Origin of the sequence: Amycolatopsis sp. WAC 01416, assembly GCF_003947485.1 — a bacterium.
Taxonomy (GTDB): domain Bacteria; phylum Actinomycetota; class Actinomycetes; order Mycobacteriales; family Pseudonocardiaceae; genus Amycolatopsis.
The window spans coordinates 57,672-114,223 of sequence record NZ_QHHX01000012.1 but is presented as its reverse complement, the minus strand read 5'-3'; the positions used below and the strand labels follow the sequence as shown (position 1 = coordinate 114,223).

The following is a 56,552-nucleotide window of genomic DNA, read 5'->3' as shown; positions in this document are numbered from 1 at the left end:
ACATGACCGACTCCCTAAGCCTTCCCACTCGAACGCGCACCGTCCCCGCTAGGAAACGTACCCTTCTCCACGAACGTCCATTCGGGCTAGCATTGGTCTAGACCTACTCGGGGGACGAAGTACGTCCCGGTCGAAGGGAACGAGATGACCGAACAGCGCCCCGGCGAGCACATGGCCGCGGAGATCTCCCAGCAACCCGCCATTCTGGCAGGAATCGTGGAGCGACAGGCCGAAATCGCCGAGGTGGCCGAAGCCATCTCCAAGCGCCCGCCCAGGTTCGCACTGCTCGCCGCCCGCGGCTCCAGCGACCACGCCGCGCTGTATGCGAAGTACCTGATCGAAGTACTCCTCGGTCTCCCCTGCGGTCTCGTCTCGCCCTCCACCGCGACTTTGTACGGCGCCCGTCCCGATCTGCGGGACGTTCTCTTCATCACAGTAAGCCAAAGCGGCGGTTCCCCGGATCTCATCGAGGTCACCGAAACCGCGCGTCGCCAGGGAGCGCTGACCGTCTCGGTCACCAACACCCTGTCCTCGCCGCTGCGCGCCGCCGCCGAACTCGGTGTCGACATCGGCGCGGGACTGGAAAAGGCCGTCGCCGCCACGAAGACGTACTCGGCCACCTTGCTTTCGCTTTACCTTCTGATCGACGCGGTCCGCGGCGGCAAGGGTGAGGACGCGAAGAAGCTGGGCGAGCTCGCGGAGCAGACCCTCGACGGCTCCGAAGAAGGCGTGCAGCGCGCGGTGGACCGCTACCGCTTCGTCGACCGGGTGCTCACCACGGGCCGCGGCTACTCCTACGCCACGGCGTTGGAAGGTTCGTTGAAGCTGGCCGAAACCAGCTACCTCGCCGCCCGCGCGTACAGCGGCGCGGACCTGTTGCACGGTCCGGTCGCCGCGGTCGACGGCGAGACCGCCGTGCTGGCCGTGACGAGTCAGGGCCACGGCGTCGGCGCGATGCAGGAGGTCCTCGAAGCCGTCGGCAAACGCGGCGCGGACGTACTCGCGGTCGGCTCCGCTTCGGCCGACGTCCCCGCCGCGCTCCGGATCGGTGTCGCGCCGTCCGCCGAAGAGGTCGCCCCGATCCTGGAGATCCTGCCGATCCAGCGGATCGCGCTCGGCCTTTCGCTGGCACGCGGCGGTGACCCCGACAGCCCGCGCGGGCTGCTCAAGGTGACCAAGACCCGGTGACCCACGTCGTCGGTGTGGACGCCGGAGGCACGTCGACGCGAGCGATCGCGGTCGACGCCTCCGGCGCCGTCCTCGGGACCGGGCGCGCGGGCGGGGCGAATCCCAACTCCCATCCGCCATCGGAAGCCGCCGCGCGGATCGCGAGCGCGATCGCCGGCGCGCTGGGCGGGCTGGACCCGGCCGCGACCAAGGCGTGCGTCGTCGGCATGGCGGGGGTCAGCAAGCTGAGCGATCCGGCGGTCGCGGAGATCTTCGAAGCCGCTTGGAAGGACCTGGGAATCAGTCCGGTGCGGACGGTCCCCGACCCCGAAGTCGCCTACGCGTCGGCCACTTCCGCGCCGGACGGTTCGGTTCTCGTGGCGGGCACCGGGTCGATCGCCGGCCGGGTCCGCGGCAGGCGGATGGTCTCGACCGCCGGCGGCTACGGCTGGTTGCTGGGTGACGAAGGTTCCGCGTACTGGCTCGGCAGGGAAGCCGTTCGCTCCACTTTGGATGTACTGAGCCGCGGCGGCGGACTCGGCCCGCTCGCGCGCTCCGTTCTCACCGAAGCGCTCGGACCGTCCGCAGTGGACCCCGCGAGCGACCGGGCCCCGCTGCGGCACGCGCTCATCACGAGCGCCAACTCCGAGGCACCGATCCGGCTCGCCAGGTTCGCCCCGTTCGTGAGCGAGGCCGACCGCGAAGGCGACCCCGCGGCGGATGAGATCACCACCCGGGCGGCCGCCCTTCTGGTGACGAACGTCATGGCCGCGCGGGATCCCGGCGAAACCACGCCGATCGTCCTCGTGGGCAGTGTGTTGTCGCCGGAGGGCCCGGTCGGGGCGAAAGTGCGTGCCGAACTGACCGGGATCGAGGCGCTGACCAGCACCGACGGGGTACTCGGTGCCGCTTGGCTCGCCGCCGTCGAGGCGTATGGGGAAGACGCCCCGAGACCGGCGCCACGCTGAAAAACACCCAAAACGAGCCCGAAAAGACCAAACCATCGACTCCGGGGCCGAACTCCGGGTACCGTAGGACCCGGCCCCCGGACCCTCCCCCCTCGCCGGGGGCCGCCTTATGTCCTGGGTAGCCCATCCGGCTCGGAATCCGAGGAATCCCCGTTCTCTTCCACCACCCGCAGACCGGGATGTTCCGGGGGCAGCGTGCGGTACAGCACCCAGCCGCTCACGGCGACCGTCACCGCGACCAGCGGCCAGGACAGCACCGTCCGCGCGATGCCGAGCGGGACCACCTGCCCGCTCCACCACAGCGAGCCGTACACCGCGACCCGCAGCGTGTACTGCAGGAAAACCCACACCCAGCTCGCCCGCGAATACGCGCGCAGCAACGCGGGGTCGCGGCGCCAGCGGGTCTTCTGCCCGATGACGAGCCCGACCACGACGCCGAGCAACGGCCACCGCACCACGATGCTGGCCGCCCACAGCAACGCGCTGGCCACATTGGACAGCAGCTGGATGAGGAAGAAGTCTTCGGCGCGGCCGGTGTGCAGGGCGATCAGCGCGGCGGCGATCACCGCGGCGAGGCTCACCACGACCGCGCGGGCCTTGTCTCCGCGCGCCACCCGGTAGACCCCGAGCAGCACCGCCACCCCGATGGCCACCCCGGCGCCCCAGGCGATCGACTGGCCCGCGATCAGCCAGCCGAGGACGAAGGCCGCGGGCGGGATGCTCGCGTCGATGGCGCCACGCCGCCCGCCGAGGATCTGGGCGAGCGACTCGCGCGGGGGTCGTGAGGTCACCCTTACAGCCTGCCGGATCCATGACCCCGAACACCCGGGCGGGGAGACGTTCGCCACATACCCTGTCCGGTTTACGCCCACTTGAGGGGAATCCGCGCTGCGCAGACGTGTACATCCCGGTAATGGGGATGCATGGACGTCCGACAAAATAAGAGACTGTGTCAACGGCCTGAACCACGGGTTTCGCTCGGATGGGATTGCAGGGGCGCTCTCAGCTGTTAGTTGTGGTGTACAAGTACCAACCGGGGGCACACGGACGGAAGGGGACCCAACGTGTACGGATTCGACAGCTACGTGGCGATCGGTGACAGCTTCACCGAAGGACTCAACGATGACCTGCCCGACGGCAGCTTCAGGGGCTGGGCGGACAGGCTGGCGGAGATCCTCGCCGAAGGCAGGCCCGATTTCCAGTACGCGAACCTGGCCCTCCGGGGGAAGATGCTCGACGAGATCCTCGAAGAGCAGCTGCCGATCGCGCTGGCGGTGAAGCCCGACCTGGTCACCCTGTGCGCGGGCGGCAACGACATCATCGTGCCCGGCGCGGACGTGGACGCCGTCGCCGCGCGGCTGGAGGCGGGGGTCGCCAAGCTGCGCGAGGCCGGGATCCCGGTGCTCATCTTCAACGGGCCGGACACCAAATACCTGTCCGTGATGCACGTCCTCCGGGGGAAGGTCGGCATCTACAACGCGCATCTGTGGGCGATCGCCGACCGGCACGGCGCCAAGATGGTCGACATGTGGGCGATGGCCCCGCTGCACGACCGCCGCGCCTGGAGCGACGACCGGCTGCACTTCACCCCCGAGGCCCACCGGCGGATCGCGCTGCGCGCGGCCGAGGTCCTCGGCGTCCCGGCCGCCGACGACTGGCGTGAGCCGTGGCCGGCGTCCGAGGAGCCGAGTACCTGGATCACTTCGCGCCGCTCCGACCTCGAGTGGACGAAGGCGCATCTGCTGCCGTGGATCCGGCGTCAGCTCAGGGGAGAGTCCATGGGCGACGGCCTGTCCCCGAAGCGCCCCCAGCTCGCGCCGCTGCTCCCGCTGGAGCAGATCGACGCGACGGGCGTCTCGCTCCCGGCGGAACAGCTGCGCCCGGCGCGGGAGATCCACCACCACGCGAGCTGAAGCACGGCGGCCTAAGTACCTTCTGGCTTCGGCTGATCGCGGGACCGCGGTCCGTGAAGGACTCCTTGAGGGACTCTGGGTCCCTCAAGGAGTCCTTCACGGACTCGGGAACACACGCCTCTAGCCCAGTAGCCCCACCAGTCACAACGATGGCACGCGAAGGCCTTCCCACAAGTACATGAAGGACCCCTTCACAGCGCTAGACGCAAGGAAGGACCCCTTCACGTACTTCGAGCGACCACGGTGCCGAAAGTTGGAGCTAGCGCGCGAAACCCACCCCGCGCCCTCGGTCGGTGTCACCCAGAAGGGTCATGTACTGACCGTCCGGCGCACCCGAGCCGGCGCCGGCGCGCGGTCTGCCACCCTTCCCGGACGCCCCCGACGTCGCAGGCCAGAGACGTGCGACCGCCTCTCGCGGAGCAGCCCCGACAGTGGCGGAACACTAGGCCGGACGTGACGAAAGCCGGTTCGCTAACCGGCCGAACGCGGCTTACAGTCCCTTCATGCCCGGTACACGCTGGAGCCGCTTGCTGCCTACAGCGCTGCTGGTCACGCTCGCCTTGACGGCGATCACCGTCTGGTCGGCCTCGGACGACATCGAGGCCGAGCTGACGGCGCGCGCGAAGGACGCGCTCGCCGACGTGGGCGTCTCCGGCGGCCAGGTGAGCTTCTCCGGCCGCGACGCGAACCTCGCCGGCTTCCCGCCGGACAAGGCCGCGCAGGCGATGGACGCCATCCAGCGGATCGACGGGGTCCGGACGGTCGAGATCTCCGGTGACACCGCCCCGCCGGCCGGTCCGGTGACGACCAGCGGCGAACCGTCGAGCCAGCCGCCGCCGAGTCCGTCGCCGAGCCCGACGCCGACGTCGGCCAAGCCGACCGACAAGGCCGGGTTCCAGGCCGAGCTCGACCGCATGCTGACGGCCACGCCGATCACGTTCGAACCGGACACCACCGAGCTCACCGCGGACGGCGAGCGCGGCGCGCTGGAGATCGCGAAGCTGCTCACGGACGCCCCCGCCGATCTGCGGTTCCGGATCACCGGGCAGGTGGCGACCGGTTCGGACCGGCGGCTCGCGCTGAACCGGGCGCTGACGGTGGAGCGGTTACTGGAGCGCAACGGGGTCAAACGCGACCAGGCGTACTCCACCCAGCGCAGGAACTCCGACGGCGCGAGCGGCGAGGGCCGCCGCGTCGGCATCACGGCAGAACAGAGGTGATGGCTGAATGCTCTGGCTTTTCGGGCAGATCTGGCTTTGGCTGCTCATCGCCTTCGCCCTCGGTTGTGGTGTCACCTGGCTGCTGATGCGCGGCGAACGACGTGAGCGTCCGGCCGCCGAACCGGTGGCGCACGAGCCGGTACGCGCCGTCGCACACGAACCGGAACCCGAGCCGGTGCCCGAACTGCTGTCCACCGAACGGACGCAGTTCATCCCGCCCGCGCGGATCCACGAAGACGACGAGCCGTTCGACCAGGAGGCGGAAGGCCACCGTGAGGGGCAGCTGACCCCGGAGCTGGTGCACGGCTACCACCCGGAGCAGCCGGAACCGGCCGCCAAGAACGGCGAGAGCGGTCACGAACCCGAACCGGTCTGGCCGAGCGACGAGGACTGGCCGCCCGCCCGACGCGCGCCCGAGCACCGGCCGGGGCAGGGCGGCTGACACCCGCCTGGTAAATTCGGCTACGCACTGTGAGCGTGACGCCGGATACGTTTCTTCGATCGAGAGCTCCGGCACACGAAGGAGGCTCCGATTTGGCGCTCCCCTATTGGACGCCGCACAACCTGCTGCCTCCGGGCCGCCATCCCGCCGATCTGGCCGATGTCTACGAGCGGCTGGTGTTCGACGCGCCGCATCAGAACGACCGCGAGATCCTGTTCAGCGCGCTGAACAGCTACCTGGGTGTCGCCCGGCGGATCATGCCCACCGGCCGGGCGTGGATCGGCGGCGATCTGACCGCCAGGACCCCGCACGCGCCGATCGGGCTCGACGTGGTGCTGATCCCGGACGAATGGGGCGCGCTCAAACGGCTCGACGACGCGGGCCGCTCGGCGCTGTACGGGCTGCTGACCTTGCGCGGGGTCATCGTCGGCCAGCCCGCCATGTATCTCGACCAGGTCCAGCCCGTCGGCGGGATGCTCGACGGCTTCCTCTGCCGCCCCGGCGACGAGGAGATCTGGGAGGAAGTGTGGGCATCGGGTGGCAGGGGAATTCCGGAAGTGATCTGGTGAGGAACGAATTCCGGCGTATCGCCGACGAGATCCCCGGCGGCACCTGGCTCGACGACCTCGCCCGCGCGTCGGCGATGGCCGCGTACGCGAAGTTCGAGCGGACGTCGCGTTCGCCGCTGCTTCGCGTGTCCGTGCTCGGCGAGTCGCATCTGGACGCGTACACCTTCTCCGACATCAGCCGCGCGTTGCAGGACGCGACGGCGAAGATCGGGCACATCATCCGCAACCCGTCGGGCGAGGTGACCTTCGTCCAGCCCGCGGACCGGGAAAAGGCCCCGCTGATCCAGCGCGGCCAGGCGGGCAACGCGATCTTCTTCGGTTTCCCCGAACCGGCGCTCGACGACGCGCTCATCCACGACGGGCTCGAGTCGCTGTCCGAACGCGCGGTCAAGGAACTGTGCGACTTCCTGCCCGCCAACGGCTCCGACGACGGCGCGCTGGACGCGGTGCTGCTGCAGCGTGACACCGTCCGCAACGCGGTCAGCGACATCGTCAACGCGGTCAGCAAACACGCCGGGATCGGCATGGCGCTGACCCCGACCGCCGGCGACGAGCTGACCCGCAGCATGACCACCGAGCAGGCGAGGATCCTGTCGGGGAGCCTGCGCGAGTCGCGGGAGGCCGTCGGCTACGAGACGGTCAGCGGCAGGCTGGACGGGGTCCGCACCCGGCGCCGGATCTTCTATCTCGAACGCGAATCGGGCGGCACGATCCAGGGCGCGGTCGCGCCGGATCTGCTCGACGAGATCAAGGAGAACCTGGACCGGCCGGTGACCGCGCGGCTGCGTGTCGTCCGCACCACGACCATCGACGGCCGCCGTGGCCGCCCGGTGCACGAACTGCTGGAGATCACCCCGGAAGTCAGCCTGTTCGATCAGTGATCGGGTTTCCGACATTCGGCGATGCCACAATTCTCGTCAGAAAATATCGGTATTCGCTTGATCATCGTTGAATGATGACTTTTTCCGGCAGGTAACAATTTCGGCCATTACCCCGAACGATGGGTTAACGTCTTCGGACGGAAGCCTCCGAAAGGGCATGTATGCCGACCGATCCACCACTCCCGCACCCGCCGGCCACCCGCTATGGTCCTGGGTTCGCCGCGCACGGTACAAGGCACCGGAAACCCAAGAACGGCCTGGTCGTCGCGGGTTTCCTGGTCGGACTCGCGGCGCTCGGGGTCGCCTTCGTCCCGGTCGTGGGGATCGCCGCATGGCCGCTCGCCGTAATCGGGTTGACTCTTTCCGTGATCGGTTTGACCAAAATCAAGAAGGGTGAAGCCGACAAGAAGGGAATGGGGATCGCGGGGCTCGCGCTTTCCATCGCCGGTTTGGTGGCCGCCGGCGGGTTACTGGTCTACACCAGTTTCTTCGCTACCGGCGAGTCGGGACTGCACATCCCGGCCGTCGCCGGGGACAAGAACACCGTCGAGTTCGTCGTCAGCGCTTCGGGCGGCGCGACCGTCCGCTTCGGCTCGCTCAACGACCAGCGCACCGAGACGACCCCGGCGAGCACCGACGAATGGCGCGGCACGGCGTCCTTCAACTCGGGCGAATACCTGCTCACGGTCACCGCGGACACCCGGAACTCGTCGGTCAGCAACCAGATCGCCTGCTCGATCCTGGTCAACGGCCGGAAGGTCGCGGAGAACAAGGGCCAGACCATCGCCCTGTGCACCGCCGGCACCGGCTGACTCCCCGCGATTCGGCACCTACTTGCGAGGTGCCGCGTGCGCGACCCTCGCGATCAGGTGCCGAATCGCGAGGTGTCGCCTGGCGGCCGGCCGGTATCGCCCCCACCTCCACCGGCCGGACCGCCACGAGCCGCTCCTGGCGACTCTTCAGACGGGCCGTGAGAAGGGGCCCGCCCGAGCGCCGATCCTTATCGCGTGCCCCTCCCCTAGGGCTCGATCGACGCTGAACGGGACCCTACGCGCGCGAGCCGCGAGGCCACTAAGAATCCGCTAAGGATCACTCACGGACTTCGCCGAGGTCCGTGAGTTCCGCACGGACGAGTCCGGCGAGTTTCGGATTGGCGTCCGAGAGGATTTTCAGCGCGAACGCGAATTGCTCGCGGGCACCGTCCACATCCGACCCGGCCCGCAGCACCCGGCCCAGTGTCAGCCGCAGTACGCCTTCCTGGAGGACGAACCGTCTGCTGATCGTCAGGTCCACGGCCTCCCAGACGTACCGTTCGGCGGCGGCGAGTTCGCCGATCCGCATGCTCAATTCGGCCAGATTGTTCAGCGAGACGACGACGTAGCTTTCGTCGCCGAGGGTCCGGTCGATCTCCAGCGAGGCGACCTGATGCCCGATCGCCTCGATGAATCGCCCCGCTCGTTTTTCCGCCTCGGCGCAGTTGTTGAGCGCCTGCCCGCGCAGTTCGAGATCGCCGGTCCGGTCGGTCTCCTCGACCGCCTGCCGCAACGTCCTGATCGCCTCGTCGTACCGTCCCAGCAAGGTCAGCGCGGAGCCGAGGTGGATGTTCGCGGAGACCGTCAGCCGGTCGTCGCCGATCGCGGTCGCGAGTTCCAGCGCGCGTTCGGCGTCGGCGAGACACCCTTGCGGCAGTTCGAAAGTGAGCGCGATGGCGCAGCGTGAGATCAGCATCCAGCACTGGCCGAGGACGTCACGGGACCGCTCGGCGGCCTCCAGCCCGATCTCGATCAGCCGCCGCCACTCGTCCAGCAGCGGATACACCGCGCGATAGGTGTGCGCGACCCTTGCCAGCCGCCAGACGTCGTCGTGGCGGCCGCCGGCACGGGCGGCTTCGAGGACCTCCAGGAGGTTCTCCCATTCCGCGGTGAACCAGTCCTGCGCGTCGGTGAAGGAGGTGATCGGCGGCGTCTGCGCGTCGGTCAGCGCGCCGGTGAAGTCCAGCGGATCGACGATCCGCAGCATCTTGCGCCGGGCCCGGTCGGCGACGGCTTGATAGAACCGCACCGATCGCGTCAGGACGTCTTCCCGGTCGGCCTCGTCGAGTTCGTTCTCCGCCAGTTCGCGCAGGAACAGGCGGACGAGGTCGTGCGGGACGAACGAGTCGCGGCCGGTTTCGGCGAGCAGGTTGTGCGCGGCGAGCACCCGCAGATGCCGTCGCGCCTCGGCGACGGTGATCCCGCCGATCGCGGCCGTCAGATGCGAACCGGCCGAAACGCATTGGACGACGCCGAGCCGCAGGAACGTGTTCGCGACCTCGGGCGGCAGCCCCCGGAACGAAACGTCGAACGCCGCGCGGACGCCGTCGTCCGGGCCGTCGACGTCGAGGGCGGCCAGCCTGGTGCGTTCGTTGCCGAGTTCGTCGACCAGATCCTGCGCGGACCACTGCGCGCTGGCGGCGAGCCGGGCTCCCGCGATCCGCAGCGCGAGCGGGAGATAGCCGCAGAGCCGGGCGAGCGCGTGGTTGAGGTCGAATCCGGCGGGACCGGCGAGCTCCTCGATCAGCCGGACGGCGTCACCGGGCGCGAGCGTGCCGAGCACGCGCAGTTTGGCGGCGTTGGACACGGCGAGCCCGTCGAGCCGGGAACGGCTGGTCACCAGCGTCATCGACCGCGAACCGGGCGGCAGCAGCGGCCGGACCTGCTCGGCGGTGCGGGCGTTGTCGAGGATCACCAGCATCCGGCGGCCCGCGATCATCGACCGGTAGAGCGCGATGCGTTCGTGGACCTGCTCGGGCACCCCCTCGGCGGGGACACCCAGCCCGAGCAGGAACTGGATGAGCAGATCGGCGGGTTCCAGCGGCGGATGATGCGGATCGAAACCCCGCAGCGAGGCGAAGAGGATGCCGTCGGGGAAGCGCCGGGCGGCGCGATGCGCCCACCACACCACCAGGCTGCTCTTGCCGATGCCGGCGGTCCCGGTGACCACGCCGACCGCCGTCTCGCCCGCTTCTGCCCGCTCGGCGAGCTCGTCGAGCCAGGCCAGATCGGCCTCGCGCCCGGCGAGGTTCGGCACGGCGGGCGGCAGCTGCTGGACGGGCGCCGACTCGGCCTTCGGTTCCGCGACGACCTTGACCGGCAGGTCGTCGTTGAGGACACGTTCGTGCAGCCAGCGCAGATCCGCGCCGGGTTCGACGCCGAGGGTGCGCAAGGTCGCCCGGGACACCGTGCGGTAGAGCTCGAGCGCGTCGCCGCGGCGCCCGGCGTGGTAGAGCGCGCGCATCAGCTGACCGGCCGTGCGTTCGGCGAGCGGGTTCGCGCGGACCAGCGGGCTGAGCTCGACGATCAGTTCCGCGTGCCTGCCGAGTTCGAGATCCGCGTCGACCCTGGCCCCGTGGACGGCGAGCCGCAGATCCTCCAGTTCGGGGGCGCGGACCGAACCCGGAACCCCGGCCAGTGTCGGCCCCTGCCACAGCGCGAGGGCCTCGGCGAGCAGTTCGGACGCCTTCTCCGGATCTTCGGCAGAAGCCCGCTCCAGCAGCGACCGGGCACGGTGGACGTCGATCCGGCCTGGTTCGACGGTGAGCTGGTAGCCGGGCGGGGCGGTGAGGATCCGGGCGCCGCGCGGATGGTCGCCCTGGATGTCGCGGAGCACGCGCCGCAGATGCGAGACGTTGCCGTGGACGATCGTGCGGGCCGTGGCGGGCGGATCGTGACCCCAGAGCGCGTCGATGATCTCGTCGAGCGCGACCACCTTGTTGACCTTCAGCGCCAGCAACGCGAGCAGACCGCGGACGCCGGGGCCGCCGACGGGGACCGGGCGATCGCCGTCGAGAAGCCGTACGGGACCGAGGAGCTGGAAACGGGCAGGGGAACCGCTTTCGCCCATGACAAGCCCCCCTCCTCCGATCTCTCCCCTTACCGGAGTAGCCAACCTACCGCGCGAAGACGCCGCCAACCAGAAAAGCCTCGTGCGACGCTCCAGGTCACCGATACGGACAAACGCGCCCAATGTGGCATTGGGGACGTTGAGTGTCCCCAATGCCACATTGGGCGCGTCGCGTGAGGGGCGACCGCCGAGGAAATGAAAAGGCTCCGTGCCATCAGTCCCGATCTGATGGCACGGAGCCGGGGGATGTCCGATTTGGGCCGCCTGGGGGCGCGACCCACACCGGACATCGGCGTCCACGTCCGTCCGGGTGGGCTCACCCCGAGCGAAGAACCCGTTCGGCCGTCGACAACACCTACGTGAGCGAGCCCACTGGCCCGCTCACGTGGCGACAACGTAACAGGGCGCACACCGACGGCTACAGGCGCCCCGTCATGGCCTTCGCCACCTGCGGTTTCGTCAGCGCGACAGCGGAGTCGAGTCGCGGCCGGCGATGAACGCCGGACGCGGTTCGATCGCGGCGAACGGCTCCCGCAGCGCGTTTTCGACGCTGTTGAACACGAGGAAGATGTTCGACCGCGGGTACGGCGTGATGTTGTTCGACGAACCGTGCATCACGTTCGAATCGAACCAGAGCGCCGAACCGGCCTGTCCGGTGAATTGGTCGATCCCGTATTCGGCGGCGAGTGTGGTGATGTCCTCTTCGCGAGGCACACCGACCCGCTGCTCTTTCAGCGAACTCTTGTAGTTGTCCTCCGGGGTTTCCCCGGCGCACTGCACGAAGCTCCGCTGCGAACCCGGCATCACCATCAGCCCGCCGTTGAACGGGTAGTTGTCGGTGAGCGCGATGGAGCAGCTGACCGCGCGCGGCGCGGGCATGCCGTCTTCGGCGTGCCAGGTCTCGAAGTCCGAGTGCCAGTAGAACCCGGTGCCCTTGAAGCCGGGCATGTAGTTCACGCGGCTCTGATGGATGTAGACCTCGGAGCCGAGGATCTGCCGGGCCCGGTCGAGGACGCGCGGGTCGCGGACGAGTTCCGCGATCAGCTCGCTGGTCTCGTGGACGTCGAAGATGGAGCGGACCTCACCGGTCTTGGCCTCGGTGATGACGCGCTCGTCGCCGCTGTGGTCGCCGGAGGACATCCGGACGAGTTCCTGCCAGTACGTCTGGACCTCGCCAGGCGACAGCAACTGGTCGACGACGGTGTAACCACGCGTTTCGTGGTTGGCGAGAGTGGCCGCGTCCAGGGGACCGTCGGCCTCGCCGCCCCAGACGGTGGGGTGCGTCCTGGGCAGATGTTCGGGCTTACCCGTGATGCGGGTCGGGTAACTGTCGTCGACTCGGGTGTCGGTCAGCGTCAATGCAGTCGCCTCCTCGAGCGATTTCTAGGGTTCGGTGACGAGCGGGTACACGCCGTTTTCGTCGTGGACCTCGCGGCCGGTGATGGGCGGGTTGAACACGCAGACGCACTTGATCTCGGTCTTGGGCCGGACCTGGTGCTTGTCGTGGTCGTTGAGCAGGTACAACGTGCCCGGCTTCAGCTGGAAGACCTCGCCGGTCGCGGTGTTCTCCAGCTCGCCTTCACCGGAGGTGATGAACACCGCTTCGATGTGGTTCGCGTACCAGAAGTCGTTGACCGTCCCGGCGTACAGCGTGGTCTCGTGCACCGAGAAGCCGACGCCCTCCTTGGCCAGCACGATGCGCTTGCTGCGCCAGTTCGGGGTCTTGATGTCGGCGTCGGTGTCGGTGACCTCGTCGAGTGTTCTGACAAGCAACGGAAAACTCCTTCTCGTTCCTGGTTGTGGGCGGTCAGGTCGGGTCAGGTGAGGACGGCGGAGACGGCCTCGTCGATGATCGCGAGGCCCTTCGTGAGCTCGTCGTCCGTCAGGGTGAGCGGCGGGAGGACCTTCATGACCTCGCCGTCGGGGCCGGAGGTCTCCATCAGCAGCCCGCGCTCGAACGCGGCGGCGCAGACCTTGCCCGCGAGGTCGCCGTTGGCGAACTCGATGCCCCGGGCGAGGCCGCGGCCCTTCGCGAACAGGTTCGCGTCCGGGTACGCCTCGACGATGCCCTGGAAGGCGGCGGCGACGCGCTCGCCCTTGGCCTTGGTCGACTTCTCCAGCTCGTCGTCGCTCCAGTAGACGCGCATCGCCTCGGTCGCGGTGACGAACGCCGGGCTGATGCCGCGGAAGGTGCCGTTGTGCTCACCCGGCTCCCAGACGTCGAGGTCCGGGCGGATCAGCGTCAGCGCCATCGGGATGCCGTAGCCGCCGATGGACTTCGAGAGGCAGACGATGTCGGGTTTGATGCCCGCGTCCTCGAAGCTGAAGAACGGGCCGGTGCGGCCGCAGCCCATCTGGACGTCGTCGAGGATCAGCAGGATGCCGTGCTTCTTGCACAGTTCGTCGAGCGCCTTGAGCCATTCGACGCGCGCGGCGTTGATGCCGCCCTCGCCCTGCACGCCCTCGACGATCACGGCGGCGGGCTCGTTCAGGCCGCTGCCGGAGTCTTCGAGCAGCTTCTCGAAGTAGAGGAAGTCCGGGATGGAGCCGTCGAAGTAGTTGTCGTACGGCATCGGGGTGGCGTGCACCAGCGGGACACCCGCGCCGCCGCGCTTCATCGAGTTGCCGGTCACCGAGAGGGCGCCCAGCGTCATCCCGTGGAAGGCGTTGGTGAAGTTGATGACCGATTCCTTGCCGGTCACCTTGCGGGCGAGCTTCAGCGCGGCCTCGACGGCGTTCGCGCCACCCGGGCCGGGGAAGACGACCTTGTAGTCGAGCTCGCGCGGCTGAAGGATCTTCTCCTTGAACGTCTGGAGGAAGTCCCGCTTGGCCACGGTGAACATGTCGAGCGCGTGCGTCACGCCGTCACGGGCGATGTAGTCGATCAGCGCCCGCTTCAGCGCGGGGTTGTTGTGCCCGTAGTTGAGCGCGCCGGCGCCGGCGAAGAAGTCGAGATAGGCCTTGCCGTCCTCGTCGTACAGGTAGCTCCCCTGCGCCCTGTCGAACACCACGGGCCAACCGCGGCTGTAACTGCGTACTTCGGATTCGAGCTCCTCGAAAATGCTCATCACGATTTCTTTCTCCCTGAGATCCCCGGATTTACGTTCTATTGACTGCTGAGCGGACCGATTCGGTACAGGTCCTCCTGCTCATGCGTTCCTTCCTCGGCCGGGAAATCCGCCGCGGAGAACAGCTCCTGGCGTTCCACGGTGGCATCCCACCGCTTGGCGAACGAGGCGAACAACCGGATCGAAGCCTCGTTGTCCGGGGTGATCGTCGTTTCGAGGTACCGCACGCCCTGGGCGGTCAGACGGCTGAACAGCTCGTCGAGCAGGGCTCCGGCCAGGCCTTTTCCTCGCTGGGACGCGTCGACCGCGACCTGCCACACGAAGCCGGTGTCCTGCTTGCGATACCCGATCACGAAGCCGACCGGGGTACCGTCGACTCTCGCGACGACCGAGGTGTCGGCGAAATCGTGGCACCACAGCAAATAGGCGTAAGGCGTGTTGAGATCGAGCTTCTTCGAATCGCGGGCGATTCTCCAGAGCGCGGCACCGTCCGCCTTGGTCGGGTTTTCGATCAAGTGCTTTCCGGACATGTCCAAGAAACGTACCGGAGGATTCAGGCGCGGTCAGATCAGCGGGGCGGCGGCAACGCGGCTACCTGCAACAACCCTGAAACACACGTGACAAAGGTAACGGTAACGTTTGAAGCGCAGCACTTGTGGGTAAGGCCGCCACGGTGCGGTCTCACTGCATGTGACGATACCAACCGTTACCACTTCGTCGCAGGGTCAGGGCGCGATTCGGGCCCCTGTTACCGCAAGAAGAGGGCTATTTGCGGCGTGCACGCCCCCGGAAGACGGAACCGATCGGCGTCCAGACGGCGGGCAGGACGAGCAGCAGGCAGACGACCAGCCACCAGACCGGCGCCTCGCCACGCCGCCAGCCCGCGACGACGTCGCCGAGCCAGCCGAACAGCGGCTCGCGGACGGGTGGCAGGAACGCGGCGAACAGCAGCGCGGCCCCCACCAGCACGCCGAGCACCGTGAGCACCATCCGCCACGTCTTGCGCAACGTCATCAGGCTGACCACCAGGAACACGATGGCGCCCGCGGCAACCGGCACGCCGACCCACTGCAGGACGGGGCCGCCCTGCCCGCCGATGACGAACCCGGCCAGCACGGTGATCATCGCGGCGAGCACGTTCCACGGTGACGGCAGGGTGGCCGCCCCGCGCGTGATCCACCACGCGCTGCGGCCGGCGGCCTTGGCGAAGGTCGCGGCGGGCTGGACCGACTTCGGCACCCGTGTCGCCCCCGCGGCCGCGTTGAGCCCGGCGGCACCGGCCTTGACCAGGGTCTTCGTCAGCAGCATCGTCCCGCGTTCGTGTTCGAACCGTTCGCCGGAGACCTGGCACGCCTGGAACGCACGCTGGGTCTGCTCGTCGGTTTCCGGCTCGTTCTCGATCAGGCGCCGGAACCGTTCCGACGGTTTCCCGTTCCCCTTGGCCGTCTTCACGTCGTGTCCACAGTGGAGTCCGACGCAGGGCAGCTCCTCGCGCGCGATCTCCAGCTGCCGGACCCTGGCGAGCACCATCGCCGTCACCGGCATGCTGATCGGCAGGGCGGCTTCGGCTTCCACGTCGGCGAGCTCACCGTCGAGACCGAGGAAAGCCAGCTCCTCGGCCAATTGCCCGCGCAGGGCGTCTGCTTCCTCTTGCGACAGCCCGTCTTCGGTCCCCGGTTGCCGCCAGCCGATCTTCTCGAAGGTGTCCCGCACCTGCGTCCGGAACGCCTCCCGTCCGACGACGTCACGCAGCAGCCGCAGACGCTTCGGGTCGAGCAGGCACTGGACCAGCCAGCCCGCGCCGTCGACCCGGCCCCACATCCAGTCGTTCGCACGCCAGGAAGCCTTGTAGAAAGCGCCGAAGTAGTCGGCCTGCATACCGGTGAGCTTGTCCCACGAACGGCGTCGCTTCATGTCCAGCAGAGTCCGTGAATCCGCGCTCACCTGGACGAGATCCACCCGCTGGTCGACCGACGGCGGCTGCGCGAGCAGTCCCCTGGTCGCGATGTGCAGGCGCACCAGCCGCGAGGTGACGATCGCGTCGCTGGCGCTCGTTTCGTCCGTGGTGAGCCCCGTCCACGCCAGCAGCGTGCTGACCGTGTCGGCGGCTTCGGTGTCGGGTTTCGCCTGCGCCAACGGCAAAAGGATCGGCGTCGCCTGCCGGAGCGCGGCGACCACGAGCGGCCACGCCTCCTTCAGCGTGTCCGCGCGGCCGAGCGCGGCCCATTCCTTGGCCAGCCCCTCGATCCAGGCCGCCAGCGTGGCGTCTGCCGCCGGTGGATCCTGTTCGGCGACCCAGCCCGTGAGCCGTTTCCCCCGCGCGGCCTTGTGCCGCGCCTCGTGCAGCAGCACGCGGCAACGGTTGAGCTGGACCGCCTGCTCGGGTGACGGATCGAGCCGGAAACCCGCGTTCACCAGTTGCAGTCCGGTGGCCACCGAATCGTCGAGCGCGGTGGTGCGGAAGGCGATCAGATCGTCGAGTTCGCAGGTGTCCTTCGGTGGCTCGGCAGGCAGCCCGTCACGCAGCCCGGCCGCCGCGGCCGCGCGCAGCTGCGCCGCCGTCCCGGACGCCCACTGACGGCCCTGATCCTCCACATCGGACAGTGAGAGCCCGCGGGTCGCGTCGCGGACCAGCGCGGTGGCGTCCTCCTGCACCCGCCGATCGCGGTAGTCGTTCATCAGCCGCTGGTCGACCAGCGTCTCCGGACCGCCGCGAACCCCCATCGCGGCAAGGGAGACCCGGGTTCCCCTGGTACGGACGACGGCGTCGTTGTGCCGCGTCAGATCCTCGAGTTCGGCGCTGATCGTCTGGCTCAGCACGGTGCCGACGACCTTGCTCATCGCGCTGCCCAGCAACGGCGGCCGCTCCGGATCGACCGGGACCCGCTCGGCCTCGCGTTCCGCCGTCGGCACCACGTACAGCAGCAACCGCCGGACGTCCGAATGCGACTGCCGTTCGAAGATCTCCCGCAGGGCCGGGCGCAACGGCTTGTTCAGCAGCACCCCGCCGTCGGTCAGCCAATGCGACCGCGTGACGTCGGTGTACCTGGTCATGTCCGGATGCAACGGGCCGGTCTTCTCGCCGATCGGCATGCGGGAAAGTTCGAAGGCGCCGGGGAACGACGCGGTGGACCGGGCCGCGAGCGCGAGCGGGCCGACCACGTCATCCGTCCACAAAGGACCATCAAAGCGGAACAGGAGGCGGTGTTCGGTGTCCCGCACCAGGTTGCCGAGCGCGTCGTCGAACCTGGTCGTCTCGCCGTCGATCATCGTGCCGGTGAGCAGGACGGTGATGTCCGGGCAGTCGGGTTTCACCGTCGCCTTGTCGGTGATCCGGTGCAGCGCGTCCTTCAAGTCACCGAGCAGCACCTTGTCGCCGTCGAGCAGCGAACGCGGTTCCTTCTCGCCGGGATCGCGGATCAGGTTGTCGAGCGAGCCCGTGCTGATCCACGTGTCACGCAGCACCTGCGGGCTCGACCGGAACGCCTCGGCCAGCCCGAGACACGCCGCGTTGATGCCGCCCGCGCTCGTGCCGGTGAGCACGTCGAGCGAGACGGTGGCGTTGAGCAGATCGAGCAGTGCGCGGTACGGCCCTTCGGCTTCCGCCGTTCTCGACGCCTGGAGCAGATGTGAGGTCTCGGTGGCGACCCCGCCCATCCAGACCGCGAGACTCGCCCCGCCCACCATGGTCATCGCCAGCCGGATCTCCTGCGGCCACGGACTCCCCGCGTCGGCCATGTGCGCCCTCCCCAAGGCTTTGTGCACCGAGCACCTTAGACCGGACGGGCGAACCGGTGTACCACCGTTAGTGCCGGAATTCGTTCGCCCGTAAGGGCGGTTTCACGCCCCCGCAATCAGGTGCGCGGTCGCTGTGCCTGGATACGTGCCCTCCCGCGTTCGGTCCGGGACACCAGGGGGTCGTGAGTGTTTTGGGTGAGCCAAGGGTGTCTTAGGTACCTATGTGGGTTCCGGCTGCTGTTGATGCCAGGCCCCGGTCCGTGGGATATCGTGAAGGGCCCTCGCGTTTCGTCACCTACTTGCGATGGCCCCGAACGCGAAATCTCGCAAGTAGGTGACGAAACGCGTGGGGGTCAGGCGGCGAAGTGCTCCAGAAGGAGGACCTGCGCCTCACCGACGGCGAAGCCGAGGGCGGCGCCGGTCGCGATCAGGATCCATTCGTCCTGCTGGAAGGCGGGCCGCAGCAGGCCTTCGAACTCGCGCGGCGACAGCTCCTTCATCTTGGTCACCAGCACGTTCCGGATGTCCATCGCTTCGTTCGCGTAGTCCTCGATGTACCGCATGGTGTCCGGCAGCTTGTCCATGATCTTCTCGGCGATGTTCAGCTTCATGTCCTGATACCGCCTGCTGCCGACGGCGAACACCACCAGCGGTTTCCCCACGCCGACGCGGCGGCCGAGCTGTTCGTCGAGCTGGCGCTGGATCAGGCCGAGCACCCGGTCCGAAAGCGGGCCGTGCAGCACCGCCTCGATCACGTTGTGCGGGGTGATGATCTCCTTCGCGATCAGCGCGCCGTACGCCTCGGCGACCTCGCCGCGCCGCTTCAGGAACAGGCCCTGCCAGCGCACGCCGAAGTACCGGCGTTCCTCGATCGGATAGAAGATCATCCGCAGCGCCAGCCAGTCGGTGAACCAGCCGGTGAAGAGCCCGAACAGCGGCATGATCAGCGGGAATTTGAACAGGATCCACGCGATCATCTGGATCACGCCGATCAGGCCGCCGAAGAAGATGCCGGAGCGGGCGATGAACTTGAACTCCTTGTCGCCCGCCTCCTGGAAGATCCGGTTCAGCAGCCGTTTGTCCTTGACCAGTGCGGTGACCACCATGCCCTTGAGGTCGAACACACTGTCCACATCGGACTTGATCAGCTCCAGCACGGCCGCGACCATGCGCGGCGACTCGGCCTGGACGCGCTGGATCACCAGCCGCTGCACGCTCACCGGCAGCGATTCCCAGAGCCCCGGCTGATAGTGGGCCGCGACGTCGCGCACGATGTCCTCGACGGCCGCCTGGAGCGGTTTTTCGATCTCCTTGGCGATTCTCTGCGGATCGAGCCTGGCGACGACCTCCGCCGGTTTGATCAGCTGCTCGGTCATCGTGTCGCAGGCGATGCTCGCCATCCGCGCGGCGCGTTTGGGCACGATGCCCTGCCAGCCGAGGAAAGGCTTGATCCCGACGAACTCGACCGGCTGGAACATCATCCGGATCGCGACGAGTTTGGTGGTGTAGCCGATCAGGGCGGCGACGATCGGGATGGAGACGTAGAGCGGCCAGTGCCGTCCGAAGTCGGCGAGGATCCCGTCGAGGAACGCACCCATGCCGAGGTCAGCCGGCGCTCGGGTCGCAGGCCTGCCAGAACTGGGCGCCGAGCCGGGAGATATGGACCGTGCGTTTGACGAACTTGACCCGTTTCACCGACTTCTCCGCCTCGCGGACGGTCTCGTCGGTCAGCAGGATCTCGTACTGCGTCTCGAGCGCGGGCACCTCTTCGTCCAGCTCGACGAGGCCGAGCCCGATCAGCCTGGTGAGGTAGCCGGGCACCTGGTCGGGCAGCGACACCCCGGCGGCCTTGCCGACGGTGGAGGCGTTGCGCAGCACGAACCGCCCGGCACCCCCGAGGTTGGTCCGCTCGGCGACGTCGACGGCGGGGAACGGCGAGCCGTCGGAAAGCGCGGAAAGGATGCGGGCCTCGTCCGGCGTGAGCTGCCGCAGGATGATCGCGTAGAGGTACTCGCGGGCCCGCTCGCGGCCGAAGCCGATGGAGTGGTTGAGCAGTTCCGCCATCGCCGCGCGGAGCGGTTCGAGCTGGGCGCGGCTGTGCACGAGGGTGATGGTCGCTTCGACCGGGCGCGCACCGTCGGCGGCGGGCCGGTTCATCGCGGACGCGGCGGTGAGCGCGGCGTGGTACGGGTCGTCGACCTCGTCGAGACGGCGGCGCAGCTCCGAAAGCAGCTGCCGCTCGCCCTGTTTGATCACCTGCTCCGCGATTTCGACGCCGGGGAGTTTGCGAGTGAACTCGAAGCCCGTGCGGGCGGCCCAGCCCGCCAGCTGCCCCGCGCGTTTGGCGAAAGCGGCCAGGTCGTCACCGGCGGGTCGTTCGTTGCTCACGGGCACTCCCCTCACGTTCGCGCTGATGCTACCTGCGAGTAGGCCGAATGGCCGAAATTGTGATCGACGTGGGTGTTTGGATGGAGAGCATGAGCTTCACGCGCTGGGGTCCGCCGATCGACGTCCTCCCGCTGTTCGCGCGGGAGGAGCAGGCTCTGCTCGACGTGCTCACCGGTCTGGACGCGGCGCAGTGGGCCGCGCCGACGGTGTGCACGGGCTGGACGGTGCACGATCTCGCCGCCCACATCCTTGGCGACAAACTCGGCAGGCTGTCCCGCGACCGCGACGACTACCGGGCGACGGCGCCGCGCGAGGGCGAACGGTTCGAGGACTTCATCGACCGGATCAACGACGAATGGGTCGTCGCGTGCCGTCGGCTGTCCCCCGAAGTGCTGTTCGCGATGCTGGTGGACAGCACTTCTCAGATCGCCGAGATGTGGGGCCGCGCCGACCTCGAAGCCGTCGGCGAGCCGGTGAGCTGGGCCGGGGGCGAACCGGCGCCGGTCTGGCTCGACGTCGCACGGGAGTACACCGAGTTCTGGGTGCACCAGCAGCAGATCCGCGAGGCCGTTGGCGCGCGGACGCTCGACGAGAAAGAGTTCCGCGGGCCGGTGGTCGACACCTTCATGCGGGCGCTGCCGCACACGCTGCGTGACGTCGACGCGCGCGCCGGCAGGCAGGTCGGCTACACCGTGACCGGTCAGGGCGGCGGGAAGTGGACGGCCGAGCGGACCGCCGACGGCTGGGCGCTCGACCGCGTCGCGCCGACGTCGCGCTCGCCGCTGGCCTCGGTGACGACGGACGCGGACACCTTCTGGCGACTCTGCACCCGGAACCCGGCGGACCGCGACCGGGTCACCGCCAAGGGCGACGAAAACGTTTGCGCCATCCTGCTCGGGATGACGTCGATCATCACATCAGGTAACGGCTCACCTTCTCCGGCCGGATGACGAGCCGGACGAGATCCAGGCTCTGGATCCCGGCGAGTTCGCCGGAGTGGGCCGGGTCTTCGAGGTCCCAGTAGCGCTCGGCGAGGCGGGCGGCCAGTTCGTGCGCCCCGCCGGGCTCCACCGTGACGCGGCCGGCGACCGACACCCAGCGTTCGCGTTCGCCCACCGGCGCGGCCACGATGATCGAGGCGCGGGAATCGTCGTCCAGCCGCCGGACCTTGGGCGAGTCACGCGGGGTGAACAGCTGGATCGCGCCTTCGCCGGTGGCCTCGAACCACACCGGCCGGACCGGGCCGCCCGCCACGGTCAGGAACCCGTGCAGGGGGCGGCGAAGGAATTCGAGGTCGTCAGTGGTCAGCATGGCCTCGATTCAACCCGGCGGACTTGGACGTGCCCATAGGTGAAAGGCCGGATCGCCTGTGTATTCGTCTAACCCCGCCGGGGTGGACGTCTTCAGTGACCTGATCCGCGGCGTGCGGTCCCACGGTTCGTTGTTCGGCAGTTCGACCCTGTCCCCGCCCTGGTCGCTGCACTTCGTGGACGGTGCGCCGCTCACCCTGTGCGCCGTGCTCACCGGGGCGGGCTGGATCGTGCCGGAGGACGGTCCGCCCGAGCCGCTGCGCGCGGGCGAGTCGGCCATCGTGCGTGGCCCTTCGACCTTCACCTTCGTCGACGAGGTCGGCACCTCGGCCGAGCCGATCGCGTGCGGCGAGCACTGCGCGACGCCCGAGCAGGGCGGGACGCGGCACCGTCTCGGCTGGGTCGACGATCCCGGCGGGGAGACGTCCCTGATCGTCGGCGCGTATCCGGTGCGCGGCGAGATCGGCCGACCGCTGCTCGACGCGCTGCCCGTCGTGCTGCGGGTGGACTCCGGTGGCGCGGGTGACCCCGTGCTGGAACATGTCGCCGCCGAGGTCGCCATCGACGCGCCGGGTCAGCAGGTGGTCCTCGACCGGCTGCTGGACTGGTTGCTGGTCTGTTCACTGCGCGAATGGTTCGACCGGCCAGGCGGACGGCCCCCGGCTTGGTGGGCCGCGCAGCGGGATCCCGTGGTCGGCGACGCGTTACGGCTGCTGCACGCGGAACCGGCCGCGCCGTGGACGGTCGGCGCGCTGGCCGGGCGGACCGGGGTCTCGCGGTCGACACTGGCGAAACGGTTCGCCGACCTGGTCGGCGAACCGCCCCTGACCTACCTCACCCGCTGGCGGATGACGCTCGCGGCGGACCTGCTGGCCGGTCCGGGATCCGCGACCATCTCCGACATCGCCCGCACCGTGGGCTACTCCGATCCGTTCGGGTTCAGCGCGGCGTTCAAACGCGTGCGCGGCGTCAACCCGAGCGAGTTCCGGCGCGGCGTCCCTCAGCGCCGGTCGGCGGAGCTCAAGACGTAGCTCAAAAGCGACGAAACGCGTGAACCCACCAGGCACTCAGCGCAGCTGATGCCGGGACTTCTTGGCCTGCTTGCGCAATTGCAGGATCCGGGCGCCGCCGACGAGCGCGACCAGCACGCCGCCGGCGATCACGGAGAACAGCATCGCGACCGCCAGCGGCATGCTGCCGGACATGCCGAGGAAGTGCACGGTGGCGGTGTCCTGGTTCTGCAGGATGAACACGAGCAGGAACACCAGCACGATCAACGCCACGATGACGGCGATCCAGGTACCGCTGACCCTGGTCCGTTTGAGTTTCGGGGCGGCGTCGAACTTACCGCTGTGGCGTCCGCCGCCCGCGGTGTCGGACGGGTTGACCGGAACCTCGGCGGCACCCTCCTGCGGCTGCGTCATGCGGACAGTGTCCGCCGAAACAGGCTTGATCGCGCTCTCAAGCGTCCGAACGGGTGACCTCGTCCGCCGCGCGCAGCACGCGCAAGGTGTTCCTCCCGGCCAGTTTGGCGCAGTCCTCTTCGCTCCAGCCGCGTTCCAGCAGCGCGGCGAACAGCACCGGGTACTTCGAAACGTCTTCGAGGCCTTCGGGCAGCGTCGCGACTCCGTCGTAGTCGCCGCCGAGTCCGATGTGGTCGACTCCGGCCACTTCGCGCGCGTGCTCGATGTGGGCGACGACGTCGTCGATGCCCGCCTTCGGCTTCTCGGGCCCGCCTCGCTCCGCGGTGAACTTCGTGCGCTGGTCGATGTTCCGGTAGTCCTTGCCCGCGGCTTCCATGTCCTGGCGCAGCTGGTCGTCCCACTCGGCGACCTTCGGCGAGATGAAGCCCGGCACGAACGTCACCATCGCGACGCCGTCCTTGGCGGCCAGGGTTTCCAGGACGTCGTCGGGGATGTTGCGGGGATGGTCGTTGACCGCGAGGCACGAGGAGTGGCTGAAGATCACCGGCGCGGAACTGACCTCCAGCGCGGCGCGCATCGTGCTCGGCGCGACGTGCGACAGGTCGACCAGCATGCCGATCTTGTTCATCTCGCGGACCACGTCACGACCGAACTCGGTGAGCCCGCCGTGTGCCGGTTCGTCGGTGCCGGAATCGGCCCAGGTGGTGTTGTAGTTGTGCGTGAGCGTCATGTAGCGGACGCCGAGGCGGCGCAGAATCCTCAGCACGCCAAGGGATTCCGCGATGCTGTGGCCGCCCTCGGCGCCCAGCAGCGACGCGATCTTGCCGTCGCGGAAGGCGGCTTCGGCCTGGTCCGCGGTGTCCACGAGGGCGAGGCGATCGGGGTACCGCTCGGCCATCTGGTGCACGATCTCGATCTGTTCGAGCACCGCCGTCACCGCGCTGTGCCCCTCGAACTGGCAAGGCACGTAGACGGACCAGAACTGCATTCCGAGCCTGCCTTCGGCGAGCTTCGGGAAGTCGGTGTGCAGATGCGGCTGGCGGACCGTGAGATCCGTGCCCGCCACGGCCGCGACCGGATCCGGCCCGGTCGTGACCCGCAGCTCCCATGGCAGATCGTTGTGCCCGTCCGCGAGGAGCACCCTCTCGAGCAGGGCCTGGGCGCGGACGAGGTCCCCGTTAGTCATCCGACGATGTTACGTACCCGTGCTTTGCTCTCCTCGCCCCCCGTTGAGCCACCCCGCGGCCGCTACCAAACCGTTGCCGGTGATCTGGTGCCCGCCGGGATGGCGGTGGGCGACGACGTCCGCGGAGCGCTCGCGCAGGTCGCGGACCAGCGCGTCCGCCGAGGCAGGCGGCGCCATCGGATCGTGCTCGCCGTTCGACAGGAACACCCGCGTGCCGGACAGATCGTGACGTGGCGGCGAAGGAAGCGGAGACATCGCCGCGAACAGCGCGGCCTCCCCGACGGCGTCCGGCCGGAGCAGGGTCACCGCGGCGGCGATGTTGGCGCCGTTGGAGAACCCGATCGCGACCAGCCGCCGATCGCCGAGGCCGTATTCCTCGCGCGAGGAGAGCACGAAGCCGGCCAGCTGGTTCGCGCGGAAGACGACGTCCTCGTGGTCGAAAACGCCCTCTGCCAGCCTGCGGAACCACCGGGCCGCGCCGTGTTCCGACACCGGCCCGGCCGGCGCGAGCAGCGCCGACGTCGGGCTCAGCTGCCGGGCGATCGGCACGAGGTCGTCCGGCCCGCCGCCGGTGCCGTGCAGGAGCAGCAGCACCGGCTCGTCGGGCGACCCTTCGACGTACTTGTGCGCCAGGTCCGTCATCGCGGGTTGTTCTCGCTCGGGAGGTCGAGCTTCGGGAGCATCGCCTCGATGTCTTCGCGCTCGGGCTCCAGCCACGGCGGCAGTTTCAGCGCGCGGCCGAGTTCGAGCAGCGGCTCGTCGATCGCGAAACCGGGTTCGTCGGTCGCGACCTCGAGCAGGGTGCCGCCCGGCTCGCGGAAGTAGATCGAGCGGAAGTACTGACGGTCCAAAATGGACGTGACGTTCACGCCGTCGTCGATCAGCTCGTCGCGCCAGGCCGCCTGGGTCCGCTCGTCCGGCGCGCGCCAGGCGACGTGGTGCACGGTGCCCGCCGCCACCAGCCCGCGCGGGGCGTCCGGCGTGACGAGGACGTCGACGAGCGCGCCGGGGCCGCCTTCACCGGCGGAGAACCGCAGGCGGTTGCCCTCCTGGTGTTCGAAGGTCAGGCCGAGCCCGTCGGTCAGCATCCCGGCGGTCGCGTCCTCTTTGGACACCGAGAGCGTGACGGAGTGCAGGCCGCGGATCGCGTGTTCGGCGGGCACGAGCTTCGTGTCCCACGGGTCACGCGGGTCGCCCTGCGGATGCGCGACGAGCGCGAGCTTCAGGCCGTCCGGGTCGGCGAAGGTGAGCGTCTCCTCGCCGTCGGAGTTGCGGATCTGGCTGGTCTCGACACGGCTTTCGGCGAGGTGCCGCTTCCACCAGCCGAGTGACGCCTCCGGCACGGAGAACGACGTCGTGGTCGCCTGGCCCGTGCCGTGACGGCCCTTCGGCGCGTCCCTCCACGGGAAGAACGTCATCAGCGAGCCGGGCTTGCCCGCGCCGTCGCCGTAGTAAAGGTGGAAGGTGCCGGGGTCATCGAAGTTGACCGTGGTCTTCACCAGCCGCAGGCCGAGGGCCCGGGTGTAGAAATCCACGTTGCGCTGGGGATCGCCACCGATGGCGGTGACGTGGTGCAGGCCCGAGGTCTTGATCGACATGGTGGCCCCTTCCTCCGGTAGCCGATGAAATCAAGCTAGCCCGATAACCTCTCGCGCGCAAGATATATTCCAGAAAGACTTCTTGGTGTACCCTCGCTCGCGTGACAATGGCGAAATCGGAGGAACCGAACGACGACGAAGTGGTCACGTGGTGGGGCCTGGTGATCGAGGGTTACCTGGCCACGCAGAACAAGCTGATGGGCGAGATCGCCGAACGGTTCGGCCTGGCGCCGGCGTCGTTCGACATCCTGCTGCGGCTCGTCCGGTCACCCGAGCACCGGATGCCGATGACGCGGCTGGCCGTCGAGGCGGCGCTGTCCAGCGGCGGGTTCACCAAGGTCGCGGACAGACTGGTGGCCGCGGACCTGATCTGCCGCGTGCCCAGCCCGGACGACCGCCGCGTCACCTTCGCGGCCCTCACCGACCACGGCCTCGACGTCGCGGAGAAGGCGCGGGAGGCATGCGCGGAAATCCTGCGGCGCATCGTCCTGACCCCGCTGGGCGACGACGCGCACTCGCTGGCCGAGGCGATGCGAACCCTGCGCACCGTCAACGGCGCGTGACACCCCCGCAATTCGGCACCTGCTTGCGATGGTTGCACGCGCAAGTACCGCAAGCAGGTGCCGAATTGCGGGGGGGGGTGTCAGCCGGGCAGAGGTGAGGCGGGATCGGGCTGGTAGGCCCGCACCTCGTCCATGTCCCGCACCAGTTCCCGGATGACGTTGCGCCGGATCTTCCCGGTCGCCGTCTTGGGCAGTTCGCCCAGCTCGACGATGCTCCGCGGCCGTTTGAACGACGCGAGCCCGGCCCGGCAGAACTCGATCAGCTCGTCCGCGTCCAGCCGGTGCCCCGGCACGCCGACGACGCACGCGACCGGTTTCTCGATGCCGTCGGCGTCGAAGGCGGCCACGACCGCGACCTCGGCGACCGCCGGATGTTTCAGCAGCCTGTCCTCGACTTCGGCGGGCGACACCCAGATCCCGCCCGGTTTCAGCATGTCGTTGAACCGCCCGAGACAGGTGTAGCTGCCGTCGGCGTCGCGCACGAAACTGTCGCCCGTCCGCAGCCATTCGCCCTGGAAGACCTGCTTCGTCGTCTCGTACCGCGCCCAGTACCCGGTCGCGATCGACGGTCCGGCGACGAACAGCTCGCCGGGCTCCCCGTCCGGCACGGGGAGCCCGTGCTCGTCACGCAGCGCGATCTCGTAGCCGGGCACGGGAATCCCGGTGCTGCCGGGGCGGACCTGACGCGGCCGGTTGGACAGGAAGATGTGCAACGCCTCCGTCGAGCCGATCCCGTCGAGGATCTCGACGCCGAACCGGTCACGGAATCGTTCGTACAGCACGGCGGGCAACGGTTCCCCCGCCGAAACCGCTTGGCGCACCGAGGAGAACGTGTCGTCGGGGATGTCGCCGGCGAGCAGCGCGGCGTAGAAGGTCGGGACGGCGAAGAACAACGTCGGCCGCTCCCTGCGGACCCTGGCGGCGATCAGCCCCGGGGTCGGCCTCGCCGGTTCGAGCAGCGCCGTCCCGCCCGCCGCGAGCGGGAAGAACGCCGAATTCCCCAGGCCGTAGGCGAAGAACAGCTTCGGGACGGAAAGGAACCGGTCGTTCGGCCCGATGTCCAGCACGCCGCGCGCATACGTCTCGCAGACCGCGCGGATACCCGCGTGCCGGTGCATCGCACCCTTCGGCTTGCCCGTCGTCCCCGAGGTGTACAGCCAGAGCGCGGGCGAGTCCTCCCAGGTGGGAGACGGCACGAAACCGGCATCATCCACTGTGGACAGATCGCTCCACTGGTGCGCGCGGACCCCGGACGGCAGTTCGGCCGCCTTTGCCCTGTCCAGCACGACGTCGGTGACCTCCGGCGCCAGCCCGAGCGCGATCGTCGCCTGCGCGGCGAACTCGCCGGACACACACAGGACCCGTGCCCGCGAATCGGCGAGCATCTTGCCGAGGTCGAGCCCGGTGACCATGGTGGACACCGGCACCGCGACCGCTCCGGCCAGCATCGCGCCGAGGATCCCGGTGAGCAGCTCGACGTCGTCGACCATGCAGAACAGGACCCGCTCCTCCGGGCGGACGCCGATCGCCTTCAGCCCGGCGGCGACCCGGCGGGTTTCGGCCGCGAGCTCCGCGTACGTGAGACTTCGCCGCGGGGAAACGACCGCTTGCCTGGCCGGTAGCCCTTCCGCCAGGTGCCTGTCGAGCAGGTAGCTCGCCGCGTTGAACCCGGTAGCAGCAGCGGTCACGGGCGCACCTTCTATCGCTCAGCTCAGGTGAACGTATTCATAGTCGAACGGTTTCCCGTTGATGCCCTGGCGTGGCGGCGCCACCCAGCTCGCGATCTTTCCTCGCTCGTACACCGGGTGCATCAGCGATCGGACGAAAGTCAGGTCTTCGGGAGTGGGCAGCCACTTGCGTTTGCCGGCCAGCCAGGTCCGCTCGTCGACAACGGTGCCGTCGGGCGTCACATGGTGGCCGGAGTTTATGCCGACTTCGCGATTGAATCCAGGGTGCGGGAGGACGAATCGAAAGTCGATCCCGGCCTCGTCGAGGATCTTGTTCCAGCGGTTGACCCCGGTCTGGCAGTCGGCGCGGTACTCCTCCCTCAGGTCGAGGTTCAGCAGCAGGATGGCCGGGAGTTCTTCGGTCCCCCAGGTGCCGTCGGCCCTCGGCTTCGACAGCGTTCCGGCGGCGTCGGTGAGCTTGTGGTCGTCCTTGCGGCGAGTCTCCTGCCAGCGGCCTTTCAGCCCGGCGGTGTAGTAGTTCGCCGCGTTGGTCGAGGTCTCGCCGCCGAACAGGTCGAGCGACACGGTGTAGTGGAAGTTGAGGTAACGCTGGATGACTTCCAGTGGGATCCCGCCGTGCCCGGCGATGTCGAAGGTGTCGTGCTCGCGGATCAGTTCGACACTGCGGGTGACCACCCGGTCGACCCCGGTGGTGCCGACGAACATGTGGTGCGCCTCTTCCTTGAGCATGAATTCACAAGTGCGGGAAAGCGGGTCGAAGCCGCTTTCCTTGAGGGTGCCGAGCTGGTACTTGCCATCGCGATCGGTGAAATAGGTGAACATGTAGAACGCGAGCCAATCCGCGGTCTCCTCATTGAAGGCGCCGAGGATCCGCGGGGCGTCCGGACTTCCGGAATTCCGGAGCAGCAACCCTTCCGCCTCATCACGACCTTCGCGGCCGAAGTAGGCGTGCAGCAGATACACCATCGCCCACAGATGACGGCCTTCTTCGACATTGACCTGGAAGAGGTTCCGCAGGTCGTAGAGGCTCGGCGCGGTGAGCCCCAGCAGTTTCTGCTGCTCGACCGACGCGGGTTCGGTGTCCCCCTGGATGACGATGAGCCGCTGCAGGTCGGCGCGGTACTCGCCGGGCACCTGCTGCCACGCCCGTTCGCCCTGATGCTCGCCGAAGGTGATGACGCGGTCCGGATCCGGCTCCGCGAGGAAGATCCCCCACCGGTAGTCGGGCACGTTGACGTGGTCGAAATGCGCCCAGCCGTCCCGGCCGACGCTGACCGCGGTGCGCAGGTACACGCCCTGCGTCTGCAGGGTGGGGCCCATTTCGCCCCACCAGTTCAGGAATTTCGGCTGCCAGCCCTCCAGCGCCCGCTGGAGCCGCCGATCACCGGAGAGGTCGACGTTGTTGGGAATCTTGGCGTCGTAATCGATCTTGGTGGGCATGAGCTGTTCAAACCCGCTTCCTGTCGAAGACGGCCTTCTGACCAGTACCGTAGCGACGCAACGCGCCCTCGGGACCGGATGCGTTCGGACGAGTGAAGATCCAGTTCTGCCAAGCGGCAAGGCGGCCGAAGATCTTGCTCTCCAGCGTCTCGGGGCCGACGAACCGGTGGTTCGCCTCCATTCCGGTCAAGGCATCCGGGCTGAGCGAAGCCCGTCCTTCCAGCGCGATCCGGATCTCGTCCTCCCAATCGAGGTCGTCCGGGGCGTCGGTGACCAGGCCGAGTTCGTCGGCCTCCGCCGGGTTCAGTGGCCGGTCGCGTACTTCCGCGAGCCTCGTGACGTGGCCAGGGTCGCCGAAGAACCGGGACTCCAGGCGCGTCAGGCCGTTGCCCATCGGGAAACGGCCGAAGTTGGCTTCGGACAACGTGATCGAGGCGCGTTCTTCACTTTCTTCGTCATCGATCGGCGGACCGTCCAAGATGTACTGCCGGTCCGCGGCGAGCGCGAGCTCCAGCAGAAGCCCGGCGAAGCAGCTACCAGGTTCGATGAGCGCGATCAGGCTGCGGCTGGTGACGTCGAGGCGCTTCAGCGTCCGCTTGAAGTAGTGGACGATTTCGTTGTTCAGACAGTCTTTCGCGTCGAACACGGCTCGCTCGTGTTCGAGAACCTTCGCAGGATCGCCTTCGGTGCGGAGTACCCAGGTGCCGAGTCCGGGTTCGTTGGTGCGCAGGCGAAGGATCGCGTCGTCCAGTTCGCGGGTGACGTCCAGTAGCCAGCCGTCGTCGTCCTCGGGCCCCTTGACGGTGATCGTCGCTTCCGTCTTGCCGCGGGCTATGTCGACGTAACGATGCTTGAGTGGCTTCAGTTCGACGCCTTCGCCGTCGAGCCGCTCGCTCGTCCGCGCGAAGTCCTTCGCCCTGGCCAACACGGCTTCGCGAAAACCCTGCCGCGGCACGAGTTCGTCGACCAGCCGCCAGTCGACGGCCGTCCGCCCCTTCACCCCGTCGGGGCGAGTGGCGAAGACGTCGGCGAGATCCCGCCGCACGCCGCGTTTGTCGACCACCCTGGTGAGCCCGCCGGTGCCGGGAAGAACGCCGAGAAGGGGCACTTCCGGCAGCGCCACGGTCGAAGAGTTGTCGTCGACCAGCAGGATCTTCTCGCAGGCGAGCGCGATTTCGTAGCCGCCGCCGGCGCAGGTGCCGTTGACCGCCGCGACGTAGATCTGCCCGGAGTGCGCGGCGGCGTCCTCCATCGCGTTGCGGGTCTCGTTGGTGAACTTGCAGAAGTTCACCTTCCATTCGTGCGACGACGACGCCAGCATGCGGATGTTCGCACCGGCACAGAAGACGTTGTCCTTCGCGCTGGTCACGATGACCACCCGGACCTCGGGATGTTCGAACCGCAGCCGCTGCGTCGCGTCGTACAACTCGATGTCGACGCCGAGGTCGTACGAGTTGAGTTTGAGCTCGTAACCCGGTACGAGACCCCCGTCGGCGTCGACATCGAGTTCGAGCCACGCGACGTCGCCGTCGGTGGACAGTTTCCAGTGCCGGTAGCCGCTGGGATGACGTTCGAACGTCACCGATGTGGTCCGCGTCACCCTTCCGATTGTCTACATGGCACTAACTACCGTCAATGTTATGTAGAAAGTTGGTCACGGAGCAGGTCGAGGAAACGAGCCCAGTCGCCACCTTTGCGGATGACCGACGACAGGGCGCCGACCAGCAGATAGACGTCGGCGACCGTGCAATCCGAACGAAGGAGGCCAGCGGCCTGATCGTGGGCGATGACCTCGGCGACCACGGCTTCAAGCCGCTCGCGAGCGGTACCGCGCGGCTCACTCCCCGGCCGCCCGCGGGCCGAATCGATGGCGGCGGTGAGCCCGCGATCGCGGGACAACAGCTCGCCGACATACCGGAAATAGCGCTCCAGACCGGAATCCTCCCCGAAGCAGTGCGCCCGGGCGTACTGCTCGATCTCCGCGAACCGGTGCTCCGCCGCCGCCTCGACCAGCGCCTGACGATCCGGGAAATGCCGGTACACCGTCCCTACGCCCACGCCTGCCGCGCGCGCGATTTCCGGCATCTGCACGTCGTCCCCGCGTTCGGCGAACAACACTCGCGCGGCGTCGACCACCCGAGCCCGATTGCGCTCCGCGTCCGCTCGCGGCTTGGTTGACAACCCGCCCTCCCTCACGATTAAGTGGAAACGGAATCCGCTTCCGTATGAAGGAGAGCATAACATGTCGAAGGACCGCTTCATCCTGCTCAAACCCGGCGAGGCCCGGCCCGGCCGCGTCCCGTTGCCGCCCGCGTTCAGCGTCAAGGCGATGACCGAGGACACCGAGACGAGGTTTTCGCTACTCGAGGTCACCGTCGCCATGGACATCCCGCGGCACGTGCACCACGAGGCCGACGAGTGCATCTATGTCCTCGAAGGCGAACTCGGCATCGATTTCGACGACGAGAGCCACATCGCGACCAAGGGCACGTTCGTCCTGCTGCCGCGCGGTGTCCCGCACGCCCTGCGACGCGTTTCCGAACCGCCTCGGGTTCTCCAGATCTCGTCTCCCGGCGGCTGGGAGCACTACCTGGAGGACCTGTTCGAAGCGGGGCCCGCCGTCTTCACCGATGGGGCGATCGATCCGGCGAAGATCAACCGGGTCGCCGCGCCCCATCGCATCACTTACGGCGGATGACCGTCACGCGGGCACGGGTGCCCGGTTGAGCTTCGCCGCCGCCCAGGTCACGAAGGCCCACAGCAGCAGCGCGGCCGCCGTGTCGGTGTAGATCGTGGCGAACCAGAAGGCCGGGATCTGCGGCACGGCGACCAGGAAGTGGCCGAGGCTCGCCAGCCCGGACAGCGAAAAGACCATCAGGAACGCGAGCGCCCGCCAGTAACGTCCGCGCAGGTAGTCGCGGTAGCCGAGCACGCCGAACGTCGTGAAGAGAACGTAGGCGACGACGACCAAGGTGGCGGCGACGCCCACCGAGATCCCCTCGACCTGCGGATAGTCCGCCGCCCTGATCACGTTGTGCGCGTAGTGCAACGTGGTGGACAGCAGCGTGAAGGCCAGAATCAGCCGCAACGCGGTGAGTCCCCGGTTCCGAAGAGCTTCCATGTTCGCCCCCTTGCGATTTGATAGATCGCTCTAGCGAGAGCGTAGCTCACGGTCCGGGGCAGGTGAAGGGGACTTTCGTCCCGTGCGCCGACCGACTGTGCCGGTGCGCGGATGGACGACTCACGTGACTGGGCGGACGACTCACGTGACTGGATGGACGACTCGCGGCGAAACCCTGCCGCACGTGTGTCGTCCGCCGGATCACGCGTGTCGTCCATCCAGTCACGCGAGAACGCCGGCTTGGCACGGCCGCGGCCTCTCGGCGGTCGGAATTGTCGGTGGGTGCGCGTAGACAAGGACGAGTGCCCGAACCGACCGTGCCCCTGATCGGGGTCGAGAACCTGAAGATGCCCGAATGGGCCACGGTCGACGAGACCGTGGCCGAAGCGGGGATGGTCAAGGCCATCCGCACGCTCCCGTCCGCGGTGGCCATCGTGCTGCGGCTGGCCTGGCGGACGTCGCCGCGGCTGACCCTGCTCGCCGGCGTCGTCCACCTGCTTTCGGGCTGTGTCACGGCGTTCGGCCTGCTCGCCACCGCGAACGTGTTCATCGCGTTGCTGGAGAACGGGCCGACGCCGGACAAGGTGCTGGAATCGCTACCCGCGCTGCTGGTCGTCGTCGGCACGTACGCCTTGCGCGCCCTGCTCGACACCGCGGTGGCCGCGGTCGAGGGGGCGCTTCGGCCGCGGGTCGTGACTTCGGCGGGCGACGAGGTCACCGCCGCGATGGTCCGGGTCCGGTTGCTGGCCTTCGAGGACGCCGATTTCCGGGAGCTGGCCAGGCAGGGCGCGCGGTACGGCGTCCGCTCGATCGAGATGAGCCTGCGCTGGGTCGCGGATCTGACCTCGGCGCTGATCTCGCTGGTCGCCGCGCTGGTGGCGGCCGGCTTGCTCAATCCGTGGCTCGCGCCGGTGCTGCTGCTCGCCGCGGTGGCCGACGGCTGGGCGGCGGCGAAGGTCGCGCGGCTGAACTACCGGCATTATCTCGACACCGTCGGCCGGAACATCCGGAAGGGCATCGTCGAGGAGGTGGCCACCTGGCGCACCTTCGCCCTCGAACGGCACGCCCTCACCTTGCAGGAGCCGTTGCTCCACGAGTACCGGCGGATCACCGAAAGCCTGATGCGCGAAGAGGTCCGGCTCGCGCATCGGAGCAACCTGGTCCGGCTGACCGGGCGCGCGGCGGCCGGGGTGGGCACCGCCATCGCGTATCTGGTGCTCGGCCTCCTCCTCTATACCGGGCAGATGGAGCTCGCCCTCGCCGGGACGGCCGCGCTCGCCATGCGGTCGGCGTCGAATTCGCTGTCCATCACGATGCACGCGGTGAATTCCCTGTACGAGGAGTCGTTCTACATCGCTTTCTTCCAGCGGCTGCTCGTGGAATCCGAGAAACGCAGCCCGGCGAAGGACGGCGTCGCCGCTCCGCCGGACCCGGCGGAGATCCGGCTGGAGAACGTCGGTTTCACCTATCCGGGCCAGGAAAACCCCGCCCTGCGGGAGGTTTCGCTGACCATCCGGCGCGGCGAGGTGATCGCCCTCGTCGGCGAGAACGGTTCCGGCAAGACCACCTTGGGCAAGCTGCTCACCGGGCTGTATCCGCCCTCGGAAGGGAAGGTGTTCTGGGACGACGTCGATCTCGCGGACGCCGATCACGAGTCGGTGCACGCCAATATCGCCGTGATCGCCCAGGATCCCGCCGAATGGCCGATGACGGCGGAGCACAACGTGACCGTCGGCAGGCTCGGCCGGGAGGACCCGGAACGCGCCGCGTGGCACGACGCAATCATCTCCTCGGGCGCCGACGAGGTGATCGAATCCTTGCCCGCCAAGGAGAGAACAGTGCTGTCCAAGAAGTTCAACGACGGGCAGGACCTCTCGGGCGGGCAGTGGCAGCGGATGGGCATCGCCCGCGGGATCTACCGCGACGCCGCCGTCCTGGTCGCCGACGAGCCGACGGCCGCGCTCGACGCGAAGGCCGAGGCACGGGTCTTCGCCGGTCTGCGGCACGCGAGCGTTTCCGGGGCGGGCAGGCGCACGACCATCCTGGTCACCCACCGGCTGGCCAACATCCGCTCCGCCGACCGGATCCTGGTACTGGAGAAAGGACGGCTGATCGAACAGGGCACGCACGCCGAACTCATCGAGGAAGGAGGCCTCTACCACGAGCTTTACGAAATCCAGGCCCGTGCGTATCGCGGCGAGTGAGCGGAAGAGATCGCCGAAGACGAGGGCACTCAGCGGGCCGCCGGGCCGGAGAGCCAGGCCGTTCACATCGAGGACACGTAGCCGTTTTCGCCGTCGCCGGTCACACTGTGCCGATGCCGGAGATGATCGCCGACGTGAACGGCGTCGAGCTGTGCCACGAGACGTTCGGACCGCCGGACGGCAGGCCGTTGCTGATGATCATGGGCCTGGCCTCGCAGATGATCTGGTGGGACGACGAGCTCTGCGAGAACCTCGCGGCCGAGGGGTTCTTCGTCATCCGCTACGACAACCGGGACGCCGGCCGGTCCAGCCGGATGACCGGGCGGGCGAGCCTGCCGCTCGCGTACGCCCTGCGCACGGCGCCGTACTCCCTGGCGGACATGGCGGGCGACGCCGCCGGACTGCTGACGAAACTCGGCGTCGAGAGCGCGCACGTCGTGGGCGCGTCGATGGGCGGGATGGTCGCGCAGACCCTGGCCGTCGAGTATCCGTCGCGGGTGCGTTCGCTGACGTCGATCATGTCGACCACCGGCAACCGGTTCGTCGGCCGGCCGAGCGCCAAGGCAATGGCGATGCTGCTTTCGGCGCCTCCGCGTGATCGTGCGCAGTACGTCGAGTCCTTGGTGCGCACCTTCCGCGTCATCGGCTCGCCCGGTTACCCCTTCGACGAGGCGCGGATGCGTGAACGCGCGGAGCGGTCGTTCGATCGCGGCGTGAATCCCGGCGGGACGGCGCGGCAGCTGGCTGCCATCGTTTCGAGCCGGGATCGCTTCCGCGCGTTGCGGAAACTCGATGTACCCGCGCTCGTCGTGCACGGTTCGAAGGATCCGCTCGTGCACGTTTCCGGCGGCCGGGCGACGGCCCGCGCGCTGCGGAAGTCCGAAGTGGACATCGTGCCCGGGATGGGGCACGACCTCCCGCGGGCGATCTGGCCGCGATTGACGCGTGGACTGCTCCGCACGGCCGACCGCGCCGACGTCAAGACCCGGCGAGCGTGATCGAGCCCAGATGCGAGAAGTGCGCCGCCACCCGTGAACCCGGGCGAATGTCGACGGCGTCGGTCATCCCGCCGGTGAGCACGATCCAGCCCGGCTCCAGCGCGAGCCCCCGGGCGCCGAGGGTGTTGGCCGCCAGCGCCAGTGCTTCCGCCGGATGGCCCTGCACGGCCGCGCCGGTGGCGGTGTCGACGATGGCGCCGTCGACCTCCAGAAGCGCCGCCTCCAGCGAAAGGTCCACTGTGGACGGATCGATGCCGACAGGGCCCAGCGTGAAGTACGCGGAGAAACCGTTGTCCGCCACGGCGTCCGGCAGCTTTCCCCGGTAGTCACGGTAGCGGCTGTCGACGATCTCGATGCCGCCGTGGACCCGGCTCACCGCCGCCATCGCGGTCGCCGCGGTCACGCCGGGGCCCGAAAGTCGTTCACCCAGCACGAAAACCAGCTCGGGCTCCGCACGCGGGTGGATCAGCGACGGCACCGGGACACCGGCGGGCAGGACCATGGCGTCGGTCAGCCAGGCGAGCAACGGCGAGTCGATCCCCATCCGCTGTCGCATCGCCTGAGAGGTCAAGCCCAGCTTGACGCCGATGAGCGTCTCGCCGCGTTCCAGCCTGAGCCGGAGCGCCTCGTCCTGGATCGCGTACGCGGTTTCGACGTCCAAAGCGGGCCACGAATCCGTCAGCGGCTCGCGTTCTTCCCCGGACAGCAGCGCTTCCGCCGCCTCCCGCACGTCAAGGCTCACGGCCGCTCCTCCCCGGAGAACTTCGCGGTGACACTGCCGAGCCCCGCCATCGTCGCGACCACGGTGTCGCCGGGGCTCACCGGGATCGCACGTGTCATCGAGCCCGGCAGCACGACGTGCCCCGGCTCCAGCGCGACGCCGAGCGGTCCGATCGTGTTCGCGAGCCACACCAGCGCGTTCACCGGCGAGCCGAGCACCGCGCCGCCGGCGCCGGTGGCCGCGATCTCACCGTTCTGGTGCAGCACACAGCCCACCAGCCGCAGGTCGACGTCGCCGATCGCGGTCGGCCTGCTGCCGAGGACGACCCCGCCGGAGGACGCGTTGTCCGCGATGGTGTCGACGATGCTGATCTTCCAGTCCTGGATGCGGGAATCGACGATCTCCAGCGCCGGGACGACGAAGTCCACCGCCCGCAGCGCGTCCGCCACCGTGACCCCTGGCCCGCACAGCCGCGAGCCGAGCACGAACGCGATCTCCGGTTCGATCTTCGGCTGCAGGAACCCGTCGATCGGGATCGGCTGGTGTTCGAGGTGGAACATCGAACCGGTCAGATGGCCGTAGTCGGGCTGGTCGACGCCCATCTGCCGCTGCATGGCGGCGGACGCGAGGCCGACCTTGTGCCCGCGCACACCGTCGCCGCGTTCGGCCCAATGGTGGACGAGCCGCTGCTGGATGCGGTACGCGTCCTCCAAGGTCGCGGCGGGATACGTCTCAATGAGGGGCGCGATCGGCTTGCCGGTCTCGTACGCGCTGAGCAGCGCGGCCGCGGCCTCCTGCAGCGTGCTGGCGTCCATGGGCTCCTTCCGACAGTCGGACTCTGCCCCGTCACCGATGCCCGCACAAGACGCCCGTTCCACTGGCCGGTACGAACAGATTAGGCCGAAAGTGGCTTGTGCGACCCCGATCATCACCTAGCCTGCTCCCATGTCCGATTGGACGCTCTCACGGGCGAAGGCCAGGGTCGACCGCCGCGAAGAGCTCGACGAGCTCACCGCGCGCATCCGCTACGAGGTGCGGGTGCACCTCAACGAGCCCACCGCGCACAACGCCTACGACGAGTTGACCGACGTCTTCGCCATCGGGCACGCGGAGTGTTCGGCGCTGCTCAAGCACCGCCGTGTCCTGCCGCTGTGGGAGCGGCTGCTGCTCCAGCGCTACACCCGGCGTCTCTACGGCAAGGCCGTCTCCTCGACCATCGGTGACCTCCCCGCCGACGCGGGACCGGCGCCCGCGGCCGCGTTCGGCCCGGAGATCGCCTCGCTGACTCCTGATTCCGGCGACACCGGCGCGAAGTTCGACCTGCAGGGCCGCGGCCTGGTCAACGTCTTCCGGATCGCCGCCGGGCGGCACGGCGAGAGCTGGCCGGACCGCCACGACGTCGCGACGACATCCGCGCGAAGCATCCTGACCTGTTCGACGGTGTTCCTGCGGCGTCGCGCCTGGCACGTCGTCTGGCCGGTGTACCGGGTGCGCGGCCTGCGGCTCTGGAAACTCTAGGAATTCACGGCCGCCCGCCGTCGTTGAACCCGGTATGACCGATCGCGCCACCGAGATCCTCGCCGGATCGAAGACGATCGCCGTAGTGGGGCTGAGCCGTGATCCGGCCAAGGCCTCGCACGGCGTCGCCGCCGTACTGCAGGCACACGGGTTCCGGATCATCCCCGTCCACCCTTCGGCCGACGAGCTGCTTGGCGAAAAGGTCTACCGCTCCCTCACCGACATCCCGGAGCCGGTCGACCTGGTCGACGTCTTCCGCCCGTCCGAAGACACCCCGCCGATCGCCGAACAGGCCGTCGCGATCGGTGCCAAGGCGCTCTGGCTGCAACAGGGCATCGTCTCCGCCGAGTCCCGCCGGATCGCCGAAGAAGGCGGTCTGGCCTATGTCGAAGACCGCTGCACGGCCGTCGTCCGAGCGGTCGCGAATCTGTCGGTGCGTTAGAAACGTACTTCGAGCCGAACTCTCGCCGCGATTTTCCGGCGAGGGTTCTTTCATATCCGTGAACAGAAAAATGACCCCTGAAGTCATACGCCGAATCGGAACCCGCCGAACGGATTGGGCCGAACCGGTGATCTTGACCGAACCGCCCCGAACAGGGAAAACTTGTCCGGTAGCCACTTTGTTAAGAAACCTTCCCAACGTCGGGCCGAGCTGTTAACGTCCGAACCCGCTTAGCGGAAACAGGTGCCGATCATCGGTACCCCGGTCCAACGGAGGGGCGAAGTGGGCACACCACGAGGCCTGGATTCCAGTGGCACACTCGAGCGCGGACTAGCGGTCCTCGAGCACGTCGGCAAGAACCAGGAGATTTCCACCAACGCGATCGCCAGGCAACTGGGTCTCTCCCGGAGCGCCGCGTACCGCATCGTCGGCACCCTCAAGAACCTGGAATACCTCGAAGCCGATCGCGCCACCGGCCGCGTGCGGCTCGGCACCCGGCTGGTCGAACTCGGCGCCCGCGCGATGGCGGCGACCGATCTCCACCGCTGCGCGCCGCGCTATCTCGCGTCGCTCGCCGAGCGGAGCGGCGAGACGACGTACCTCGCCGTCCCGGACAACGACACGATGGTCTACGTCGCCACCGAACGCAGCGCCAACGCCGTCACCCTTGCCTGCCGTCTCGGCACCCGCCGTCCGCAGCACGCGACCTCGCTGGGCAAGGCGTGGCTGGCGGCGCTGCCCGAACAGGACCGCGTCGAACGCATCCGCCGGATGAAACTCGACAGTCTCACGCTCAAGACGATCAACGATCCGGTCCGGCTGCTCGACGACCTGGCGAGGACGAGCCGCCGCGGCTGGGCCGTGGACGACGTCGAAAACGAACCGGACGTGGGCTGCGTGGCCGCCGCCGTCCGCGACCACACCGGACGGCCGATCGCCGCGATCAGCATCGCGGGCCCGGCTGGGCGGGTGCTCCGCCGCACCGACGAACTGGGTGCGACGGTGGCAGGCACCGCGGCCGCGCTTTCGCTCCGGCTGGGTTACGTCCGCGCGCAAAGGGGCTGAGGTGGGCTGGGTCCAGGACTACCAGCCGGCGGGCGGGCTGTGGGTGTCCGCCGCGCTGGCGGCGCTGCCGATCGTCGTGCTGCTGGTGACGCTGGGAGTCCTGCGCAGATCCGCGCATCTCTCGGCGGCGCTGGCGCTGATCACCGCGCTGCTGGTCGCGGTACTGCTGTACCGCATGCCCGCGGGGCTCGCCTTCGATTCCGCGGCCATGGGGCTGGTGTTCGGGGTGTGGTCGGTGGCCTGGATCGCGTTCCACGCCGTGTACTTCCACAATGTCACCGTCGCGACCGGACGGTTCGACCACATCAAGGCGGTCCTCGCCGGATTCAGTGAGGACCGCCGTCTCCAGGCGTTGCTGATCGCGTTCGGGTTCGGGGCGCTGCTGGAGGGGATCGCGGGCGGTGGCTCGCCGATCGCGATCACCGCGGCGATGATGGCCGCACTCGGTTTCCCGCCGGTGAAGGCGGTCGTGCTCGCGTTGCTGGCGAACACCGCGCCGGTCGCGTTCGGCGGCCTCGGCAATCCGCTGATCGTGCTCGGCAGGCTGACCGCGCCGATCCTCGACATGAACTCCGAACAGGCGACGGAACTGTTCTCGTCGATGGTGGGCCGCCAGCTGCCCTTTCTGGCGCTGATCGTCCCCGGGTTCCTGATCGTGGTCCTCGCGGGCTGGAAACGGATGATCGAGGTCTGGCCCGCCGTGCTGACCGCGGGCCTGTCGTTCGCGGTCATGCAGTTCGTCACCTCGAACTTCATCAGCCCGAGCCTCGTCGACGTCGTCGCCGCGCTCGCCGCGATGGCCTCGCTGTGGATACTGACGCGCTTCTGGCAGCCGTCGGCGATTTGGCGTTTCGACGGCGAAGAACCGGTGAAGGCCGGGGCGAGTCTCGGCGCGGCGAAAGCCGGGCGAGGCGCGCTGTACGCGTGGGCGCCGTACATCGTCCTGATCACGGCGATCTTCCTTTCCCGGATCGGCACGATCTTCAAGGACCTGCCCGAATGGCTGGACCTGACGAAGCTGCTGCACAAGGCCGATTGGGTGTTCGCGTGGCCTGGGCTGCACAAGGAGGTCGTCCAGCACGCGCCGATCACGCCGAAGGACACCCCGTACGCGGCGACGTTGACCGTCGATTTCCTTTACTCGCCAGGAACCGTGGCCCTGATCGCGGCGATCGTGGCAGGGTTCGCGATGGGCGCGAAACCGCGGCTGCTGCTGGCCACCTACCGCCGGACACTGCACCAGATGCGGTGGGCGCTGGCGACGATCTTCATGATCCTCGCGATCGCGTTCGTCATGAACTACTCGGGTGCGACGCAGACCCTCGGTCTCGCGCTGGCGACCACCGGGGTGCTGTTCCCGTTGTTCTCCGCCTACATCGGCTGGCTGGGCGTCTTCCTCACCGGATCGGACGCGTCGACGAACAGTCTCTTCGGGCCGATGCAGGTGATTTCCGCGCAGCAACTGCACGTCGACCCGATCCTCGCCGGTGCCACGAACACCTCCGGCGGCGTGATGGGCAAGATGATCTCGCCGCAGAACCTGTCGATCGGCGCCACCGCGATCGGGCGGTCCGGACAGGAAGGCGCGCTGCTGCGGCAGACGTTCCTGTGGTCGGTCGCGCTGACCGCCGTGGTCGGGGTCATCGCGCTGCTGCAGGCGACCGTGCTGGAGTTCATGATCCCGTCGTGAACGAGAACACGGGAATGTCCACAATGGTCACCCGATCTTTACCGGCCATTGGGCTGGATGGATGAACACCAGGTTCGTTCACCGGAATGGGAACTACCGTTGTCCTCATGCCCATGACGCTGATCAAAGGTACGTTCCAGCTTGTCGGAGCCTCACCGGACGGCGATTCGGTGCGGTTCTATCCCGATGATCCCCAGGCGACCAAGAAGGCGGGCCTGAAGGTCCGGCTCAATTCACGGGGCGGGATGCAGTTGCGGCTCGACGCGATCGACGCGCTCGAAACGCATTACCAGGCCAGGGGAACCGGCGGGATGTGGCATCAGCCCGCGGAATTCGCCGACGCCGCCGCGGCGAACCTGCTGAAGGTCCTCGGCTTCAAAACGGTCGAACGCGATGAACGGGGAAGGGTCACTTCGGCGACTCCGATCAAGGTACCGGGTCACATACTGACGCGATTCGCCGACAAATACGGACGAGCGGTGGCGTTCGCCTTTCCCGGGCAACGGCCGGGAAGGTCCGCGGACCTTTCCAAGGTCCATCTCGACGTCAAAACGCTGAAGAACTCCGCGAACTACCGGCAGGTCGCGGCCGGCCTCGTCTACCCGACGTTCTATTCGCTGCTGTACCCCGATCTTCGTGACGCCTTGGCCGAAGCCGCGGGCAAGGCCCGCCAGGACGGGCGCGGGCTGTGGCCGCAGGACGTCACGAACTCCGGGTTCAAGCTTTCGTCACGACGGCAACTGGCCGACGAACTGGTGATCCTGCCGAAACTGTTCCGCAGGCTCGTCGACTACCTCGCGCTCGACGAAAGCGGCGGGGTCTCGCTCACCGGCTTCTCCGACTTCCTCGATTCCCGCAACGACCGCCTGTTCACCGTCCCGGACGGGCACGCCACGGAATTCGAGACCTTGGTGAGCGTGAAGCGGCAGACCGTGAACCTGACGACCGAGCCCGAGCGGATCGTCTTCATCGAGGCCTGAAGCGGCCCGTGTCGGCAAAAAGACCGTACCTCCCTCCCCCTCCGCCGTGCTCATCTGAAAGGTGGGAGAGGGAGCCGATGCAAGGACACGGTTCGCGGCGGCCGCTGGAGGCCGGCGGGCGGACGGAGACAGCCTCGAAGCTGGTCGACGTCGTCCGCGTCCTGGTCGTGCGCTACTGCCGGGCGCGGATCGGACGTCGTTCCGGCACCTACGACATCGCCGACGCGATCGCGAAGGACAGCTGCCGCGAGATCGTCGCCGGAGTGGCCGGGGCATCCGTGCTTCTCACGTTCGCCTACGACGTCACGCGCGGCCTCGTCGACGACTTCCACCGGAGCACCGCCGAACTGCCGAACCCGCTTTCGGGCCTGCCTGGCCAGCAGCGCGAGATCATGGTGCTGCGGTCGCTCGTCGGGCTTTCCGCCGAAGACACCGCGCTGGCGCTCGGCTGCACCGTCCAGGCCGTCCGGCTGGGCCAGCACCGGGCCTTGTCCGCGCTGCGCCCCACCCCCGCCTGACGCGCCCCCATCGCAATTCGTCACCTACTTGCGCCGGGATCGAACGCAAGTAGGTGACGAATTGCGAAGGGGTCAGGGGGTGCACTCGGCCGCGCGGTTCAGCAAGAGGGTGCGCTCCCGATCGTTCCCGGTCATTTCCGCCGCGCGCTCGAACTCGGCGCGGGCCTCGTCCAGACGGCCGAGCTTCGCCAGGAAGTCGCCGCGCACGCTCGGCAGCAGGTGGTACGCCTTCAGCGCGGGCTCCGACGTCAGCTTGTCGACCACCGCGAGGCCCGCTTCCGGCCCGACCGCCATCGACAGCGCCACCGCGCGGTTCAGTTCGATCACCGGCGACGGGTTCAGCTTCCCGAGCCCTTCGTACAAGATCGCGATGCGCGCCCAGTCGGTCTCCTCGCCCGTCCGCGCCCGCGCGTGGCAGGCGGCGATGGCGGCTTGCGCGGCGTAGACGCCGAAAGCGCCGTCCGCGAGTGACTCGGCGAGGTCCAGCGCGGCGAGGCCGCGGCCGATCAGGAGCCGGTTCCATTTCGTCCGGTCCTGATCCAGCAGCAGCACGGGTTCGCCGTTCGGCCCGACGCGCGCGGCCGACCGCGACGCCTGGATCTCCATCAGCGAAACGAGCCCGTGCACCTCGGGTTCCTTCGGCATCAGCCCGGCCAGGATCCGGCCGAGCCGCAGCGCTTCCTCGCACAGCGCCGGCCGCATCCAGTCCTCGCCCGCCGTCGCGGAGTAGCCCTCGTTGAAGATCAGGTAGATCACTTCGAGCACCGACTCCAGGCGCGCGACGCGATCGGCCCCCTCCGGCACCTCGAACGGCACCTTGGCGTCGGCGAGCGTCTTCTTCGCGCGGACGATGCGCTGTGCGATGGCGGTCTCCTTGGCGAGGAACGCCCGCGCGATCTCGTGCGTCTGGAGCCCGCCGATCATCTTCAGCGTCAGCGCCACCCTGGCTTCGGTGGAAAGCACCGGATGGCAGGCGGTGAACACCAGCCGCAGCAGATCGTCCTCGATGTGGTCGTCGAGGCCCGCGGTGAAGTCGGGTTCCTCCTCGAACTCCTGCTCGCGGCCGATCTCGCCGAGCTTCCGTTCGTAGCGCTCGTTGCGCCGGAAGGTGTCGACGGCCCGGCGTTTGGCCGTGGTCATGAGCCAGGCACCCGGATTCCTCGGGACGCCCGACTCCGGCCACTGTTCGAGCGCGGCGACCAGCGCGTCCTGCGCGAGTTCCTCCGCGAGGCCGACGTCGCGCGTCATCCGCGCGAGGCCGGCGATAAGGCGGGCCGACTCGATCCGCCACACCGCGTCGATCGCCGACCGGGGGTCTGCTGTTGCCGTCACGCCGACCAATCAACATCGTCGGCGTGACGACCGCAACCCTGACGCGGCCTAGTTCGCCTCGGCCTGTTCCCGCAGCTTCTGCTCGTGCTCGACGATCTCGGGCGTGGCGTTGTCGAAGTCCTCCATCTCGGCGACCCGCCGGATCTCGATCTCGCCCTCGCGGAACGGCGCGCGCTTCATCCATTCGATGACCTCGGCCTTGTCCTTGACCTGCAGGATCCAGAAACCCGCGATGAGCTCCTTGCTCTCGGCGAAAGGACCGTCGACGACCCTGGCCTCGGTGGTGCCGGAGTACTGGATGCGGACACCGTCGGCGCTGGGGAGCAGTCCTTCACCCGCGAGCATGACGCCCGCCTTCACCAGCTCCTCGTTGAACTTCCCCATCTCCTGCAACTCCTCGGCACTCGGCTGAGCACCGGCCACGTCGGTCTTCTCGTCGCTCTTGACAATCACCATGAACCGCATCTGAGTCTCCGTTCCCGGCGGGGCTCGTCCCCTGCCACATCAACGCGTCGATCGGGCACCCCCGGTTTCGACACGGTCCCCGAACTTTTTTCCGCGAGTATTCGAGCAGCCGGAAAACCGCAGGTCAAGCATGCATGGGAGAATGCCGAACCGTGTCCGCACTCCCCGAAACCCTCCGCTCCGCCCTCGACGAGGAGCTGGGCAAGTACCCGCAGACCAGGCTGACGCAGTCCGTCGAGCGGCTCAGCACGCGCTACCGCGAGAACAACCCCGCGAGCGCGCCCATCCTCTCCTCCGAGGTCGACATCGCGGCGTACGCGGGCTACCGGATGCCGGCCACGTACGCGGCCGTACACGCCGTTCTCGCCGAAGCCGCCCTCCGCACTCCCGGGTTCGCTCCGCGCACGCAGATCGACGTCGGCGGAGGGACCGGTGCGGCGATCTGGGCGGCGGCCGACGTGTGGCCGTCGCTGGAGGAGAGCACCGTCGTCGAACAGGTCCCCGGCGCGATCGCGCTGGGCCGCCGGCTCGCGGGGAACGCCGGTGGCAAGGCTGTCCGCGGCTCGACCTGGCAGCGCGGCCTGATCGACCCGGCCGCACCCGCGCCGGACGCCGATCTGGTGACCCTTTCCTACGTCCTCGGTGAGCTGCCCGAAGCCCGCCGGGCCGACACGGTCCGCTGGCTGTCGGCGAAGGCCGGGATGCTGGTGCTGATCGAACCCGGCACGCCAGCGGGCTACGAACGGATCGTCGAAGCGCGGGATCAGCTCGTCGAACTCGGGCTTTCCCTCGTCGCGCCCTGCCCGCACGAAGGCGCGTGCCCGATCCCGCGCGGCAAGGACTGGTGCCATTTCTCCGCGCGCCTCCCGCGCACCGGCCTGCACCGCCAGCTCAAGTCCGGGACGCTCGGCTTCGAGGACGAGAAGTTCTCCTACGTCGTCGCCTCACGCACGGCGCCGGAACGGGCCGAAGGCCGGATCCTGCGGCATCCGGCCAAACGCAAGGGCATGGTCAGCCTGACTCTGTGCGCCGAAACCGGGCTCACCGAAACGATCGTCACCAAACGGCACGGCGACGCCTACCGCGAGGCCCGCGACGCCGAATGGGGTGACGCCTGGCCCGCCCGCTGACCGCCAGGCCTGTGCCCCCAATGTGGCATTGGAGGCGCTGAGCGTCCCCAATGCCACATTGGGAGCACCGGGGACCGCTCCGACCGCTGGTTCCGCTGAGCCGGATCTCGCGTGTTTCCAGCCGTAACTCACGTGTCTGGAGGCGTAACTCGCGTGTCTGGACGCGTAACTCGCGTGTCTGGAGCCGTTACGCCTCCAATCACGGGTGTTACGTCTCCAATCACGCGAGTTACGCCTCCAGTCACATGCCGATCCCGTCACGCGACACGCTCACCGCGTGACTGCCCTCAAGGGGGCCTTCACGGACCTCGCCGAGCCGGATTCCCGATGACGGCGAGCAGCGCGCCCAGCGCCGGATTGTCGTTGCCCCTCCGCCACATCAGTTCGAGTTCCACCGGACGGCCTTCGACCCCGCCCACCGGGCGGAGCACGACGCCCTCGAACCGCAGCGCGGCGGCCGCGGCAGGCACCAGCGCGACACCGAGGGCCGCCTTCACCAGCGCGAGCACCGTATGCACCTGGCAGGGGTATTGCGTGTAGTCCGGCAGCACCCTGGCGGCGCGGAACACCGCCACGAGCAGATCGTGGAAGTACCGGCCCTCCGACGGCGAATACATGATGAACGGCTCACCGTCGAAGTCGCGGACGTCGGGATTCTTCTTGCGCCGCGCCAACGGATGCGCGGACGGCAGCGCGGCCAGCAGCGGCTCCCGCCAAAGCGGCAGGGTCACGACGTCGGCACCGGTCACCGGCGGCCGGACCATGCCGAGATCGATCCCGCCTGCCAGCAATTCCTCCACCTGTGCCGCCGTCACCATTTCCCGCAGCACGAGATCGACGCCGGGCACCTCGGCGTTCGCCGCGGCGATGACGCGGTCGAGATACGAATAGGCGGCGGTGGCGGTGAACCCGAGTGTGACGACGCCGACCTCGCCTTTCTTCGCCCGGCGGGCGTACAGCGTCGCCTCCTGCGCCGAACGCAGTATCTTCCTTGCCTCGGCGAGAAAAACCCGTCCGGCGGGTGTCAGCCGGACCATGCGGTGCGTACGGTCGAAAAGCTCGACCCCCAGTTCGCGCTCCAGTAACTGGATCCGCCTGCTCAACGGCGGCTGGGTCATCGAGAGCCGTTCCGCCGCCCGGCCGTAGTGCAGTTCCTCGGCCACCGCGACGAAACTCACCAGCTGTTCCAGGGAGAACACCCATCCAGTCTAGGTATCACCGGCAGGCGGACAAGCGCCGAATCGGTATCGTTCAGCGCGGGATGTCCACTGTGCGGTCGATGATCCCGGTCGCCACGGAATGGATCTTGCGATTGTTGCTCCGCGCGTAGGCGCGCAATACGCCGAACGCGTCGTCGACCGAAACCCGCAGCCGTTCGGCGAGCACCCCTTTCGCCTGTTCGATGATCACCCGGCTGTTCAGCGCCGTTTGCAGTTGTGCGGTGATGGTTTCCTGTCTTTGCAACAGCCGGTGGTGCAGGATGCCGATCGTGGCGATGTCCGCGAGCGCCTGCCCCAGCCTCAATCCGGCGTCGTCCAGCGAAGCGGGGCGGGTGCCGAACAGGTTCAGCGCGCCGATCACTTCGTCCCGGCGGCGCATCGGCAACGCGTACACGGAGCGGAATTCCGCGTCTTCCGCCGCGCGGGAGAACTTCGGCCAGCTTTCGCCCGTGAGCGTGAGATCCGGGCAGACCACCGGCTCGGCGTGCCGGTAGCAGTCCAGGGACGGCCCCTCGGAGTTCCGCAATTGGAACAGTTCGAGTGTGCGGGTCTGTTCGTCGGACGCGGCCACCATGGTGAGTGTGCCGTGCGCGTCGGCGAGCAGCAGCCCGGCGGTGCAGACGCCGAGCAGTTCGACACATCTGAACGCGAGCAGGTCGAGGAACTCGATGAGATCGAAATCGTCGACAAGGGTGTCCGCCAACTGCACGAAGGTTTCCCGCAAGCCTGCCGCGAGGTCGGTCATCGTTTCTGATATCTCCTTAGGCACGCGTCCGTCATGACTCGGACCGGAAGGTGATCCGGCGCCGCACCACGTCCATGGCGACCTCGTCGAGGTTCCGGCCACTGGCGTAGGCGTGGGCACGCAAGCGGGCGAGCGCGTCCACCGGCCCGATGCCGAGCTGGACCGACACCATTCCCGCGGCCTGATGCACCCGGTCGTGGTGTCCGGCGAATTCGCGATCGATCACTTCGGCCAGACCGGGCCCGCCGGTACCGACATCGGCGAGGGCGATCACCGCGTCGGCGCAAACGAGTGCCTCCGCCTGTCCTTCCCTCGACGGGAACCCCGCGAGTTCGCGATAACAGTCGACGACACCCAATTTGATCGAACCCGTCCGGATCGGCACCGCGATGATCGATTTCACGCCTCTGTCGATCGCTTCCGGCGCGAACATCGGCCATCGGAGTGCTGTCTCCGAACTGGTCACATCGGTTACGACGAGGAGCATACCGCCGCGCACCACCTCCCATGCCGGGCCTTCGCCCAAGGTGAACTGCAGGTCTTCCAATTCGCGGCTGCGTTCGTCGGTGGCGAAGAATGGCTCGGCGACTCCTCCGCCGACGGCGAGGGTCAGCCCGACACCGGCCGCTTCGAGGACGTTTCCGCAAACGACGCAGGCGTGTTCCACGGAAACCGCCGAATCTGTTTCCGAAGCGAGAAAACTCATCTTCGCCCAGACCAGCGCCGTGCGATCACGCCGTCGAAACCCCATGGCGCCTCCCCGGCATTGTCCGGTCTCGGACGAGCCCGCCGGGGCCAGGGCGAACAGCGCGGACCACTCGTCGGCGCCATGCCGATTCTCCCATGTCTTCGTCCTTTTGCCGCGCCCGCCACCTCGTCTCCGGCACCAATGCGGTGCTCCGAAGAGACGAACGGACGACCAGGACGGCGGCAATCGTCCGTTCAGCCGGTTTCGGTCCCCCGGTCCGCCCCTAGGGTGGAACGCGAGACCGCTCGTCCCGGCCCCCGGCGAACGGCGCTCGTCGGCGAGCTCTGGAGGGGCAATGTGCGTTCGCATTCTCGAGACCCGGGCCAAACGGGGGAATCCCTTCCTCCGGCTACTGGTCCGTATTCAGCTCAAGGCGTCCCGGCGCTGAGCGCGGGCGCGCAGCCTGCTGATCGCCCGGTGTTTGGTCACCCGTACGCGTGACGACGTCGTACCGAGCGCCGCGGCGGTCTCGTTCGACGTCAGTTCGCCGATCACCCGCATCCCCAGCACTTCCCGGTGGGAGACGGGCAGTATCCGCATGAGCCTGCCGAGCCGGACGCCGAGGTCGGTCCGCAGGGCACGCTGCTCCGGTTCGTCGGCGGCCACCGCCGGACGTTCGGGGAGTTCACCGGTCAGCACCTGTTTGCTCCGCGATGCCTTCCGGAAGGCGTCGGCGACCTTGTTCGCCGCGATGGCGCGCAGGAGGAACAGGAAGGAGCCGCCGCGCAGGCCGTGCCCGGGAACCGCGACGAAGACCGCGAGGCAGATCTCCTGCGCCACGTCGGCCGGTTCGAGATAGGTCAGGTCACGGCCGCCGAGGCGGATCTCGGCGTACTTCCGCGCCCACGCGTTGACGGCGGCCATGAGGTCGTCCATCCCGTGCGGCCCGCCGTCCGTCGCCGCCTTGGCCAGGCCGTCCCAGCAGGCGGGGGAAATCCACGTCTCACCGCCGCCGGTTCCTCGCATCGGAAAATCGTCGTTCATGTCCCGCTCCCACGGATGAGAAAATCCAGCCGCCGAGGTCCAGGACGGAACGCGGACAACGGTAGTCGAGAGGACCGGCCACCTCAATCGACGAAGGTCCGCGACCAATTGTCCACCCCGGCGCAAAACCGGACAGATTCCCACCAGTGGTCTGGACAACTCCCGGCCCGGCGCCGTAACTTCCCGTGCTGAGACGCCTCGCCAAGGTCACACCCAGGCCGGGAACGCGCCCCCGGCCGACATCCGCAAGCACCGCCGCGGCACGTTCGCGTTCCGCGGCGGGATTCCGCCGAGGAGTGAACTGTGCGCATCCGCAAGAAGATCCGGCGCGTCTTGACCGCGTTGGCGGTCGCCCTGCCCCTGGTCACCGGGGTTTCGGCGCTTTCGGCGCCCACCGCGGTCGCCGCGGGCCCCGATCCGCTGCCGTTGACCGTCACCAACAATTCGAACCGCTCCGACGCGGTTCACCTCTACGTGCTCGGCACGAACCTCGACACCGGCAAACTCGGCTACGTCAACGCCGCCGGTGCCTTCACCCCATGGCCGGCGGGCGCGAATCCGCCGAGCCCCGCGCCGGACGTCGCGATCGCGGGCCCCGGCAACGGCGGCTCGACCACGCTGCGGATCCCGCGGATGCTCTCGGGCCGCGTCTACATGTCGTTCGGGCAGAAGATCAAGTTCTTCCTGACCCCGGACGGGCTGGTACAGCCGGCGCCGTGGGCCGACGGTGACCCGAACCGCGACATCCTGTTCGACTGGAGCGAATTCACCTACGACAACGGCGGGCTGTTCATCAACAGCTCGCAGGTCGACATGTTCAGCGTGCCGCACGCCGTCGGGCTCACCAACGGGGCAGGCACGAACAAGGAGGCCGGACGCCTCAAGGCGGGCGGCCGCGAGGCGATCTTCAACGCCGTCCAAGGACAGTCCGGTTTCTCGAACCTGGTGTACAACCGGCTGCGGGTCCTCGCGCCGGGCAAGGGGCTCGACACCGGCAAATTCGGTGCGAACTACCTCGACGGCTACGTCACGAGCGCCTGGAACACCTACAAGTCGACCCCGCTGACCGTGGTCCCGTTCGAGGCCGAACCCGGCAAGAAGTTCACCGGCCGGACCGGCGGGGACGACGTCCTGCGCTTCACCGACACCTCGGGCGCGACGGTGGCGTCGTTCAGCAAGCCGAGCACCCGCGACGTCTTCAACTGCGACGGACGGCTGCACGCGCCGAACGACCAGGTCGTCGGCCCGATCGCGCGGACGCTGTGCGCGGCGCTGCACCGCTCGACCCTCGGCTCCCTGCACACGCAGCCGACCTACGACGCGGGCCAGTTCTACAAGCAGCCCGTGACCGACCACTACTCGCGGATCGTGCACGAGCAGATGGTCGACGGGAAGGCGTACGGATTCGCCTTCGACGACGTCGGGCACTTCGAGTCGCTGGTGCACGACGGCGACCCGCGTACCGCACGGATCATCCTGACCGCGTTCTGAGGCTCGTGCAGGTGGCGTGCCGACGGGCCTCGCCACGGGGTCGTGAGTGGCGATTCGGGTTCTAACCCGAATCGCCACTCACGACCAACCCGACCCACTCCCGATCCGCCAGGCCGACATGCCGATCCCGCTCGGCTCGAGCGAGAACTTCGGCGGCTCGGGGGTGCTGAGGCGTTCCAGCTCCTCAGGCGTGTACCGCACGCATTTCCGGTGCCATTCCAGGATGCCGGCCATCCAGTCCTTCATGTTGTCCGCGTACCTGGTCAGCACCGCGCGGGCGTCGTCGTCGAGCGCGAGGTCGTCGCACATCCGCGGCAGGTCCTCGTCGGCGAGCTGCTCGAACTGGTCCATCCGCGCGTTCATCAGCCGGGCGGCGATGTCGCGGGCCTCGATCCGGTCGACCTCCAGGAAACGCTCGACGACGTAGACGAGGTTGTGCACCTCGCCCTCGTATTCGATCTCCTTCTGATAGGAGAAGAGGTCGTTGGCGAAGGTCGCGTAGTCCTGGGCGGCGGTGTCGAGTTCGAACAGCACCCGGTTCTGGTAGATCTCCGGCGGTACGACGTCGCCGAGCCGGAGCCGGGCGAGGCTCTTCGTCAGATCCGAACCGAACGTCCGCCGCCGCATCTCCACGTAGTCGACCGGGTCGGGGACACGGTTCTGCGCCTGGTTCGCCACCTCCCAGACCCAGCTCGCGGTCATCCTCTCGATCGCCTGCCGGAACTCGGCCCGCGCGGGCGGGGTCAGCGGTCCGGCGGTGCGGTCCCACAGGTCCTCGAGGCCACGCTCGACCGGGTTCGACGGCTTCGGCACCGGCTCGCCGTCGAGCGGCATGAAAAGGGAAAGGCGGTCATTGCACAGTTTCGCCGCGACGGGGTCCCTTCTCATCCCGAAGACGACCGGGAAGTAGTCGTCGCCGTAGGTGCCCCAGGTCAGCCAGTCCGACGACAGCTTGAGCTGGTCGAGATCCGAGTCCGCGTGGATCATCGCGGCGCAGTGCGGCAGGTCGATGCCGCGCATCCGGCGCTCGTCCCAGATCCCGCCTTCCTCGAACATCCCCATCTCCCGCGCCCAGCCCGGCGCGTACTCGCGGGCCGCGGCGAGATGCGGGCTGGTGCGCACGGGGTACGGCATGCGGAATTCCGGCAGCGGCAGATGCCCCACCTTCGCGAACGGCGGCGGCGCCTGCTGCCGCACCCGCTGGACCAGCCCCAGCCTTCCCGGCGAGAGCCGCAGCGATCCGGTGCCGAGCCCGCTCGGCCCGTTGGCGCCGGACACCGGGCCCTCGTTCATGTACCGGCTCGACCGCGCGTGCCATTCGTGACCGCCGGACTGCCAGTCCTGCAGGCCTTTGACATACAGGCCGACCCCGACCTGTTCGGCCAGTGACACGTCGCGTTCGGCCAGCAGCGCGGGCACTTCGACGAGAGCGGTGTTCTCGAACTGCTGCAGCCGCGAGGTCAGCAGGTCGTTGGTGAGTTCGGCGGCCTCCTGCGTCGGCCGGCCGAGGAACTTCTCGAAGACGAGGACGGCGTTGGAGTTCTCCCCCTCTTCGCGCACTTCTCGTTGGTAGGAAAAGAGATCGTTGCGAAGGTGGACGGCGTCGGCGAAGGTGTCGCGCAGGACCTCCATCGGCCTGGTCGCCGCGATCTCGTCCGGCACTTCGGCGCCGACGGCGTACTCGATCAGGTTCGCCGACCATGGCGCGCCGCCGACGCGACGGCGCATCTGGATGTATTCGATGGGATTCGCGATCCGGCCGCGGTCGATGTTGTCCAGTTCCCAGAGCGATTCGACCATGAGGTTGTGCGTGCTGGTGACGAAACGCCGCCGCCAGGCTTCCGACATCGAGGGAATGGTGCGCGCCCAAAGATCCTTGAGCCCGGCTTCGGCGGGATTTTCCGGCTCCGGAGAGGTTTCCCCCGGTCCGGTCATGAACAGTTCCAGCCGGTCCAAATATGCTTTCGCACCCTCGGTGTTCCGGGTGTACTTGAATTGCGCGAGGAAATCGTCGTCGAAGAAGAACACCCAGACGTACCAGTCCGTGACCAGATCGAGGGACGGCCCGTCACAGTCCGGATGGGTGTGCGCGCAGAGCAGCGCGTAATCCATTTTCGCCAGCGCCTGCTCGGTCCAGACGACGTCACCGGACGGGGCGGGTGAATCGAGCATGCCCCTTTGCCTGGCCCACGCCATACTGTGCGTTCGCGCCGCTTCGAGGTGCGGATTCATCCTGGCCGGATGCGGCACGTAGAACTCGGGCAAGGTGAAAGCCTGCATCGGCGACGGCCTCCCGCGGGTGTCGGATATGCCCCGACGTTTCCAGCCCGCGGCGGTTCCGGGCAACGACCACCCGAGGGATTCGGTGTGCCATGGAGTGAATCAGTCCCAGATGGACGCCGAATCGACATACGGCGCGAGCAATCCGCTCAATACCCGGTCACCGTTCCCGTTCAATTCGTCCTCGGCGATCCGGCGGGCGACGCCGACCAGGAAATCGGCGGCCTGCACCCGCGGATCGGTCCGCGAATCCACGAACCTCACCCCGGCCGAACCCGGGCTCGACTCGATCCGGGCGAGCCGTTCACCCTTGAGCGACGGTTGTTCGTCGTGGACGAGGAACACCCGTTCCCCGCCCGCGCTCCAGTACTCGACGGCGCGGAGGATCGCGGGCACCAGCGGATCGAGGGGCTTGGCGTCACGCGCCTCGGCGACCTTCGCCCGCAGTTCCGCGGTGTCCCCGACCATCGCGAAGAACGACCCCGTCGCCGGATCCCGGCGGTTCCTGGTCCTCAGCACGTCGTTGAAGGCGGCGAGGAGTTCGTCGTCCGGCCGGACCTGGAGGCCGACGAGTGCGCGGAGTTCGTTCGCCAGCAGCAGTTTCTTGTCCACGAGGTACACGTGCGCACGCCCGTGGACCGGGCCGCGCGGGCCGAGGAACCATTCGAGGACCCGCCGGTGCTTCGTGCGGAGGAGGTGGTTGGCCTTGTACTCGAGCGCGGGCGAGCGGATCCTGCGCCGCAGTTCGGCCAGGCAGGCCGCGGCCTCTTCGGGGCTCAGCCGGACCCCGGCGTGCGCGAAGACGTCGGTCTGCCCGCCGATCAGCTTCTCGCCCTCGGACCCGGACTCGTCACAGGCGATCTCCAAGGGCACGTCGCGCATCGTGCCCGATCACGGCGGTTCCGTCGAACGGGTTACGCGGGTTCGGGCAACGGCTCACCGGTCTCGAGCAGCGTCTTGAGGCTCGACAGGATCGACGGCCAGCCGCCCTTGACCATCTCCAGCGCGGTGCTGCCCTGGTCGAAACCGTCGTGCACGACGGTCAGCTTCACCGTGTCGCCGACGGGTTCGAGGTCGAACGTGACCTTCGACCGCGACTCGGCCTGGAGCTTCGCCGACACGTCGTCGTCGAGGCCGACCGACTTGGCGAACTCCGGGGTGAAGGTGTGCCACGTGTAGGACAGCCGCCGGTACGGGTCGGACTCGAGGATGACCTGTTCGGGGTCTTCCAGCTTCACGCCGAGCTGCTCCCACGCCATCGTCGACCCGGGCTTCCAGTCCGAAGTGAACTCACAGCCCCAGTACTGCTTGGTGAAGACCGGATCGGTGAGCGCCCGCCAAAGCCGCTCCGGCGTCGTCCTGATGTAGCTGGTGTACACGAATTCGTCGGTGCTCATGGGTTGCTGCTCCAATGCCTTCTTGAGGTCGGCGAGCGCGTCGACCCGGCCCTGGTGGTACCGGTCGATCCAGCGTTCGGCGATCGCGTTGATCGGCTCCGCGTTCACGTAATGCAACTTCTCGCGGCCGCGGCGGACCGTGGTCACCAGGTTGGCCGCTTCCAGTACGGCCAGATGCTTGCTGACCGACTGCCGCGCCATGTCCAGCCCCGCGCACAGCTCGCGCAGGGTCTGCCCGTCGCGCGCGTTCAGGTCGTCGAGCAGCCGGCGACGGCTGGCGTCCGCCAGCGCCTTGAAGACCTCGTCCATGCCGCTCTCCCTGACATGCAGCCGTGCGGCTGCCTGTCTAGATTAGGCAGCCGCACGGGTGCATGTCAAGGACTCCGGATCAGAAGCGGCCGCAGTTCCCGTTGCCCGCCTGTCCGTTGAACACGCTCTTGAGCCACTCGGTGGCGTCGCCTGGAGCGGTCATCATGCCCAGGGCGTGGGAGAAGAACGGAGCCAAGGTCGCGAGGTCCTTCCACTGGACGTTGGCGCCCTTGCCGCACCAGTCCTTCGCCATCTGCTTGCCGACGGCGGCGGGGATGACGTCGTCCATCGGGCTCTGCTCCACCATGACCGGCATGGCGGGCTTGACGGTCCCGATCCTGTTCTCCGCGACGATCGCGTCGAACGGCGGCTGGGAAAGGAACGAAGACACCGGCTGGCCGCTCTTGGTCAGCGAACTCGTCTGCTTGCCCATGAACTTGAAGATCGAGTCCATCGTGCAGGTCTGCCGGGCCTCCAGGAACAGCTGTGCGCCCGCCGGGTTGGCCAGATCCATCATCCTGGCTTCGGGGTAGGCCTGGTTGATGCCGATCAGCGCGTAGCCGAGGAACCCGACGTACATGCCGCCGTCCAGCGACTTGGCCAGCGCGGCCTTGTCCGCGGGCGGCGCACCGGAGTAGACGCCCTTGACGTTCAGCTCCGGCGCGTAGGTGGACGCCAGCTCCGCCGCCGCCGCGGCAGCACTGCCGCCTTCGGAATAGCCGGCGATGCCCACCGGGCCGTTGGCAGGCAAACCGCCTCCCGGCAGCCGCTGCGCCGCGCGGATCACGTCCAGCACGGTGTGCGCTTCGGACAGCCGGTTCACGTACGGATGCTCACCACTGCCTTCGACCCACGGCCCGAGGTAATCGGTCTGCGCCACCGCGAACCCGGCGCCGAGCAACGCGTTGACGAAACTGCCCTGGAAACCGGACACCATGTCCTGCGAGCCCTCGCCCGCCAGCGTTTTCGAGGGCGCGCACTGTGGACCCATGCCGAAGGTGAACGGCGCGTAGGCCACGATCGGCCGTTCCCCGGGCCCGCTCCACGCGGCGTTCGGCACCAGGACCGTGCCGCTGACCGCGACCTGCTTGTTCTTGTTGTCCCGCGACAGATACTGGACGCGGGTGGCCTTCGCGCCGTTGTAGTTCGAGGGCTGCGACTTGAGCACGTCACCGTTCTGCCCCGCGGGCAACGGCGAAACCGGGCTGTAGACCGAAGTCGTGTCGGCGACGGCCGACGGCGCGTTGAGCGCCACCGCGACCAGCGTCGCGGCGACGGTGGCGATCAGGCCACGGCGAAAGGGAACGGACATACGGCAGCTCCACGGTGAGTCGGGACCGGGCAGGCGCCCAAGGGGAACCGATCGACCGCGGACTTTCAAGAGATGAAGACCGACCGGTCTTCAAGTTGTCAACCGCGGCCGACCGGCCGTTATCCGCTTTGTCACCGGGAAACGATCGGGCGGTTGATCGACGCGACGATCGCCGCCATCGCCGCTGTCTCAGTGCGGAAGGCCGTGCTGATCGTGGGCGCCGTCAAGGGTCCGCTTGATGACATCCAGACCACGGGACATCGCCTCGGCCATCGGCGCGGCCAGCTCGTCGGGGAGCACGTCGCGCGTCCACACCAACCGGCACCGCCGCTCTCCGTCGGCGAAGACCTGCATGGAGGCGCTGTCGTGCTCCGGTCGAACGCTGCCACCGACGACCGAGTAGACGATCCGGCGCGTGTCGTGATCGACGGTGACCC

Annotated in this window: 55 protein-coding genes (2 of these 55 cut by a window edge); 22 read left to right on the top strand and 33 right to left on the bottom strand. The window is 68.3% G+C overall.

Going from position 1 to position 56,552, the window contains the following annotated elements; all coding sequences use genetic code 11:
• Positions 1–4, bottom strand: the 5' portion of a protein-coding gene (locus DL990_RS35240) for a GntR family transcriptional regulator (protein WP_125782188.1). 752 nt of this gene lie to the left of the window's left edge; 4 of the gene's 756 nt are visible here — the first part of the coding sequence; its start codon is at positions 2–4; its stop codon lies beyond the left edge, outside the window.
• A 140-nt stretch (positions 5–144) separates the two neighbouring features.
• Between DL990_RS35240 and DL990_RS35235 the strand changes: the two genes are divergently transcribed.
• Together DL990_RS35235 and DL990_RS35230 are read left to right on the top strand one after the other, a co-directional pair.
• Positions 145–1,188 carry an SIS domain-containing protein gene (locus tag DL990_RS35235; protein WP_125782190.1) on the top strand — a complete coding sequence of 348 codons (1,044 nt, stop codon included), beginning with the start codon at positions 145–147 and terminating at the stop codon, positions 1,186–1,188.
• On the top strand, positions 1,185–2,135 hold the full coding sequence (locus DL990_RS35230; protein WP_125782192.1) for an N-acetylglucosamine kinase: 951 nt from the start codon (positions 1,185–1,187) through the stop codon (positions 2,133–2,135). Before DL990_RS35235 ends, DL990_RS35230 begins: the two co-directional genes overlap by 4 nt.
• Before the next feature lie 107 nt (positions 2,136–2,242).
• Here DL990_RS35230 and DL990_RS35225 read toward each other — a convergent pair whose 3' ends face one another.
• A complete protein-coding gene (locus DL990_RS35225; RefSeq protein ID WP_125782194.1) occupies positions 2,243–2,926 on the bottom strand; it encodes a DUF3159 domain-containing protein in 684 nt (227 codons plus the stop codon).
• Between the two features lie 273 nt (positions 2,927–3,199).
• Between DL990_RS35225 and DL990_RS35220 the strand changes: the two genes are divergently transcribed.
• The 6 genes from DL990_RS35220 (at position 3,200) to DL990_RS35195 (ending at position 7,972) form a co-directional block, all read left to right on the top strand.
• On the top strand, positions 3,200–4,048 hold the full coding sequence (locus tag DL990_RS35220) for an SGNH/GDSL hydrolase family protein (protein WP_125801297.1): 849 nt from the start codon (positions 3,200–3,202) through the stop codon (positions 4,046–4,048).
• A gap of 503 nt (positions 4,049–4,551) precedes the next feature.
• Positions 4,552–5,268 carry a cell envelope biogenesis protein OmpA gene (locus DL990_RS35215; protein ID WP_233598697.1) on the top strand — a complete coding sequence of 239 codons (717 nt, stop codon included), beginning with the start codon at positions 4,552–4,554 and terminating at the stop codon, positions 5,266–5,268.
• Between the two features lie 7 nt (positions 5,269–5,275).
• Positions 5,276–5,710 (top strand): hypothetical protein, encoded by a 435-nt coding sequence (locus DL990_RS35210; RefSeq protein WP_125801296.1) that lies wholly within the window; start codon positions 5,276–5,278, stop codon positions 5,708–5,710.
• A 92-nt stretch (positions 5,711–5,802) separates the two neighbouring features.
• The gene (locus tag DL990_RS35205; RefSeq protein WP_125782200.1) at positions 5,803–6,279 is read left to right on the top strand and encodes a hypothetical protein; all 477 of its coding nucleotides are present in this window, start codon (positions 5,803–5,805) and stop codon (positions 6,277–6,279) included.
• Positions 6,276–7,160, top strand: coding sequence for a hypothetical protein (locus DL990_RS35200; protein ID WP_125782202.1), 885 nt, complete (start codon positions 6,276–6,278; stop codon positions 7,158–7,160). Before DL990_RS35205 ends, DL990_RS35200 begins: the two co-directional genes overlap by 4 nt.
• 161 nt (positions 7,161–7,321) lie before the next feature.
• Positions 7,322–7,972 carry a DUF4190 domain-containing protein gene (locus tag DL990_RS35195; RefSeq protein ID WP_125801295.1) on the top strand — a complete coding sequence of 217 codons (651 nt, stop codon included), beginning with the start codon at positions 7,322–7,324 and terminating at the stop codon, positions 7,970–7,972.
• Positions 7,973–8,249: 277 nt separating this feature from the next.
• Here the strand turns inward: DL990_RS35195 and DL990_RS35190 are convergent, their stop codons facing one another.
• The 8 genes from DL990_RS35190 to DL990_RS35155 all read right to left on the bottom strand — a co-directional run bounded on the left by DL990_RS35190 (position 8,250) and on the right by DL990_RS35155 (position 20,236).
• Positions 8,250–11,042 carry a BTAD domain-containing putative transcriptional regulator gene (locus DL990_RS35190; RefSeq protein WP_125801294.1) on the bottom strand — a complete coding sequence of 931 codons (2,793 nt, stop codon included), beginning with the start codon at positions 11,040–11,042 and terminating at the stop codon, positions 8,250–8,252.
• 459 nt (positions 11,043–11,501) lie between these two features.
• A complete protein-coding gene (gene thpD, locus DL990_RS35185) occupies positions 11,502–12,401 on the bottom strand; it encodes an ectoine hydroxylase (RefSeq protein ID WP_125782208.1) in 900 nt (299 codons plus the stop codon).
• Positions 12,402–12,425: 24 nt separating this feature from the next.
• Positions 12,426–12,815: an ectoine synthase gene (locus DL990_RS35180; RefSeq protein ID WP_007033454.1), complete on the bottom strand. Its 390-nt coding sequence runs from the start codon at positions 12,813–12,815 to the stop codon at positions 12,426–12,428.
• Positions 12,816–12,859: 44 nt separating this feature from the next.
• Positions 12,860–14,110: a diaminobutyrate--2-oxoglutarate transaminase gene (gene ectB / locus DL990_RS35175; protein WP_125782210.1), complete on the bottom strand. Its 1,251-nt coding sequence runs from the start codon at positions 14,108–14,110 to the stop codon at positions 12,860–12,862.
• Positions 14,111–14,148: 38 nt separating this feature from the next.
• The gene (ectA, locus tag DL990_RS35170) at positions 14,149–14,640 is read right to left on the bottom strand and encodes a diaminobutyrate acetyltransferase (RefSeq protein WP_125801293.1); all 492 of its coding nucleotides are present in this window, start codon (positions 14,638–14,640) and stop codon (positions 14,149–14,151) included.
• 235 nt (positions 14,641–14,875) lie between these two features.
• Entirely contained in the window at positions 14,876–17,848 is a 2,973-nt protein-coding gene (locus tag DL990_RS35165; RefSeq protein WP_125782213.1) for a patatin-like protein, read from the bottom strand.
• A 353-nt stretch (positions 17,849–18,201) separates the two neighbouring features.
• Positions 18,202–19,446 carry a DUF445 domain-containing protein gene (locus tag DL990_RS35160; protein WP_125782215.1) on the bottom strand — a complete coding sequence of 415 codons (1,245 nt, stop codon included), beginning with the start codon at positions 19,444–19,446 and terminating at the stop codon, positions 18,202–18,204.
• A gap of 7 nt (positions 19,447–19,453) precedes the next feature.
• Positions 19,454–20,236, bottom strand: coding sequence for an Abi-alpha family protein (locus DL990_RS35155; RefSeq protein ID WP_125782217.1), 783 nt, complete (start codon positions 20,234–20,236; stop codon positions 19,454–19,456).
• An 80-nt stretch (positions 20,237–20,316) separates the two neighbouring features.
• Here DL990_RS35155 and DL990_RS35150 point away from each other — a divergent pair, with 80 nt between their 5' ends.
• Entirely contained in the window at positions 20,317–21,186 is an 870-nt protein-coding gene (locus DL990_RS35150; protein WP_125801292.1) for a maleylpyruvate isomerase family mycothiol-dependent enzyme, read from the top strand.
• On the opposite strand, the gene DL990_RS35145 is transcribed toward DL990_RS35150, so the two are convergent.
• Entirely contained in the window at positions 21,149–21,547 is a 399-nt protein-coding gene (locus tag DL990_RS35145) for a pyridoxamine 5'-phosphate oxidase family protein (protein WP_125782221.1), read from the bottom strand. The two genes, DL990_RS35150 and DL990_RS35145, sit on opposite strands and share 38 nt — an antisense overlap.
• 82 nt (positions 21,548–21,629) lie before the next feature.
• Here DL990_RS35145 and DL990_RS35140 point away from each other — a divergent pair, with 82 nt between their 5' ends.
• Complete coding sequence (locus tag DL990_RS35140; protein WP_125801291.1) at positions 21,630–22,577, top strand: AraC family transcriptional regulator; 948 nt, start codon at positions 21,630–21,632, stop codon at positions 22,575–22,577.
• Positions 22,578–22,613: 36 nt separating this feature from the next.
• Here DL990_RS35140 and DL990_RS35135 read toward each other — a convergent pair whose 3' ends face one another.
• From DL990_RS35135 to DL990_RS35120, 4 genes are read right to left on the bottom strand one after another with little or no spacing between them, the layout of a single operon-like run.
• A complete protein-coding gene (locus DL990_RS35135) occupies positions 22,614–22,970 on the bottom strand; it encodes a lipopolysaccharide assembly LapA domain-containing protein (RefSeq protein WP_125782224.1) in 357 nt (118 codons plus the stop codon).
• 37 nt (positions 22,971–23,007) lie between these two features.
• Positions 23,008–24,156 carry a dipeptidase gene (locus DL990_RS35130; RefSeq protein ID WP_125801290.1) on the bottom strand — a complete coding sequence of 383 codons (1,149 nt, stop codon included), beginning with the start codon at positions 24,154–24,156 and terminating at the stop codon, positions 23,008–23,010.
• A gap of 9 nt (positions 24,157–24,165) precedes the next feature.
• Complete coding sequence (locus DL990_RS35125) at positions 24,166–24,798, bottom strand: alpha/beta hydrolase (protein ID WP_125782228.1); 633 nt, start codon at positions 24,796–24,798, stop codon at positions 24,166–24,168.
• Complete coding sequence (locus DL990_RS35120; protein ID WP_125801289.1) at positions 24,795–25,754, bottom strand: ring-cleaving dioxygenase; 960 nt, start codon at positions 25,752–25,754, stop codon at positions 24,795–24,797. Before DL990_RS35120 ends, DL990_RS35125 begins: the two co-directional genes overlap by 4 nt.
• A gap of 107 nt (positions 25,755–25,861) precedes the next feature.
• Between DL990_RS35120 and DL990_RS35115 the strand changes: the two genes are divergently transcribed.
• A complete protein-coding gene (locus tag DL990_RS35115) occupies positions 25,862–26,317 on the top strand; it encodes a MarR family winged helix-turn-helix transcriptional regulator (RefSeq protein ID WP_125782299.1) in 456 nt (151 codons plus the stop codon).
• An 80-nt stretch (positions 26,318–26,397) separates the two neighbouring features.
• On the opposite strand, the gene DL990_RS35110 is transcribed toward DL990_RS35115, so the two are convergent.
• The 4 genes from DL990_RS35110 to DL990_RS35095 are packed head-to-tail and all read right to left on the bottom strand — an operon-like array spanning position 26,398 to position 31,626.
• The gene (locus DL990_RS35110) at positions 26,398–28,005 is read right to left on the bottom strand and encodes a benzoate-CoA ligase family protein (protein ID WP_125801288.1); all 1,608 of its coding nucleotides are present in this window, start codon (positions 28,003–28,005) and stop codon (positions 26,398–26,400) included.
• A gap of 18 nt (positions 28,006–28,023) precedes the next feature.
• Positions 28,024–29,445 (bottom strand): benzoyl-CoA 2,3-epoxidase subunit BoxB, encoded by a 1,422-nt coding sequence (boxB, locus tag DL990_RS35105; protein ID WP_125801287.1) that lies wholly within the window; start codon positions 29,443–29,445, stop codon positions 28,024–28,026.
• A 7-nt stretch (positions 29,446–29,452) separates the two neighbouring features.
• Positions 29,453–31,045, bottom strand: a complete 1,593-nt coding sequence (gene boxC / locus DL990_RS35100) for a 2,3-epoxybenzoyl-CoA dihydrolase (RefSeq protein ID WP_125801286.1) — start codon at positions 31,043–31,045, stop codon at positions 29,453–29,455.
• A gap of 38 nt (positions 31,046–31,083) precedes the next feature.
• A complete protein-coding gene (locus DL990_RS35095) occupies positions 31,084–31,626 on the bottom strand; it encodes a TetR/AcrR family transcriptional regulator (protein ID WP_233620670.1) in 543 nt (180 codons plus the stop codon).
• 61 nt (positions 31,627–31,687) lie between these two features.
• On the opposite strand from DL990_RS35095, the gene DL990_RS35090 reads away from it, so the two are divergent.
• Positions 31,688–32,143, top strand: coding sequence for a cupin domain-containing protein (locus DL990_RS35090; RefSeq protein WP_125782238.1), 456 nt, complete (start codon positions 31,688–31,690; stop codon positions 32,141–32,143).
• A gap of 3 nt (positions 32,144–32,146) precedes the next feature.
• Here the strand turns inward: DL990_RS35090 and DL990_RS35085 are convergent, their stop codons facing one another.
• The gene (locus tag DL990_RS35085; RefSeq protein WP_125782240.1) at positions 32,147–32,566 is read right to left on the bottom strand and encodes a hypothetical protein; all 420 of its coding nucleotides are present in this window, start codon (positions 32,564–32,566) and stop codon (positions 32,147–32,149) included.
• Positions 32,567–32,868: 302 nt separating this feature from the next.
• On the opposite strand from DL990_RS35085, the gene DL990_RS35080 reads away from it, so the two are divergent.
• Both DL990_RS35080 and DL990_RS35075 read left to right on the top strand, forming a co-directional pair.
• Positions 32,869–34,770: an ABC transporter ATP-binding protein gene (locus DL990_RS35080; protein WP_199746728.1), complete on the top strand. Its 1,902-nt coding sequence runs from the start codon at positions 32,869–32,871 to the stop codon at positions 34,768–34,770.
• A gap of 113 nt (positions 34,771–34,883) precedes the next feature.
• Complete coding sequence (locus DL990_RS35075; protein WP_125801285.1) at positions 34,884–35,768, top strand: alpha/beta fold hydrolase; 885 nt, start codon at positions 34,884–34,886, stop codon at positions 35,766–35,768.
• On the opposite strand, the gene DL990_RS35070 is transcribed toward DL990_RS35075, so the two are convergent.
• Both DL990_RS35070 and DL990_RS35065 read right to left on the bottom strand, forming a co-directional pair.
• On the bottom strand, positions 35,749–36,510 hold the full coding sequence (locus DL990_RS35070) for a 2-keto-4-pentenoate hydratase (RefSeq protein ID WP_199746727.1): 762 nt from the start codon (positions 36,508–36,510) through the stop codon (positions 35,749–35,751). The two genes, DL990_RS35075 and DL990_RS35070, sit on opposite strands and share 20 nt — an antisense overlap.
• The gene (locus DL990_RS35065; protein WP_125801284.1) at positions 36,507–37,304 is read right to left on the bottom strand and encodes a 2-keto-4-pentenoate hydratase; all 798 of its coding nucleotides are present in this window, start codon (positions 37,302–37,304) and stop codon (positions 36,507–36,509) included. The genes DL990_RS35070 and DL990_RS35065 overlap by 4 nt, the downstream gene beginning before the upstream one ends.
• A 130-nt stretch (positions 37,305–37,434) precedes the next feature.
• Here DL990_RS35065 and DL990_RS35060 point away from each other — a divergent pair, with 130 nt between their 5' ends.
• The 6 genes from DL990_RS35060 (at position 37,435) to DL990_RS42335 (ending at position 42,702) form a co-directional block, all read left to right on the top strand.
• Positions 37,435–38,007 (top strand): hypothetical protein, encoded by a 573-nt coding sequence (locus DL990_RS35060; RefSeq protein ID WP_125782246.1) that lies wholly within the window; start codon positions 37,435–37,437, stop codon positions 38,005–38,007.
• A 34-nt stretch (positions 38,008–38,041) separates the two neighbouring features.
• A complete protein-coding gene (locus DL990_RS35055) occupies positions 38,042–38,449 on the top strand; it encodes a CoA-binding protein (protein ID WP_125782248.1) in 408 nt (135 codons plus the stop codon).
• Between the two features lie 282 nt (positions 38,450–38,731).
• Positions 38,732–39,514, top strand: coding sequence for an IclR family transcriptional regulator (locus tag DL990_RS35050; RefSeq protein ID WP_125782250.1), 783 nt, complete (start codon positions 38,732–38,734; stop codon positions 39,512–39,514).
• 1 nt (position 39,515) lies between these two features.
• Entirely contained in the window at positions 39,516–41,204 is a 1,689-nt protein-coding gene (locus tag DL990_RS35045) for an L-lactate permease (protein ID WP_125801283.1), read from the top strand.
• Between the two features lie 107 nt (positions 41,205–41,311).
• Entirely contained in the window at positions 41,312–42,184 is an 873-nt protein-coding gene (locus tag DL990_RS35040) for a nuclease (RefSeq protein ID WP_125801282.1), read from the top strand.
• Between the two features lie 77 nt (positions 42,185–42,261).
• Positions 42,262–42,702, top strand: a complete 441-nt coding sequence (locus DL990_RS42335) for a sigma factor-like helix-turn-helix DNA-binding protein (RefSeq protein WP_125801281.1) — start codon at positions 42,262–42,264, stop codon at positions 42,700–42,702.
• 72 nt (positions 42,703–42,774) lie between these two features.
• On the opposite strand, the gene DL990_RS35030 is transcribed toward DL990_RS42335, so the two are convergent.
• Together DL990_RS35030 and DL990_RS35025 are read right to left on the bottom strand one after the other, a co-directional pair.
• Positions 42,775–44,043, bottom strand: a complete 1,269-nt coding sequence (locus DL990_RS35030) for an RNA polymerase sigma factor (protein ID WP_125782257.1) — start codon at positions 44,041–44,043, stop codon at positions 42,775–42,777.
• A gap of 39 nt (positions 44,044–44,082) precedes the next feature.
• Positions 44,083–44,499, bottom strand: coding sequence for a YciI family protein (locus DL990_RS35025; RefSeq protein ID WP_125782259.1), 417 nt, complete (start codon positions 44,497–44,499; stop codon positions 44,083–44,085).
• Between the two features lie 134 nt (positions 44,500–44,633).
• On the opposite strand from DL990_RS35025, the gene DL990_RS35020 reads away from it, so the two are divergent.
• Positions 44,634–45,629 carry a small ribosomal subunit Rsm22 family protein gene (locus tag DL990_RS35020; RefSeq protein ID WP_125782261.1) on the top strand — a complete coding sequence of 332 codons (996 nt, stop codon included), beginning with the start codon at positions 44,634–44,636 and terminating at the stop codon, positions 45,627–45,629.
• Between the two features lie 299 nt (positions 45,630–45,928).
• Here DL990_RS35020 and DL990_RS35015 read toward each other — a convergent pair whose 3' ends face one another.
• The 4 genes from DL990_RS35015 to DL990_RS35000 form a co-directional block, all read right to left on the bottom strand.
• Positions 45,929–46,828: a LysR family transcriptional regulator gene (locus DL990_RS35015; protein ID WP_125782263.1), complete on the bottom strand. Its 900-nt coding sequence runs from the start codon at positions 46,826–46,828 to the stop codon at positions 45,929–45,931.
• A 52-nt stretch (positions 46,829–46,880) separates the two neighbouring features.
• A complete protein-coding gene (locus tag DL990_RS35010) occupies positions 46,881–47,594 on the bottom strand; it encodes a GAF and ANTAR domain-containing protein (protein WP_125782265.1) in 714 nt (237 codons plus the stop codon).
• A gap of 31 nt (positions 47,595–47,625) precedes the next feature.
• Positions 47,626–48,345, bottom strand: a complete 720-nt coding sequence (locus DL990_RS35005) for a GAF and ANTAR domain-containing protein (RefSeq protein ID WP_125782267.1) — start codon at positions 48,343–48,345, stop codon at positions 47,626–47,628.
• Between the two features lie 360 nt (positions 48,346–48,705).
• Positions 48,706–49,326, bottom strand: coding sequence for a sigma-70 family RNA polymerase sigma factor (locus DL990_RS35000; protein ID WP_125782269.1), 621 nt, complete (start codon positions 49,324–49,326; stop codon positions 48,706–48,708).
• Positions 49,327–49,629: 303 nt separating this feature from the next.
• Here DL990_RS35000 and DL990_RS34995 point away from each other — a divergent pair, with 303 nt between their 5' ends.
• Positions 49,630–50,817, top strand: a complete 1,188-nt coding sequence (locus tag DL990_RS34995; protein ID WP_125782271.1) for a beta-1,3-glucanase family protein — start codon at positions 49,630–49,632, stop codon at positions 50,815–50,817.
• A 78-nt stretch (positions 50,818–50,895) separates the two neighbouring features.
• On the opposite strand, the gene DL990_RS34990 is transcribed toward DL990_RS34995, so the two are convergent.
• The 5 genes from DL990_RS34990 to DL990_RS34970 form a co-directional block, all read right to left on the bottom strand.
• The gene (locus DL990_RS34990) at positions 50,896–53,097 is read right to left on the bottom strand and encodes a germacradienol/geosmin synthase (RefSeq protein WP_125801280.1); all 2,202 of its coding nucleotides are present in this window, start codon (positions 53,095–53,097) and stop codon (positions 50,896–50,898) included.
• Between the two features lie 102 nt (positions 53,098–53,199).
• Positions 53,200–53,979 (bottom strand): DUF3800 domain-containing protein, encoded by a 780-nt coding sequence (locus DL990_RS34985; protein ID WP_125786060.1) that lies wholly within the window; start codon positions 53,977–53,979, stop codon positions 53,200–53,202.
• Between the two features lie 32 nt (positions 53,980–54,011).
• Positions 54,012–54,803: a metalloregulator ArsR/SmtB family transcription factor gene (locus DL990_RS34980; RefSeq protein WP_125786061.1), complete on the bottom strand. Its 792-nt coding sequence runs from the start codon at positions 54,801–54,803 to the stop codon at positions 54,012–54,014.
• Positions 54,804–54,882: 79 nt separating this feature from the next.
• On the bottom strand, positions 54,883–56,115 hold the full coding sequence (locus DL990_RS34975) for a lipase family protein (RefSeq protein ID WP_125786062.1): 1,233 nt from the start codon (positions 56,113–56,115) through the stop codon (positions 54,883–54,885).
• A gap of 189 nt (positions 56,116–56,304) precedes the next feature.
• Positions 56,305–56,552, bottom strand: partial view of an SRPBCC family protein gene (locus DL990_RS34970; RefSeq protein ID WP_125801279.1) — the 3' portion only. It continues 178 nt past the right edge of the window; the window shows 248 of its 426 coding nt (coding positions 179–426); its start codon lies beyond the right edge, outside the window — the gene reads right to left on this strand; its stop codon occupies positions 56,305–56,307.

Excerpts from the sequence above, each read along its gene's own strand:
- DL990_RS35235 (WP_125782190.1), top strand. The coding sequence starts at position 145 with ATGACCGAACAGCGCCCCGGCGAGCACATGGCCGCGGAGATCTCCCAG.
- DL990_RS35215 (WP_233598697.1), top strand. The coding sequence starts at position 4,552 with ATGCCCGGTACACGCTGGAGCCGCTTGCTGCCTACAGCGCTGCTGGTC.
- DL990_RS35210 (WP_125801296.1), top strand. The coding sequence starts at position 5,276 with ATGCTCTGGCTTTTCGGGCAGATCTGGCTTTGGCTGCTCATCGCCTTC.
- DL990_RS35195 (WP_125801295.1), top strand. The coding sequence starts at position 7,322 with ATGCCGACCGATCCACCACTCCCGCACCCGCCGGCCACCCGCTATGGT.
- DL990_RS35190 (WP_125801294.1), bottom strand. The coding sequence starts at position 11,042 with ATGGGCGAAAGCGGTTCCCCTGCCCGTTTCCAGCTCCTCGGTCCCGTA.
- ectB (WP_125782210.1), bottom strand. The coding sequence starts at position 14,110 with ATGAGCATTTTCGAGGAGCTCGAATCCGAAGTACGCAGTTACAGCCGC.
- ectA (WP_125801293.1), bottom strand. The coding sequence starts at position 14,640 with ATGTCCGGAAAGCACTTGATCGAAAACCCGACCAAGGCGGACGGTGCC.
- DL990_RS35165 (WP_125782213.1), bottom strand. The coding sequence starts at position 17,848 with ATGGCCGACGCGGGGAGTCCGTGGCCGCAGGAGATCCGGCTGGCGATG.
- DL990_RS35160 (WP_125782215.1), bottom strand. The coding sequence starts at position 19,446 with ATGGGTGCGTTCCTCGACGGGATCCTCGCCGACTTCGGACGGCACTGG.
- DL990_RS35150 (WP_125801292.1), top strand. The coding sequence starts at position 20,317 with ATGGAGAGCATGAGCTTCACGCGCTGGGGTCCGCCGATCGACGTCCTC.
- DL990_RS35145 (WP_125782221.1), bottom strand. The coding sequence starts at position 21,547 with ATGCTGACCACTGACGACCTCGAATTCCTTCGCCGCCCCCTGCACGGG.
- DL990_RS35135 (WP_125782224.1), bottom strand. The coding sequence starts at position 22,970 with ATGACGCAGCCGCAGGAGGGTGCCGCCGAGGTTCCGGTCAACCCGTCC.
- DL990_RS35130 (WP_125801290.1), bottom strand. The coding sequence starts at position 24,156 with ATGACTAACGGGGACCTCGTCCGCGCCCAGGCCCTGCTCGAGAGGGTG.
- DL990_RS35125 (WP_125782228.1), bottom strand. The coding sequence starts at position 24,798 with ATGACGGACCTGGCGCACAAGTACGTCGAAGGGTCGCCCGACGAGCCG.
- DL990_RS35120 (WP_125801289.1), bottom strand. The coding sequence starts at position 25,754 with ATGTCGATCAAGACCTCGGGCCTGCACCACGTCACCGCCATCGGTGGC.
- DL990_RS35115 (WP_125782299.1), top strand. The coding sequence starts at position 25,862 with ATGGCGAAATCGGAGGAACCGAACGACGACGAAGTGGTCACGTGGTGG.
- boxB (WP_125801287.1), bottom strand. The coding sequence starts at position 29,445 with ATGCCCACCAAGATCGATTACGACGCCAAGATTCCCAACAACGTCGAC.
- DL990_RS35090 (WP_125782238.1), top strand. The coding sequence starts at position 31,688 with ATGTCGAAGGACCGCTTCATCCTGCTCAAACCCGGCGAGGCCCGGCCC.
- DL990_RS35085 (WP_125782240.1), bottom strand. The coding sequence starts at position 32,566 with ATGGAAGCTCTTCGGAACCGGGGACTCACCGCGTTGCGGCTGATTCTG.
- DL990_RS35075 (WP_125801285.1), top strand. The coding sequence starts at position 34,884 with ATGCCGGAGATGATCGCCGACGTGAACGGCGTCGAGCTGTGCCACGAG.
- DL990_RS35065 (WP_125801284.1), bottom strand. The coding sequence starts at position 37,304 with ATGGACGCCAGCACGCTGCAGGAGGCCGCGGCCGCGCTGCTCAGCGCG.
- DL990_RS35060 (WP_125782246.1), top strand. The coding sequence starts at position 37,435 with ATGTCCGATTGGACGCTCTCACGGGCGAAGGCCAGGGTCGACCGCCGC.
- DL990_RS35055 (WP_125782248.1), top strand. The coding sequence starts at position 38,042 with ATGACCGATCGCGCCACCGAGATCCTCGCCGGATCGAAGACGATCGCC.
- DL990_RS35040 (WP_125801282.1), top strand. The coding sequence starts at position 41,312 with ATGCCCATGACGCTGATCAAAGGTACGTTCCAGCTTGTCGGAGCCTCA.
- DL990_RS42335 (WP_125801281.1), top strand. The coding sequence starts at position 42,262 with ATGCAAGGACACGGTTCGCGGCGGCCGCTGGAGGCCGGCGGGCGGACG.
- DL990_RS35025 (WP_125782259.1), bottom strand. The coding sequence starts at position 44,499 with ATGCGGTTCATGGTGATTGTCAAGAGCGACGAGAAGACCGACGTGGCC.
- DL990_RS35020 (WP_125782261.1), top strand. The coding sequence starts at position 44,634 with ATGGGAGAATGCCGAACCGTGTCCGCACTCCCCGAAACCCTCCGCTCC.
- DL990_RS35010 (WP_125782265.1), bottom strand. The coding sequence starts at position 47,594 with ATGACCGACCTCGCGGCAGGCTTGCGGGAAACCTTCGTGCAGTTGGCG.
- DL990_RS35005 (WP_125782267.1), bottom strand. The coding sequence starts at position 48,345 with ATGGGGTTTCGACGGCGTGATCGCACGGCGCTGGTCTGGGCGAAGATG.
- DL990_RS35000 (WP_125782269.1), bottom strand. The coding sequence starts at position 49,326 with ATGAACGACGATTTTCCGATGCGAGGAACCGGCGGCGGTGAGACGTGG.
- DL990_RS34990 (WP_125801280.1), bottom strand. The coding sequence starts at position 53,097 with ATGCAGGCTTTCACCTTGCCCGAGTTCTACGTGCCGCATCCGGCCAGG.
- DL990_RS34985 (WP_125786060.1), bottom strand. The coding sequence starts at position 53,979 with ATGCGCGACGTGCCCTTGGAGATCGCCTGTGACGAGTCCGGGTCCGAG.
- DL990_RS34980 (WP_125786061.1), bottom strand. The coding sequence starts at position 54,803 with ATGGACGAGGTCTTCAAGGCGCTGGCGGACGCCAGCCGTCGCCGGCTG.
- DL990_RS34975 (WP_125786062.1), bottom strand. The coding sequence starts at position 56,115 with ATGTCCGTTCCCTTTCGCCGTGGCCTGATCGCCACCGTCGCCGCGACG.